The sequence below is a fragment of the Mesorhizobium sp. BR1-1-3 genome, from assembly GCF_020165455.1.
Taxonomy (GTDB): Bacteria; Pseudomonadota; Alphaproteobacteria; order Rhizobiales; family Rhizobiaceae; genus Mesorhizobium; species Mesorhizobium ciceri.
This window is the reverse complement of sequence record NZ_JAIUIC010000006.1, coordinates 371,733-428,102: the sequence shown is the minus strand read 5'-3', so window position 1 is coordinate 428,102 and position 56,370 is coordinate 371,733. Positions and strand designations below refer to the sequence as shown.

The 56,370-nt window shown below is 63.4% G+C and carries 53 protein-coding genes and 1 pseudogene (2 of these 54 running past the window's edge); 28 read left to right on the top strand and 26 right to left on the bottom strand.

The genetic code is table 11. The features are described from left to right. Positions 1-13 carry the 3' end of a DUF1236 domain-containing protein gene (locus LB559_RS16945; RefSeq protein ID WP_013530629.1) on the top strand. The gene continues 290 nt to the left of window position 1, outside the view, so the window shows 13 of its 303 coding nt (coding positions 291-303); its start codon lies off the left edge, out of view; its stop codon occupies positions 11-13. A gap of 84 nt (positions 14-97) precedes the next feature. Here LB559_RS16945 and yghU read toward each other — a convergent pair whose 3' ends face one another. Next, positions 98-964 carry a glutathione-dependent disulfide-bond oxidoreductase gene (gene yghU / locus LB559_RS16940; RefSeq protein ID WP_013530630.1) on the bottom strand — a complete coding sequence of 289 codons (867 nt, stop codon included), beginning with the start codon at positions 962-964 and terminating at the stop codon, positions 98-100. Between the two features lie 195 nt (positions 965-1,159). Here yghU and LB559_RS16935 point away from each other — a divergent pair, with 195 nt between their 5' ends. Continuing rightward, positions 1,160-2,065, top strand: coding sequence for a S1C family serine protease (locus LB559_RS16935; protein WP_013530631.1), 906 nt, complete (start codon positions 1,160-1,162; stop codon positions 2,063-2,065). A gap of 15 nt (positions 2,066-2,080) precedes the next feature. Beyond that, a complete protein-coding gene (locus tag LB559_RS16930; RefSeq protein WP_224674555.1) occupies positions 2,081-3,055 on the top strand; it encodes a LysR family transcriptional regulator in 975 nt (324 codons plus the stop codon). Positions 3,056-3,071: 16 nt separating this feature from the next. Here LB559_RS16930 and LB559_RS16925 read toward each other — a convergent pair whose 3' ends face one another. Together LB559_RS16925 and LB559_RS16920 are read right to left on the bottom strand one after the other, a co-directional pair. Next, positions 3,072-3,800: an SDR family oxidoreductase gene (locus tag LB559_RS16925; RefSeq protein WP_224674554.1), complete on the bottom strand. Its 729-nt coding sequence runs from the start codon at positions 3,798-3,800 to the stop codon at positions 3,072-3,074. A 129-nt stretch (positions 3,801-3,929) separates the two neighbouring features. Beyond that, the gene (locus tag LB559_RS16920; protein ID WP_024501721.1) at positions 3,930-4,391 is read right to left on the bottom strand and encodes a MarR family winged helix-turn-helix transcriptional regulator; all 462 of its coding nucleotides are present in this window, start codon (positions 4,389-4,391) and stop codon (positions 3,930-3,932) included. 65 nt (positions 4,392-4,456) lie between these two features. Here LB559_RS16920 and LB559_RS16915 point away from each other — a divergent pair, with 65 nt between their 5' ends. After that, the gene (locus tag LB559_RS16915; RefSeq protein ID WP_224674553.1) at positions 4,457-4,930 is read left to right on the top strand and encodes a cupin domain-containing protein; all 474 of its coding nucleotides are present in this window, start codon (positions 4,457-4,459) and stop codon (positions 4,928-4,930) included. Positions 4,931-4,951: 21 nt separating this feature from the next. On the opposite strand, the gene LB559_RS16910 is transcribed toward LB559_RS16915, so the two are convergent. Then, positions 4,952-5,563, bottom strand: a complete 612-nt coding sequence (locus LB559_RS16910) for a hypothetical protein (RefSeq protein WP_164919900.1) — start codon at positions 5,561-5,563, stop codon at positions 4,952-4,954. Positions 5,564-5,827: 264 nt separating this feature from the next. Here LB559_RS16910 and LB559_RS16905 point away from each other — a divergent pair. Both LB559_RS16905 and LB559_RS16900 read left to right on the top strand, forming a co-directional pair. After that, positions 5,828-6,426, top strand: a pseudogene (locus tag LB559_RS16905) (YdeI/OmpD-associated family protein). 240 nt (positions 6,427-6,666) lie between these two features. Beyond that, the gene (locus tag LB559_RS16900) at positions 6,667-7,800 is read left to right on the top strand and encodes a transporter substrate-binding domain-containing protein (RefSeq protein WP_224674552.1); all 1,134 of its coding nucleotides are present in this window, start codon (positions 6,667-6,669) and stop codon (positions 7,798-7,800) included. Between the two features lie 90 nt (positions 7,801-7,890). Here LB559_RS16900 and LB559_RS16895 read toward each other — a convergent pair whose 3' ends face one another. Further along, positions 7,891-8,172: a hypothetical protein gene (locus LB559_RS16895; RefSeq protein WP_224674551.1), complete on the bottom strand. Its 282-nt coding sequence runs from the start codon at positions 8,170-8,172 to the stop codon at positions 7,891-7,893. Between the two features lie 281 nt (positions 8,173-8,453). On the opposite strand from LB559_RS16895, the gene LB559_RS16890 reads away from it, so the two are divergent. Further along, positions 8,454-10,076: an ABC-F family ATP-binding cassette domain-containing protein gene (locus LB559_RS16890; RefSeq protein ID WP_027160816.1), complete on the top strand. Its 1,623-nt coding sequence runs from the start codon at positions 8,454-8,456 to the stop codon at positions 10,074-10,076. A 3-nt stretch (positions 10,077-10,079) separates the two neighbouring features. Here LB559_RS16890 and LB559_RS16885 read toward each other — a convergent pair whose 3' ends face one another. After that, positions 10,080-10,520: a hypothetical protein gene (locus LB559_RS16885; RefSeq protein ID WP_024501715.1), complete on the bottom strand. Its 441-nt coding sequence runs from the start codon at positions 10,518-10,520 to the stop codon at positions 10,080-10,082. Between the two features lie 257 nt (positions 10,521-10,777). Between LB559_RS16885 and LB559_RS16880 the strand changes: the two genes are divergently transcribed. The 4 genes from LB559_RS16880 (at position 10,778) to LB559_RS16865 (ending at position 14,720) form a co-directional block, all read left to right on the top strand. Continuing rightward, positions 10,778-11,134 carry a hypothetical protein gene (locus LB559_RS16880; protein ID WP_024501714.1) on the top strand — a complete coding sequence of 119 codons (357 nt, stop codon included), beginning with the start codon at positions 10,778-10,780 and terminating at the stop codon, positions 11,132-11,134. A gap of 31 nt (positions 11,135-11,165) precedes the next feature. Beyond that, positions 11,166-11,312 carry a hypothetical protein gene (locus tag LB559_RS16875; RefSeq protein WP_263499075.1) on the top strand — a complete coding sequence of 49 codons (147 nt, stop codon included), beginning with the start codon at positions 11,166-11,168 and terminating at the stop codon, positions 11,310-11,312. A gap of 274 nt (positions 11,313-11,586) precedes the next feature. Next, positions 11,587-12,576 (top strand): TAXI family TRAP transporter solute-binding subunit, encoded by a 990-nt coding sequence (locus LB559_RS16870; protein WP_024501713.1) that lies wholly within the window; start codon positions 11,587-11,589, stop codon positions 12,574-12,576. 86 nt (positions 12,577-12,662) lie between these two features. Further along, positions 12,663-14,720, top strand: a complete 2,058-nt coding sequence (locus tag LB559_RS16865; RefSeq protein WP_224674550.1) for a TRAP transporter permease — start codon at positions 12,663-12,665, stop codon at positions 14,718-14,720. A gap of 277 nt (positions 14,721-14,997) precedes the next feature. Here LB559_RS16865 and LB559_RS16860 read toward each other — a convergent pair whose 3' ends face one another. The 5 genes from LB559_RS16860 to LB559_RS16840 form a co-directional block, all read right to left on the bottom strand. Then, positions 14,998-15,243, bottom strand: coding sequence for a MoaD/ThiS family protein (locus LB559_RS16860; protein WP_024501711.1), 246 nt, complete (start codon positions 15,241-15,243; stop codon positions 14,998-15,000). Beyond that, entirely contained in the window at positions 15,231-17,501 is a 2,271-nt protein-coding gene (locus LB559_RS16855; protein ID WP_224674549.1) for a xanthine dehydrogenase family protein molybdopterin-binding subunit, read from the bottom strand. Before LB559_RS16855 ends, LB559_RS16860 begins: the two co-directional genes overlap by 13 nt. 1 nt (position 17,502) lies before the next feature. After that, the gene (locus tag LB559_RS16850; protein WP_013530647.1) at positions 17,503-17,979 is read right to left on the bottom strand and encodes a (2Fe-2S)-binding protein; all 477 of its coding nucleotides are present in this window, start codon (positions 17,977-17,979) and stop codon (positions 17,503-17,505) included. After that, entirely contained in the window at positions 17,979-18,839 is an 861-nt protein-coding gene (locus LB559_RS16845) for an FAD binding domain-containing protein (RefSeq protein WP_224674548.1), read from the bottom strand. Before LB559_RS16845 ends, LB559_RS16850 begins: the two co-directional genes overlap by 1 nt. A 230-nt stretch (positions 18,840-19,069) precedes the next feature. Further along, positions 19,070-20,047, bottom strand: a complete 978-nt coding sequence (locus tag LB559_RS16840; protein WP_164753802.1) for a GlxA family transcriptional regulator — start codon at positions 20,045-20,047, stop codon at positions 19,070-19,072. A gap of 243 nt (positions 20,048-20,290) precedes the next feature. Between LB559_RS16840 and LB559_RS16835 the strand changes: the two genes are divergently transcribed. Further along, the gene (locus LB559_RS16835) at positions 20,291-21,517 is read left to right on the top strand and encodes a flavin-dependent oxidoreductase (RefSeq protein WP_224674547.1); all 1,227 of its coding nucleotides are present in this window, start codon (positions 20,291-20,293) and stop codon (positions 21,515-21,517) included. 23 nt (positions 21,518-21,540) lie between these two features. Here the strand turns inward: LB559_RS16835 and LB559_RS16830 are convergent, their stop codons facing one another. Further along, positions 21,541-22,434, bottom strand: a complete 894-nt coding sequence (locus LB559_RS16830) for a LysR family transcriptional regulator (protein ID WP_224674546.1) — start codon at positions 22,432-22,434, stop codon at positions 21,541-21,543. A gap of 103 nt (positions 22,435-22,537) precedes the next feature. Here LB559_RS16830 and LB559_RS16825 point away from each other — a divergent pair, with 103 nt between their 5' ends. Together LB559_RS16825 and LB559_RS16820 are read left to right on the top strand one after the other, a co-directional pair. Next, a complete protein-coding gene (locus tag LB559_RS16825; RefSeq protein ID WP_013530652.1) occupies positions 22,538-23,275 on the top strand; it encodes an SDR family oxidoreductase in 738 nt (245 codons plus the stop codon). A gap of 69 nt (positions 23,276-23,344) precedes the next feature. Next, complete coding sequence (locus tag LB559_RS16820; protein WP_013530653.1) at positions 23,345-23,557, top strand: tautomerase family protein; 213 nt, start codon at positions 23,345-23,347, stop codon at positions 23,555-23,557. Between the two features lie 52 nt (positions 23,558-23,609). On the opposite strand, the gene LB559_RS16815 is transcribed toward LB559_RS16820, so the two are convergent. Further along, on the bottom strand, positions 23,610-24,521 hold the full coding sequence (locus tag LB559_RS16815) for a transcriptional regulator GcvA (RefSeq protein WP_224674545.1): 912 nt from the start codon (positions 24,519-24,521) through the stop codon (positions 23,610-23,612). A gap of 217 nt (positions 24,522-24,738) precedes the next feature. On the opposite strand from LB559_RS16815, the gene LB559_RS16810 reads away from it, so the two are divergent. From LB559_RS16810 to LB559_RS16800, 3 genes are all read left to right on the top strand, one after another. Then, positions 24,739-24,921, top strand: a complete 183-nt coding sequence (locus LB559_RS16810) for a DUF1127 domain-containing protein (RefSeq protein WP_224674544.1) — start codon at positions 24,739-24,741, stop codon at positions 24,919-24,921. After that, entirely contained in the window at positions 24,918-25,808 is an 891-nt protein-coding gene (locus LB559_RS16805) for an NmrA family NAD(P)-binding protein (RefSeq protein WP_224674543.1), read from the top strand. The genes LB559_RS16810 and LB559_RS16805 overlap by 4 nt, the downstream gene beginning before the upstream one ends. 141 nt (positions 25,809-25,949) lie before the next feature. Beyond that, positions 25,950-27,506 carry a serine hydrolase gene (locus LB559_RS16800; RefSeq protein ID WP_224674542.1) on the top strand — a complete coding sequence of 519 codons (1,557 nt, stop codon included), beginning with the start codon at positions 25,950-25,952 and terminating at the stop codon, positions 27,504-27,506. Positions 27,507-27,534: 28 nt separating this feature from the next. On the opposite strand, the gene LB559_RS16795 is transcribed toward LB559_RS16800, so the two are convergent. Continuing rightward, positions 27,535-28,470 (bottom strand): hypothetical protein, encoded by a 936-nt coding sequence (locus tag LB559_RS16795; RefSeq protein ID WP_224674541.1) that lies wholly within the window; start codon positions 28,468-28,470, stop codon positions 27,535-27,537. 159 nt (positions 28,471-28,629) lie between these two features. On the opposite strand from LB559_RS16795, the gene LB559_RS16790 reads away from it, so the two are divergent. Continuing rightward, entirely contained in the window at positions 28,630-29,742 is a 1,113-nt protein-coding gene (locus LB559_RS16790; RefSeq protein ID WP_224674540.1) for a KamA family radical SAM protein, read from the top strand. 9 nt (positions 29,743-29,751) lie between these two features. On the opposite strand, the gene LB559_RS16785 is transcribed toward LB559_RS16790, so the two are convergent. The 3 genes from LB559_RS16785 to LB559_RS16775 are packed head-to-tail and all read right to left on the bottom strand — an operon-like array spanning position 29,752 to position 34,963. After that, positions 29,752-30,357, bottom strand: a complete 606-nt coding sequence (locus tag LB559_RS16785; protein ID WP_224674539.1) for a 4'-phosphopantetheinyl transferase — start codon at positions 30,355-30,357, stop codon at positions 29,752-29,754. A 47-nt stretch (positions 30,358-30,404) separates the two neighbouring features. After that, positions 30,405-30,854: a GNAT family N-acetyltransferase gene (locus tag LB559_RS16780; RefSeq protein WP_224674538.1), complete on the bottom strand. Its 450-nt coding sequence runs from the start codon at positions 30,852-30,854 to the stop codon at positions 30,405-30,407. Further along, a complete protein-coding gene (locus LB559_RS16775; RefSeq protein ID WP_224674537.1) occupies positions 30,851-34,963 on the bottom strand; it encodes a Pls/PosA family non-ribosomal peptide synthetase in 4,113 nt (1,370 codons plus the stop codon). Before LB559_RS16775 ends, LB559_RS16780 begins: the two co-directional genes overlap by 4 nt. Positions 34,964-35,212: 249 nt before the next feature. Here LB559_RS16775 and LB559_RS16770 point away from each other — a divergent pair, with 249 nt between their 5' ends. From LB559_RS16770 to LB559_RS16760, 3 genes are all read left to right on the top strand, one after another. After that, positions 35,213-35,821, top strand: coding sequence for a BA14K family protein (locus tag LB559_RS16770; RefSeq protein ID WP_224674536.1), 609 nt, complete (start codon positions 35,213-35,215; stop codon positions 35,819-35,821). Positions 35,822-35,918: 97 nt separating this feature from the next. Beyond that, positions 35,919-36,260: a DUF2934 domain-containing protein gene (locus tag LB559_RS16765; RefSeq protein WP_024501694.1), complete on the top strand. Its 342-nt coding sequence runs from the start codon at positions 35,919-35,921 to the stop codon at positions 36,258-36,260. 631 nt (positions 36,261-36,891) lie between these two features. Further along, positions 36,892-37,041 (top strand): hypothetical protein, encoded by a 150-nt coding sequence (locus LB559_RS16760; protein WP_086081318.1) that lies wholly within the window; start codon positions 36,892-36,894, stop codon positions 37,039-37,041. 83 nt (positions 37,042-37,124) lie between these two features. Here the strand turns inward: LB559_RS16760 and LB559_RS16755 are convergent, their stop codons facing one another. Together LB559_RS16755 and LB559_RS16750 are read right to left on the bottom strand one after the other, a co-directional pair. Continuing rightward, positions 37,125-38,075, bottom strand: coding sequence for a DMT family transporter (locus tag LB559_RS16755; RefSeq protein ID WP_224674535.1), 951 nt, complete (start codon positions 38,073-38,075; stop codon positions 37,125-37,127). 114 nt (positions 38,076-38,189) lie between these two features. Then, positions 38,190-38,609: a VOC family protein gene (locus LB559_RS16750; RefSeq protein WP_224674534.1), complete on the bottom strand. Its 420-nt coding sequence runs from the start codon at positions 38,607-38,609 to the stop codon at positions 38,190-38,192. Positions 38,610-38,761: 152 nt separating this feature from the next. Between LB559_RS16750 and LB559_RS16745 the strand changes: the two genes are divergently transcribed. After that, entirely contained in the window at positions 38,762-38,986 is a 225-nt protein-coding gene (locus tag LB559_RS16745) for a hypothetical protein (protein ID WP_411970059.1), read from the top strand. A 188-nt stretch (positions 38,987-39,174) separates the two neighbouring features. Here LB559_RS16745 and LB559_RS16740 read toward each other — a convergent pair whose 3' ends face one another. Continuing rightward, positions 39,175-42,666 (bottom strand): P-loop NTPase fold protein, encoded by a 3,492-nt coding sequence (locus LB559_RS16740; RefSeq protein ID WP_224674533.1) that lies wholly within the window; start codon positions 42,664-42,666, stop codon positions 39,175-39,177. A gap of 738 nt (positions 42,667-43,404) precedes the next feature. On the opposite strand from LB559_RS16740, the gene minC reads away from it, so the two are divergent. From minC to LB559_RS16720, 4 genes are all read left to right on the top strand, one after another. Continuing rightward, complete coding sequence (gene minC / locus LB559_RS16735) at positions 43,405-44,205, top strand: septum site-determining protein MinC (protein WP_127369379.1); 801 nt, start codon at positions 43,405-43,407, stop codon at positions 44,203-44,205. A 64-nt stretch (positions 44,206-44,269) separates the two neighbouring features. Continuing rightward, a complete protein-coding gene (minD, locus tag LB559_RS16730) occupies positions 44,270-45,085 on the top strand; it encodes a septum site-determining protein MinD (protein WP_024501687.1) in 816 nt (271 codons plus the stop codon). Further along, a complete protein-coding gene (minE, locus tag LB559_RS16725; RefSeq protein ID WP_024501686.1) occupies positions 45,082-45,354 on the top strand; it encodes a cell division topological specificity factor MinE in 273 nt (90 codons plus the stop codon). Before minD ends, minE begins: the two co-directional genes overlap by 4 nt. Before the next feature lie 371 nt (positions 45,355-45,725). Further along, positions 45,726-47,192, top strand: coding sequence for a hypothetical protein (locus tag LB559_RS16720; protein ID WP_224674532.1), 1,467 nt, complete (start codon positions 45,726-45,728; stop codon positions 47,190-47,192). Between the two features lie 282 nt (positions 47,193-47,474). On the opposite strand, the gene LB559_RS16715 is transcribed toward LB559_RS16720, so the two are convergent. The 6 genes from LB559_RS16715 to LB559_RS16690 form a co-directional block, all read right to left on the bottom strand. Beyond that, positions 47,475-49,259, bottom strand: a complete 1,785-nt coding sequence (locus tag LB559_RS16715; RefSeq protein WP_224674531.1) for an ABC transporter ATP-binding protein — start codon at positions 49,257-49,259, stop codon at positions 47,475-47,477. 9 nt (positions 49,260-49,268) lie between these two features. Next, positions 49,269-50,303 carry a glycosyltransferase family 2 protein gene (locus LB559_RS16710; protein ID WP_224621218.1) on the bottom strand — a complete coding sequence of 345 codons (1,035 nt, stop codon included), beginning with the start codon at positions 50,301-50,303 and terminating at the stop codon, positions 49,269-49,271. Between the two features lie 3 nt (positions 50,304-50,306). Next, entirely contained in the window at positions 50,307-51,413 is a 1,107-nt protein-coding gene (locus LB559_RS16705; RefSeq protein WP_224621217.1) for a glycosyltransferase family 2 protein, read from the bottom strand. Continuing rightward, complete coding sequence (locus tag LB559_RS16700; protein ID WP_127369751.1) at positions 51,410-52,579, bottom strand: acyltransferase family protein; 1,170 nt, start codon at positions 52,577-52,579, stop codon at positions 51,410-51,412. Before LB559_RS16700 ends, LB559_RS16705 begins: the two co-directional genes overlap by 4 nt. Before the next feature lie 569 nt (positions 52,580-53,148). After that, a complete protein-coding gene (locus LB559_RS16695; RefSeq protein WP_224674530.1) occupies positions 53,149-54,390 on the bottom strand; it encodes an ATP-binding protein in 1,242 nt (413 codons plus the stop codon). After that, positions 54,387-55,115 (bottom strand): response regulator, encoded by a 729-nt coding sequence (locus LB559_RS16690; protein ID WP_224621213.1) that lies wholly within the window; start codon positions 55,113-55,115, stop codon positions 54,387-54,389. Before LB559_RS16690 ends, LB559_RS16695 begins: the two co-directional genes overlap by 4 nt. A 239-nt stretch (positions 55,116-55,354) precedes the next feature. Here LB559_RS16690 and LB559_RS16685 point away from each other — a divergent pair, with 239 nt between their 5' ends. Continuing rightward, positions 55,355-56,035, top strand: coding sequence for a hypothetical protein (locus LB559_RS16685; protein ID WP_224674529.1), 681 nt, complete (start codon positions 55,355-55,357; stop codon positions 56,033-56,035). A 161-nt stretch (positions 56,036-56,196) separates the two neighbouring features. Continuing rightward, positions 56,197-56,370: the 5' portion of a hypothetical protein gene (locus LB559_RS16680; protein WP_024501678.1), read on the top strand. It continues 33 nt past the right edge of the window; only the first 174 of its 207 coding nucleotides appear in the window; it begins with the start codon at positions 56,197-56,199; the stop codon falls past the right edge of the window.

The window sequence follows — 56,370 nt, the reverse complement described above, 5'->3', positions numbered from 1 at the left end:
AGTGCTACACTAGGGATCCCGCAGTACTGGACCTTGGGAAAAACCCGCCCCGAACGTCGCGTCGGGGCGGGTTTCCTTTGCCGCGACCCGCGATGGCCTATTCGGCGGCCAGTCTATCCTGCGTCTTGGTTTCGAAATCGCTGGCGTCGTGGCGTTCATGCAGTTGCATGGCAGGCTCACCGAAGGCGCGGTTGACCATGCGGCCGCGCTTGACTGCCGGGCGGGCGTCGATGGCCTTCGCCCAACGCTGCACATGCTTGTACTCGTGCACCGACAGGAACTCGCCGGAATCATTGTACATGCGGCCGAGTGCCAGCCCGCCATACCAGGGCCACACCGCCATGTCGGCGATGGAATAGTCCTTGCCGCCGAGATATTCAGTCTCGGCCAACCGGCGGTCGAGCACGTCCATCTGACGCTTCACCTCCATCGAGAAGCGATCGATGGCATATTCGAACTTTTCCGGCGCATAGGCATAAAAGTGGCCGAAGCCGCCGCCCAGATACGGGGCCGAGCCCATCTGCCAGAACAGCCAGGACAGCACCTCGGCGCGGGCCGGCTGTTCGGTCGGAAGGAATTCGCCGAACTTTTCGGCGAGATAGACCAGGATCGAGCCGGATTCGAAGATGCGCACCGGTGTGGTGCCACTGTGGTCCATCAGGGCCGGAATCTTGGAGTTTGGATTGACCTCGACGAAGCCGCTGCCGAACTGGTCGCCATCGTTGATCCGGATCAGCCAGGCATCGTATTCGGCACCCTTGTGGCCGCGCGCCAGAAGCTCTTCCAGCATGACGGTGACCTTGACGCCGTTCGGCGTCGCCAGCGAATAGAGCTGCAACGGATGCTTGCCGACAGGCAGTTCCTTGTCATGCGTCGGCCCGGCGATCGGCCGGTTGATGCTGGCAAAGGCTCCGCCGCTCGGCTTGTTCCAGGTCCATACTTTCGGCGGTGTGTAGTCGGTCATTTCGTGGCCTCGTGTCGGGGAAGGATGGCAGGTCGCCATTAACTAGGGCTGCGGATGTGTAAGTTCAACTTGCGTTGAACTATTATCGATGCCCGCAGTGCCAACATCGGCAATTGGGCTCTTCCTTACCCTTGCGCCTTCTCCTGCGTGGCATACCTATAGACGATGTCGCCAAAGCCCACCCAGGACAAAAGCATGACCATCAATCCCAATCCGCGCTCGGTCGTTGCCGTGCGGGCCACTGTTCCCGAAGATGCCTTTACGGCCGGGGCGCTCGGCACGCTCAGGGAAGGCAGCGGCGTCGTCATTCGCAATGACGGGCTGGTGCTGACCATCGGCTATCTCATCACCGAAGCGGAAGAGGTCTGGCTGACCAGCCATGACGGCCGCGTCATCCCCGCGCACGCGCTGGCCTATGACCAGGAATCGGGCTTCGGCCTGGTGCAGGCGCTGGCGCCGCTCGGCCTGCCGGCGGTGGCGCTGGGCGATGCCGGCAAGGCCAGGATCGGCGACGCCGTGGTGCTGGCCGACGGCATCGGCCAGTCGGTGCAGGCTAGGATTGTCACCAAGCAGGAATTCGCCGGCTATTGGGAGTATCTGCTCGACGAGGCGATCTTCATTGCGCCGGCGCACCCGTCCTGGGGCGGTGCCGGGCTGTTCGGCGCCGATGGCTCGCTGCTCGGCATCGGTTCGCTGCGCCTGCAGATGAGCCGCAATGGCGAGGTCGCCGACATCAACATGGTGGTGCCGATCGATCTGTTGCCGCCCATACTCGACGATCTCCTGACGCGCGGCCAGGTCGCCAAGCCGCCGCGGCCATGGCTCGGCGCCCTGTCGGCCGAAAGCGATGGCAGAGTGGTGGTGATGAGCGTGACCGAAGGCGGTCCGGCGGCCAAGGCTGGCCTGCGCCAGGGCGACATCATCTCGGACATCCGCGACGGCGCGGTCGATGGACTCGCCGATTTCTATCGCAAGCTGTGGGAGAGCGGCTCGGCCGGTGCCGAGATTCCGATGCGGGTGCTGCGCGACGGCCGCGAAACCTGGCTGCGCGTCAAGTCCGCCGACCGCGGCAGTTTTCTGAAGAAGCCGCAGCTGCAATAGCGCGTCAGCCACGCGATGCATCCAAGACTGCTCAAAACCTTCCTTGCGGTGGCGCGGAGCCGCAACATCACACGCGCCGCAGAAGTGGTCCACCTCGCGCAATCGAGCGTCAGCGACCAGATCCTGGCGCTCGAGGCCGAGCTTGGTGCTGCCCTGTTCACGCGCTCGAAAATGGGCCTCGAGCTGACGCCGGCAGGCCTAGCGCTGCAGCCGATCGCCGAGGATTTGTTGCGGCTCGACGGCGAGGCGCGCGCGGCCGTGCAGGCGGCGGCAGGTTCGACAAGCGGGCACCTGACCATCGGCGCGCTGGAGACGATCGCGTCGGCCAGGCTGGCGCCTTGGCTGCCCGGGTTCCAGGCCGGCCATCCCGACATCACCGTGCGGATGAAGGTGGCGGGCAGCGGCGCGCTGCTGCGCCAATTGGAGGATGGCGACATCGATGTCGCGTTCTGCTTCGACCGCCGTGATTTCGCGAAGGGCGCGTCGGATAAACACTTCGCCAGGCGCACGATAGCAGCCGAACCGCTGGTGCTGGTCGCGGCTCCGGGGCAGGGCAGCGTGCCAGGCGACCTTGCCGCGCTTGGCGAACTGCAGTTCGTGGCAACGGAGCCCGGATGTATCTACCGACACATGTTCGACACGGCCTTTGCCGAGGCGGGCGCTGCCGCACCCAGACTTGCCAACGAGGTCGGCAGCATCGGCGCCATTGCGCGGCTGGTGGCGGCCGGCGCGGGGCTCGCCCTCGTTCCACGTCTGGCCGTCACGGATGCGCTGGCACGCGGCGACATTGTCGAAATGCGATGGCCCGGCCAGATGCGGACGGCGCCGCTGGTGATGATCTGGCGCCGCCGGCGCGTCCAGCTGCCGGCGCTTAAGCAATTGCTCACTGCCGCGCGGGACACGCTGGTGCCGGCCCTGCAGCCCGCCAAGGCTGGTTCAGGACTTGAATCGTCGAACCGCTCCAAGGCCTTGTTTGCAAACAACTCCTGACGGAAGCAGCGGCGGTTCAGATCAGGCGGTGGCCGCCCTCGACATGCAGCGTCGTTCCCGTGGTAAAGCCATTGCCGATCAGGAAGGCAATGGCGTCGGCGATATCATCAGGTTGGCCAATCCGCCCGACCGGCAGCTGCTTGGCCATCGCGGCCAACGTCTCCTCCTTCCTGTCGCCGGCCACTTGCGCCCAGATCGTGGTGTCGACCCAGCCGGGTGACACGGCATTGACGCGGATCGGCGCCAACTCGACCGCCAGCGCCCGCACGAGGCCTTCGAGCGCTGCGTTGACAGCAGCAACGACGGAGCCGCGCGCGGCTGGGCGATAGGCGGCGATACCGGAGACGAAGGTCATGGAGCCGGATGCTGCCAGCCGCGGCGCACCGTGCTTGGCGAGCAGCAGCGGGCCATACAGCTTGCTCTGCACCACCTTTTGCGCCGCCTTCAGGTCAAGCTCCGGCAGCAGCCGGTAGGCGCCTTCGATGTCGGCTGCGGTGCAGACGATGTGGTCGAGTCCGCCAATCGCTGCGAACAGCGCCGAGACCTGGTCTTCGCGCGCGATGTCGACGACGGCCGTCTCCAGCCCGGCGGGATTGCCGAGCGCCTCGCGCGCCTGCCGCAGCCGGTCTTGGCCGCGCCCGGCGATGACAACCGCCGCACCGGCCTCCACGCAGTGCCGGGCCAGCGCCAGACCCATGCCGGAGCCGCCGCCGACGATCAGGATTTTCTGTTTCGAAATGCTCATTTCGCTCTGCCTTTGCTTGGATGGACAAGGGCAGGAATTGGCAGTTCGGCGCGACAGAAGGAAACGGAAGAAACCGATAGTGCCATCGGAAAGGCCGATGGAGCAGGGCGGACGAGCGCCGTCTCTGGCTCAGCGCACCAGCGGACTTTCCCAGACGACAAACAGCAGAGCTTTCAGCTGGGCAAAGCGCTCCGGCCCAAGTTCGGTGCGCCATTCCTCCTCGATGTCGCGCAGGATATCGACCATTTTCCAGAACGCGGCATGACCGCGTTCCGTGGATCGCACCACGCGCGCACCGCCATCGCCGGGAATGTCGGAGCGGACGAGGTAGCCGTACCCTTCGAGACTGCTGAGCAGCTGGTTGATGGCCTGTTTGCTCATGCCGGCACGCTCGGCGATGGTGCCGGGCCGCGCGCCGTCCGGTCCGGGAAACTGCAACACCGCCATATGCGGCAGGCGCAATTCGTCGAAACCGGCGGCGTTGAGCTCCTTGATCAGCCGCCGCTGGATCGCTTGTGCCGGCACGCGCAGCAGGGCGCCGATCAGCAGGTTCTCGGTCTTGGTCTGTAGAACTTCCGTTGAGGTGGGCATTGACGATCCGGTAAATTGAGTTTACTGATAGCGAGTAAATGTAATTTACCGGAGGGCTTTGCGCAATGTCGGTCGTGAATCTTCAGGTCAATCCAGCCAATGAGACCATCGGCGACAAGGGGCTGTCGATTCGCTTCCTGGTGACGGGCGACAGTTCGAACGGCAGCATCGCCGCCTTTGAGTTGAGGGTTGCCAGCGGACTGCGCCTGCTGGCGCCGGCGCACAGCCATGATCACTACGAAGAGACGATCTACGGCATTGAAGGGGTGCTGACCTGGACCGTCGACGGCAAGCCGATCGAGGTCGGACCGGGAGAAGCGCTTTGCATCCCGCGTGGCGCAGTCCATCGCTTCGACAACAATGGCAGCGCGGATGCGAAAGCGCTGTGCGTCGTCACACCGGCGGCGATCGGTCCGGACTATTTCCGCGAGATATTCGCCATGTTCCACGCCGCCGCCGGCGGTCCGCCGGACAAGACTGGGATGATGGATATCATGCGCCGCCACGGGCTGACGCCGGCAGCGCCGCCGCCAAGCTGAAGTCGGTCGAAGAGGCGTCGATCACGCGCCGCAAGCGCTGAAGGTGGTGCCGGGGTTCCAGTCCTTGAAGGCGATGGTCTGGCCTTCGACCGAGACGGTCCTGTGCTTGGTGCTGCCGTCCGGCTGCTTTTCGCTGCTGGTGCCTTTGCCGGTCAGCACATTGTACGCGCAGGCGCTTTCGGCATTCTCCTTCAAATAGTCATAGTGGTCATAGGCGAAGCCGGCGACGATGAAGGCATCATTGCGCCAGGCGATGGTCAGCGTCATGTCGGTCCGTTCGCTGCCGATCTCCATCGCTGGCAGGTAGAATTTGATCGAGCCGTTGGGCAGCATCGTCAGTTCCGGCTCGGTGTCGGAGTTCTCGTAGCCCGCCCGCTCGTAGCCGTTCCATTCCCCTTGGATCTGCTCGTGCACGATCTCGACGGGTTTGAGGTAATTGTGCTCCTTGTCCCTGAGGAAGAAGTGGACGTCCATCGGATGGCCGGGTTCGGTCTCCACCACCATGGCAAGATCGACGGCGCCGTCGCCATTGAAATCGCCAGTCACAGCCGTGATGATCTTCCGGGTTTCGATCGGCTCGGCGAGGGTGGCCGTGGGGAGAAACAACACAAAGGCGAGCAACAGAGATTTCATGGCGTATTCCCCCGGGAGCGAGACGGCGTGCCCGAGCACGAGCATGGCAGGTATTCCGGGACTTTCTACAGTGGGGCGGGAAGAAAAATGTTCGGGCCGAGGGGCGCGAAGGAACGCCGTCCGCGCCTGCCAAGTCTGCTGCCGGAAACTGACACCAATTCATGCCACGATGCTGGCCAATGACGATGGGCATGATGCCGGAGGCAGGACGACAGTGAGAGCGATGACGCGAGCGGCAACAGCATCGAACGGGCAGGCCGACTGATGGCGCCGATCAAGGTCGATCCCGCCAAGGTCCACGAATTCGCGGATCCTGCCGGCTTCTACGCCTGGCTGAGCAGCACCACGCCACGGAAGCCGAAGTCTGGATCAAGATGCACAAGGTGGGGTCGGGATTGAAATCGATCACCCCCAAGCAAGCCATCGACGTGGTGCTGTGCTTCGGCTGGATCGATGCGGTGCGCAAAGGGTTGGACGACAAGAGCTTCCTGCAGCGCTACACGCCGCGCGGCAGGAAGAGCATCTGGAGCCTGATCAACATCGACAATGTGGCGCGGCTGGTCGAGGAGGGCCGCATGACCGAGCATGGGCTCAAACAGGTCGAAGCGGCGAAGGCGGACGGGCGCTGGGCGCGCGCCTATGGCAGCGGCAAGGAGATGAAAATTCCCGATGATTTGCAAGCAGCCATAGACGCCGAACCCGCTGCGAAGGCGATGCTTGAAAAACTCAACGCGCAAAACCGCTTCGCGCTCGCCTTCCGCATTCACAACATGAAGACCGAGGCTGGGCGCAAGAGGAAGATCGAGACGTTTGTGGCAATGCTGAAGCGTGGTGAGACGATCCATCCGCAAGGCAGGAAGTGAGGTTGGCGCGAATTCGTCTTCGGCGCCGCAAGCCTGTCCTCACGGGATCCCTCGTTGCGCGAAGCGCTTCAGGATTTGAATCGCGAAATTGTTCCAACTGCTTGTTTTCGCGCAATTCGGGGTCGGTGTGGCGCGGCCGCTTCAGCAACGACATCGCTGGTGGACGGAGGAGGGCACGGCGGCTACCCTTCGAAAGCCGCGACGATCGAGCGGCGGACCGGTCGCTGGGAGTCGTTGCCGTTGAGAAGAGTTGCTTCGTGGACGATGGCGCTGGGTCTCATTGTCATCGTCGCGTGTGTGGGAGCCGGGGTCACGCTTGCCCAGACTTCGCCCGATCAGCCTTCTCCCGACGTGGCTTCCCCCTCGGCCTCGCCGGCAAAAGAGATCTCGGTCGGGATAAAACAGGCGCCGCCTTTTGCGTTCAAGCTGCAGGACGGCAGCTGGTCGGGATTGAGCATCGACCTCTGGCAGAAAATAGCCGGGCGGCTCAACCTGCGCTTCCACTATGTCGAAGTGCCTGCCGTGCAGGACCAGATCGATGGCGTCGTCAGCGGCAGATTCGATGCGGCGATGGCCGCGATCACGGTCACGGCCGACCGCGAAAAGGCCGTCGACTTCACGCAGCCCTTCTTCACGACCGGGCTCGGCATCGCGACGCCGCTCAACAACCAGCCGTCATGGCGGCCGGTGCTGCATGCCCTGACGTCGTTCGGCTTCCTGCAGGCGGTTCTGGCGCTGGTCATCATATCGGTGGTGGTCGGCGTCCTGATCTGGATGTTCGAACGCCGGCACAATGACGATTTCGGCGGCGGCGTCGCCAAGGGACTGTTTTCCAGCATGTGGTGGTCGACCATCGCCGCGACGCAGGCCAGCACCGGTGATTTCGGCCCGCGAACCGTGCCGGGGCGCGTGCTGGCCGCGCTCTGGATGATGGGATCGATCATCGCGATCGCGGTGTTCACCGCGGGTGTCACATCGGTGCTGACGGTGACGCAGATGGAAGGCATGGTGCAGGGCGAAAGCGATCTCGCCGCGGTCAGGGTCGGCGCGGTGCAGAGCTCGTCGACGGCGTCCTATCTGGATTCGACCCAGATCCGTCATCAGGACTTTGCCTCGATCCAGCAAGGCCTCAACGCGCTTCGCGCCGGCAAGATCGACGCGCTGGTGCACGACAAGCCGCTGCTTGGCTGGCTGGTCGGGCAGAATTACGCGACAAGCCTGCAGGTTCTCGATGCGACGTTCGACCAGCAGCAATATGCCATTGCGCTGCCGCTCGGCAGCCCGTTGCGCAAGTCTCTCGATGTCGCCCTCCTGCAGACCATCGAAAGCGATTGGTGGAAGCAGGCCGTCTTCCAGTATCTGGGCGAGAAGTAGCCGGCAGCAATTTCAGCGGTGCTATGCGCTGGAAGAACCGCCGTCGCTATCCGAGAGTGGCGGCCTGTCTTTCAGGATTGATGGTTGGTGTCACTGGTCCAGGTCGACCGGTGTCACGCCAAGAAGTTTCAGGGCATTGGCATAGGTCCGGATGCCTTGCGCCTGCTTGCGCTCGGCACAGAACCGGTTCGCCTTGTCCTGGAGTGCCGTTGCCTCGGCGATCTGGCTCGCACTGGCACCGGGTTTGGCTTTGGTCTGGATGGCTCCTTCGAGTTGAAGACCGAGCCGGCTGCAATATTCGCTCCGTGTGACCGCCGCATCCGACTGTGCGACCGCAAGCACGGCGAGCGAAATGCCTGTCAGGGCACCCATCCATCCGGTCGAACGTCGTTGCATGTTTCGGGACCATTTCTTCGCGTTGTGCCGCAGGCCGCGTGACCGCCGCGAGGGTGGTTATGACAGGCGATGTTTTCGCGAGTTTTTCCCGGATGTTGAATCTTGTTTCTGGAGTGTGTCTGGCGGTGAAGCTGCCAATCTCCCCCACGAGGGGGAGATCGGCGGTGTGCGGCGCTTGCGCCTCTTCCTTTGCGGCTATCCTTCGCGTAAGGCGCCGGGCAAATCGTTTCACGCAAGCAAAATTCCCCGGACACCGCATGATCAGACTTGAAAGCATCAGCAAGCAGAACGGCCGTCAGCTTGTCTTCATCGAAGCGTCGGCGTCCCTGCAGAAGGGCGAGAAGGTCGGCCTCGTCGGGCCGAACGGCGCCGGCAAGACGACGCTGTTTCGCATGATCACCGGCCAGGAGCAGCCAGACGAAGGCCAGGTGCAGGTCGATCGCGGCGTCACCATCGGCTATTTCAGCCAGGATGTCGGCGACATGGAAGGCCACAGCGCTGTCGCCGAAGTGATGAACGGCGCCGGGCCGGTCAGCGAAGTCGCGGCCGAGATGGCAGCGCTCGAGGCGGCCATGGCCGATCCCGAGCAGGCCGACCAGATGGACGAGATCATCGAAAAATACGGCGAGGCGCAGCACCGCTTCGAGGAACTCGACGGTTATGCGCTGGATGGCCGCGCCCGCGAAGTGCTGGACGGTCTCGGCTTTTCGCAGGAGATGATGGACGGCGATGTCGGAAAGCTGTCCGGCGGCTGGAAGATGCGCGTGGCGCTGGCCCGCATCCTGTTGATGCGGCCCGACGCCATGCTGCTCGACGAGCCGTCGAACCATCTCGACCTGGAGAGCCTGATCTGGCTGGAATCCTTCCTGAAGAACTATGATGGCGCGCTGTTGATGACCTCGCACGACCGCGAGTTCATGAACCGCATCGTCAACAAGGTGGTCGAGATCGACGCCGGTTCGCTGACCGCCTATTCCGGAAACTACGAATTCTACCAGCAGCAGCGGGCGATCGCCGACAGGCAGCAGCAGGCTCAGTTCGAGCGCCAGCAGGCGATGCTGGCCAAGGAGATCGCCTTCATCGAGCGCTTCAAGGCGCGTGCCTCGCATGCCGCGCAGGTGCAGAGCCGGGTGAAGAAGCTGGACAAGATCGACCGCGTCGAGCCGCCGAAGCGCCGCCAGACCGTGTCCTTCGATTTCCTGCCGGCGCCGCGCTGCGGTGAGGATGTCGTCACGCTGAAGAACGTCCACAAGGGCTATGGCAGCCGCAGCATCTATGAGGGGCTCGATTTCCAGGTCCGCCGTCGCGAGCGCTGGTGCATCATGGGCGTCAACGGCGCCGGCAAGTCGACGCTTCTGAAGCTGGTCGCCGGCGCTTCCGAGCCCGACACCGGCACGGTCGCGCGGGGCCCAAGTGTCAAGATGGGATATTTCGCCCAGCACGCCATGGAGGTGCTGGAAGGCGAGCGCACTGTGTTCCAGACACTGGAAGACGCGTTCCCCCAGGCCGGCCAGGCGCCGCTGCGGGCACTCGCCGGCTGCTTCGGTTTTTCCGGCGACGAGATCGAGAAGAAATGCCGTGTGCTGTCAGGCGGCGAGAAGGCGCGGCTGGTGATGGCGCTGATGCTGTTCGACCCGCCCAACCTTTTGGTGCTGGACGAGCCGACCAACCATCTCGACATCGCCACCAAGGAGATGCTGATCACGGCACTTTCGCAGTATGAGGGCACCATGCTGTTCGTCTCGCACGACCGGCATTTTCTGGCGGCGCTTTCCAACCGCGTGCTGGAACTGACGCCCGAAGGCATCCACACCTATGGCGGCGGCTATACGGAATATGTCGAGCGGACGGGGCAGGAAGCGCCGGGCCTGAGGAGCTAACGGCTACCTCAGCGAGATGCTCATGCCGCTGAGGTCGGCGTTGACCTGCAGGCCGACCTGCCTGCCCGTCAATTCGAGCTGGGCGCCCTTGTCATTGGTCATGACGATCACCTGGGCCCCTTTGCCAAGCGCGCCGCCACCGCCAGCCGCACCGTAGACCCCGGTCACATCCCGCGCACGTTTGATGTGGCGCACGGTACCTCGGAAATAGGTCTTGGAAACGCCGAAGGCGAGACCGCCCGAGACGCCGCCGACCGAGATGGGATAGCGGCGGCCATGGAAGGTCAGCGTTCCTTCGCCTCCGGAGCCACCGACGAAGAAGGCCGCCTTGTAGACGGCGAAGCGGATGGTGCCGCTGTCGGCATGCGCGGCGCTGGCAAAGCCGATGCTTGCGGTGGCGATGGCGGCAACCGCGATGGAACGAAATCCGGATGAAATCTTCATGGTGAGAACTCCTCAATGTCGCCGCTTTGCCGGCCGGGATGTCAGCGTGGGATCAAAGCTACAACTGAACAGTCTCGCCCGTGGTTTGGTTCCAGGCCCCGTGATTTGGTTCCAGGCATCGTTCGCATCCGGCTGCGGGAAGGCCGGGGAGAGGGCGGCGGGTTGCGGAGGGTGGGGAGGGCACCTCACCGCAGCTATCGCCTTGTGGGATGAACAGGTCTATGCAGGCCCTTCACAAGGCTTAGGAGAGGCTTCGGATGAGAAACGCAATCTGCCTCGCATTGACTGCGGCAGTGGCTGGGTGCGCGACCTCCCCGGTCGACTATGAGGCGTCGCTTTCGCAGCAGGACCAGAAATGGGCCTCCCCGGCATGCCAGCAGGCCCGCAGGGCGGCTTCGGATTACGAGGCTCGCGAGAAAGAGCATCCGGGGTGGGGTTTCGGCGTCTTGCTTGGTCCATACTCGATGGGGCTCGTCGCAGCCATCAAGGAGCATGAGCAGAAGCAACGAAAGCTGTTCGCCCGCGAAGTGCACCTGCAATGCTCAAGCCTGCCGCTGCCGAAGGAACTGCAGGGCGATTTGAACCCTGCCGTACCGCCGACCAAGTATCCATAGACTGTCGCGCCTTCCGGCAGAAGGCGCCGGGGTGGCCGCCGTCATTGGCGGCACCTCGATCTTCGGGGGCCGCGGTGTCTACACCGGCACCATCCTCGGCGCCCTGATCCTGACCGTGCTGACGACGCTCTTGACCATCCTGCAGATGCCGGAGGGGGCAAGGCGACGGCTTATTTGAGGGTTGTGGAGGGAGAGATAGGGGCGGGTTGAGGTGAATGGCTGCGTTTGGGCCGAATTCAGACAGGCAGCTTTTTGGCGCAAGGATGCGAACTACTGCCGTTCAACCAATGATAAAGGCTCAGATCGAATTTTGGTGCTTCTTCAAAATTTGCACCTATTGAGGATGCGCCACGGCCAGCCCGCGAGGACCGATCCGCTCTCAAAAAGCGTGTACAGGTTGACAACACCTTGGCCGCTGCAACATCCTGCCGGTTTTTAGACTGGGAGGTAGCATGACTATTTCGATCAACCGCCGCACCTTTTCCATAGGCGCGGGCGCTCTGGCTTTGGCTGCGGCCGGATTTTCGCCGGCACGCGCGCAGCAGGCGTTTTTCCGCATCGGCACGGGCGGAACGTCCGGCACCTACTATCCGGTGGGCGGCCTGATCGCCAACGCCATCTCGGCAACCGGGGCGGCCGGCGTCGAAGGCTTGGTCGCCACCGCCACGTCCTCCAACGGTTCGGTGGCCAACATCAGCGCCATCCAGTCGGGCGCGTCCGAATCGGGCTTCACGCAATCCGACGTCGCCTACTGGGCGCATTCGGGCACCGGCCTCTATGAGGGCAAGCCCAAGGTTGACGACCTGCGCCTCATCGCGACGCTTTATCCCGAGACGATCCATTTGGTCGCGCGTGCCGACGCCGGCATTAAGTCGGTGGCGGATCTCAAGGGCAAACGCGTCTCTCTTGACGAGCCGGGCTCCGGCACCATCGTCGATGCGCGACTTGTGCTTGGCGCTTACGGTCTGGCTGAAAAGGACGTGCAGCCCGAATATCTCAAGCCTGGCCCGGCCGGAGAGCGGCTGCAGGATGGCGCCATGGACGCTTATTTCTTCGTCGGTGGTTATCCGACCGGCGCAATCGTTGAGCTTGCCACCACCAACAACATCACGCTGGTGCCGATCACCGGCCCCGAGGCCGACAAGCTGCTGTCCGAGCAGAAGTTCTTCTCCACCGATACCGTGCCGGAAGGCACCTACAAAAATGTCGGCGAAACCAAGACCATTTCCGTCGCCGCTCAATGGGTGACCAGCGCCAAGCAGACCGACGACCTCGTCTACAAGATCGTCAAGTCGCTTTACAGCGACGAAACCCAAAAGGCCCTGCAGGCAGGCCACGCCAAGGGCAAGCTGATCACGCTCCAGAACGCGGTTACCAGCGCTGGCATTCCGTTTCATCCCGGCGCAGAGAAATTCTACAAGGAAGTCGGCACCCTGAAATAAGAGCCATTTGGACCGGCTGACAACAACGAGGCGGAAGGGATGCTTTCCGCCTCTTTTGTCTGGAAATTCAGGACACGGAACCGGCCATGAGCGATGACGACAAGATCAAGCTTTCCGCAATGGAGTTCGATGAGGAGAACGCTCGCGAACTGGAGGAGAAATTCGACTCCGAAATCCGCTTCCGGCCACTGACCCGTGTCGCGGGCTGGCTGGTCGGCTTCCTCCTGGTGGCGCTGTCACTGTTTCACTACTACACCGCCGGTTTCGGCCTGCTGCAAGAAATGCTGCACCGGGGCATCCACCTGTCGATGGTGCTGGCGCTGATCTTCCTCGTCTTCCCGCTGGTGAAGAAAAGCTACGACCAGCCCGCGCGGTCCAGCCTCCTGCGGCCGCTCGGCATACCCCTTTTCGACTGGCTGCTGGCGATCGCTGCGGTCGTCGTCGTCATGCACGTGCCTATGATCCCGCTCGACGACCTTGCCTTCCGCGTCGGCAATCCCACGGCGCTCGACGTGGTGTTCGGCCTTATCCTCATCCTGCTTCTGCTGGAGGCGACGCGCCGCTCCGTCGGCATCCCGCTGCCCATCATCGCCGTCGTCTTCATGGCCTACGCGCTGTTGGGGCGGTACATGCCGAGCATTCTGGTGCACCCCGGCGCGTCCGTCTCCCAGCTTGTCGATCACCTTTATCTGACGACGCAGGGCATCTACGGCATCGCGCTCGGCGTCGTCGCCACCTACGTCTTCCACTTCGTGCTGTTCGGCGTCTTCGCCACCCGCATTGGCCTCGGCCAGCTCTTCCTCGACTGCGCGGCGTGGGTCGCCGGCCGCTACGCCGGCGGTCCCGCCAAGGTGTCGATCTTCGGCTCGGCGCTGTTCGGCATGATTTCCGGCTCGTCGGTCGCCAACACCGTTACCGTCGGCTCGCTGACCATCCCGGCGATGATCAAGCTCGGCTACAAGAAACATTTCGCCGCAGCGGTGGAAGCGGCGTCCTCGACCGGCGGTCAGGTGACGCCGCCGATCATGGGCGCAGCGGCCTTCCTGATGATCGAATTTCTCGAACTGCCCTACACGACCATCATCCTTGCCGCCATCGTGCCCGCCTTCATGCACTTCTTTGGCGTGTTCATGCAGGTGCATTTCGAGGCCAAGCGAACCGGCCTCAGGGGGCTCAGGCCGGACGAGATGCCCGATGTCGTCGAGGCGCTGAAGCGGGACTGGCCGACGATCATCCCGCTCGTCGTTCTCATCGGCGTGCTGCTCTCGGGCTACACGCCCTACATGGCCGCCTTCTGGGGCATCACCTTGTGTATTCTCGTCGGCTTGCTCAATCCGCGCCGGCGCATGTCGGTCGCCGACATCGTGACGTGTCTGCGCGACGGCGCCAAATATGCGCTCGCAGTCGGAGCCGCCGCCGCAACCGTCGGCATCGTCGTGGGCGTCGTCACCCTGACCGGAGTGGGCTTCAAGCTGTCCTACATCGTCACATCGACGGCCGGACACCTTTCCCTTCTCTTCGGCACCTTCATCCCCGAGGCGATCTTCTCGGCCCAGGGCCTGACCCTATTGTTCACCTTGATCATGACTGGCGTCGTCTGCATCCTGATGGGCTGCGGCATCCCGACGACCGCGAACTACATCATTATGGTGACGATCGCGGCGCCGGCGCTTGTCATGCTCGGCACCGAGCCGATCGTCGCTCACTTCTTCGTGTTCTATTACGGACTGCTGGCGGACATCACGCCACCGGTGGCGCTGGCGGCGTACGCCGCCGCTGGCATGGCGGGGGCGGACCCGTTCAAGACCGGCAACACCGCCTTCCGGCTGGGGATGGGTAAGGCACTGGTTCCTTTCGTGTTCGTCTTCTCACCGTCCCTGCTGCTGGTGACGAAGGATTTCACCTGGCCGAACTTCTTCCTCGCCTTTTTCGGCTGCGTGCTGGGCATCACCTGCCTGGGCGCCGCGCTATCGCGCTATCTTCTGGTGCGCACACGCCCATGGGAAAACGTGCTGCTCGTGTTCGCCGCCCTGCTTCTGGTGGCACCCGAACTCTATTCCTCGCTACTCGGCGTGGCGCTTTTGGTCCCGGTCCTGCTGCGCCATTGGAACGCACGCCACACTGAAGAGGCGCAACCAGTCTGATCAGCGCCGCTCCAACGCAATCCTTCCCGGAGTTTCGACGTCGCGCATATGCGGTGGGCGGACGGAAAGATGAGAGGGCGGACCATCGACATTCCGCTGCGGGTTCTCGGCGCCGAGCGAGCTTCAGCCTAGTCGCGAAGATGTCCGCTCGTGAGAAGAGGCGATGACCGTGGCGATGACCGGCATGAGGCGCAAATCAGACCCTCCTCCCGGTCAGTGACAGTGTACTTTTTAGAATTACGGTGACAGTGCACCTTTTACCCTGCCATGTGTCCGCCTATCCCCCCGCCAGCCGCGGCAGCAAAAAAATCTCCGCCCCCTCCGGCAGCTTTTTCGACCACGTATCCCTATAGATCGTCCCGTCGATCGCAACGGCGATGCCCTTGTCGATCAAGGGCTCGAGGCCGGGATACTGTTCAGCCAGCTTCCTGAACAGCTCCCTTATGTCCTTGGCCTCGATCTCGACCTTGCTGTTGCCTCCGGCGGTCGCGGCGAGCGAGCCCCAGAGCGTTACTTCGACCATTCCCGTTCCGCCTCGATCGCCGCCAGGATGCGCGGCGGCGACATCGGGATGTGCGTCATGCGCACGCCCGCGGCGTTCGACACCGCATTGGCGATCGCCGCCAGCGGCGGCACGATCGACGTCTCGCCGACGCCGCGCACCCCGTAAGGGTGGTTAGGGTTGGGGATCTCGAGGATCTGGGTGTCGATCATCGGCAGGTCCGAGCAGACCGGGATGCGGTAATCGAGGAAGCCGGCGTTCTGCAGCCGCCCGTCCTTGCCGTAGATATACTCCTCGTTGAGCGCCCAGCCGATGCCTTGCGCGGCGCCCCCCTGGTACTGTCCCTCGACATAGGTCGGGTGCACCGCCTTGCCGGCGTCCTGCACGACCGTGTAGCGGATGACTCTGGCGGCCCCGGTATCGGGATCGACCTCGATATCGCAGATATGGGTGGCGAAGGAGACGCCGGCGCCATCGGCGACGAGCTCGCTGTGGCCGGCGATCGGCCCGCCGGTCTTGCCCGACTCGACCGCGATCTCCTTCAGCGACAGCTTGCCGAGATTGCCGTGCTTCTCGCCCTTGGCGATCGCGTGGCCCTTTTCCCAGACCACGTCGTCGACGGCAATGTCCCACATCTGCGCGGCGCGCTCGCGCAGGATCTTGATCGCGTTGCGAGCGGCCGAGATCGTTGCCATGGAAGAGGAGAAGGTGCCGCGGCTGCCGTCCGTCATGTCGTTGTAGCCGAGGCTGGACGTGTCGGCGACGATCGCCTTGACCTGAGAATAGTCGATGCCCAGTTCCTCCGCCGCCACCAGCGACAGCGACGCGCGGGAGCCACCGACGTCGACTGTGCCGACGGCAAGCGAGACCGAGCCGTCCATGCCGATGTTGAGGTCGGTGCAGGTCTGGCCGCCGAAGTTGAACCAGAAGCCGCAAGCCATGCCGCGGCCCTGGTTCTTGCCCAGCGGCGCCTTCATGTGCGGATGGCTCTTCACCGCCTCGAGCGTCGGGCCGATGCCGATCGGGCCGTAGACCGGACCGTAGGAGGACCGTGTGCCTTCCTGCGCGGCGTTCCTGATCCGGAAGTCGACCGGATCCATGCCGATCTTCTTGGCCAGTTCGTCGACAGCGCTTTCCACCGCGAACGCCGCCATCGGCGCCGAGGGCGCGCGATAGGCCGCGGTCTTCGGCCGGTTGACCAGCACTTCGTAGCCGACCGTCTTGACGTTATCGAGCTTGTAGCAGGCGAACGCGGTCATGGCGCCGATCTCGGCCCAGGAGCCGGCATACGGGCCGCAGCTGTAGCGCAGCGTCGCTTCGGCGGCGGTGATCGTGCCGTCCTTGCGGGCGCCGATCTTAACGTCGATCGAGGTGGCGCTGGTCGGGCCCGAGGCGCGGAACACCTCGTCGCGGGTCATCACCAGCTTCACCGGCCGTCCTGCCTTGCGCGACAGCGCCAGCGCCACCGGCTCGGCCCAGACATGGGTCTTGCCGCCAAAACCGCCGCCGATCTCCGAGGAGGTGACGCGCAGTTTCGAGGCTTCCATGCCAAGCAACTGGGCGCAGTGCTGGCGGTAGACGAAATGGCCCTGCGTGCACACCCAGAGGTCGGCGGTGCCGTCGGAGCTGAAATTCGCCACGCAGGCATGCGGCTCGATATAGCCCTGGTGCGTCTGCTCGGTCTTGAAGGAGCGCTCGACGATGAAGTCGGCCTGCCCGAAACCCTGATGGACATCGCCATGGCCAAACTGGCTGCGCTTGGTGACGTTGGAGGGTTTTACCGGCTTTTCCTCAAGGCCCTCGGTGAAGATGGCATCATTGATCAAGGGCGCCGTGTGCTTCGCCGCCTCGTCGACATCGGTGACGTGCGGCAAAAGCTCGTACTCGATCTCGATGAGCTTCAGCGCCTGCCTGGCGGTGCGGGCATCGATCGCCGCGACAGCGGCCACCGCGTGGCCGTCATAGAGCGCCTTCGTGCGCGCCATGCAATTGTCGAGGACGTCGTACATGGCGGCATCGCCATCGGTGAGGTCCGGCAGGTCGGCCGCGGTGATCACCGCCTTGACGCCGGCGAGCTTTTCCGCTTTCGACGTGTCGATCTTGACGATCCTGGCGTGGGCGTGCGGGCTTCTCAGAACGCGCCCGACCAGCTGGCCGGCCATGTTGAAGTCGGCGCCGTAGCGCGCGCGGCCCGTCACCTTGTCGATGCCGTCGGGACGGATCGGACGTGTGCCGACGGAGGCGAATTTACGTCCGGAAAAACGTGGATCGAAATTCATCTCAGGCTCCCTTCATCACGATGGCCGCATCCTGGACGGCGCGCACGATCTTGTCGTAACCGGTGCAGCGGCAGAGGTTCCCGGCAAGGCCGAAGCGGATTTCCTCCTCGGTCGGGTCGGGGTTCTTGGCCAGGAGGTCCTTGGCCGCGATCAGGAAGCCCGGCGTGCAGATGCCGCATTGCAATGCGGCGTGCTCGAGGAATTTCTGCTGCAGCGGGTGCAGCGTATCGCCATGCGCCATGCCCTCGATGGTCTCGACGCGACGGCCTTCAGCCTCGGCGCCGAGCACCAGGCATGAGCACACCAACCGGTCATCGAGGATGATCGAGCAGGCGCCGCAGTCGCCGGTGCCGCAGCCTTCCTTGGCGCCCGTCAGCCCCAGCCGATCGCGCAGGACGTCGAGCAGTGTCTCGTCGGGCTGGCACAGATACTCGACAGCATCGCCGTTGATTGTCGTTGAAACTGCAATTCCAGCCATCATTTGCCTCCTGCACGTGCATAGGCTGATGTGGCAGCCCGCTGGGCCAGCACACCCGCAACTTTTCGTCTGAATTCGATAGTGCCGCGCTTGTCGTCGATGGGACGGCAGGCGCCCGCACAGACCTTGGCGAGCCGCTCCAGCGTCGCCTCGTCCAGCCTGGAGCCGACGAGCACCTCCGCGGCCTCTTCGACCAGAAGCACCGTCGCCGCCACGGCGCCCAGCGCCACGCGGGCCGATTTGACGACACCGTGCTCGTCGAGCGTCAGGTTCACCCCGGCGCTGACCACCGCGATGTCCATCTCGGTGCGTGGAATGAAACGCAGATAGGCATCGCCAGACCGCGGCTCGCGCTTGTCGAGCAGGATCGTCTCGATGATCTCGCCTTTGGCCAGCGACGTCTTGCCCGGCGCGGTCGGTACGCTCTGTACGGGGATCGTGCGCCGGCCCGCCGGCCCGACGACCACTGCCCTGGCGCCGGCGGCAACCAGCGCCGGCACGCTGTCGGCAGCCGGCGAGGCGTTGCAGAGATTGCCCACGATGGTGCAGCGGCCCTGCACCTGCTTGGAGCCGATCAGCTTGGCCGCCTCGACGACACCAGGCCATGCCTTCTTGAGGGCGGTGTTCTCTCCCAGGACGGCGCAAGGGACCGCGGCGCCGATGCTGAAGCCTTCAGCCGTCTCCCGGATCTCGCTCAAGCCATCGATCGCCTTGATGTCGACGATCAACTCTGGTTCGGCAAAGCCGCCCTTCATCCTGACCAGGAGGTCGCTGCCTCCGGCGAGGATGGCGGCCGTACCAGCCGACCCGGCCAACTGGCCAACGGCATCTTCTATTGAAAGCGGACGTATGTAGCGCATCGTCTCCCCTTGGTCATCGCGATTTCAGCGACCGTTATAAACAGTCTCCTCATAATGGCTATCCGGTTCGTCATCTGCGGCGATTGGGCCAGGCGCCGCAATATCCAGTCCAACAGGCCGAAAGTGGCGCACTGAATGGCAGCAACCGGCTTTGGAATGATTTTCGTGAAACTTCGGTCTGGATCAAGTGCGCTCATTCGGTTTTGTCCGCTTTTGGACCGGAACGGCGTTTAAGCCGGCAGAGCCGCTGCTTGGCTGCCCCACTGAAGCCCCCTGTGTTCGGCGGCCGTCCGAAACGCCTGCGGCGGCTGGCCAAGGGTACGCAGGAAGGCACGCCGCATGCGTCCGGGATCGCCAAAACCGGCGGCTTCGGCGATGCGCTCAAGCGGGAGATGGCTGGTCTCGATCGCCGTGCGGGCCGTCTCGAGGCGCATGCGCTCTACCGCCTTTGCCGGCGTGACGCCGGTCTCGGACGTGAAGGCGCGGGCGAAGTTGCGGGGACTCATGGCCGCGTGATCGGCCAGGCATTCGACGGTCAGCGGTTCGGCCAGGTTTGCCCGCACCCACTCGATCAGCGCGGCGAAGCGGCCGGTTCGCCCGCCCAACTCGACGAAGGCCGAGAATTGCGACTGGCCGCCCGGCCGGCGCTGGTGCATGACGATCTGCTGTGCGGTGCGGCGCGCCACTTCAGCGCCAAGGTCATCTTCGACGAGGGCAAGCGCCAGGTCTATTCCGGCCGAGATGCCGGCCGACGTCCAGATGTCGCCATCCCTGATGAAAATACGCTCGGCATCCAGCCTGACCTTCGGGTAGCGGCGGTGGAAGTCGTGACTGCTGGCCCAGTGCGTGGTGGCGCGGCGGCCGTCGAGCAATCCCGCCCGTGCCAGCAGGTACGCGCCGGTGCAGACGCTGGTGGTGCGCCGCGCCGGCACCCGCCTCAACCAGGCGACGATCTCTTCCATCGCCTCGATGGAACGGATGATTTCGCCGCCCGATACGATGACGGTGTCGAAAGGGCCGTCGCGCAGAGGTCTGGTGAGAAGCTTCAGGCCAGAGGAGCTTTCAACGTCGCCGCCGCCGGGCGACAGCAAAACCAACTCATAGCTGTCCGGGCGGCAGCGCTCCGCAATCTCGAAGACGGTTGTCGGCCCGGCCGCATCCAGAAGCTGGAAACCGGGGTGAACGACGACGGCAACGTGCCTGCGCATGGCAGTATTCGCCCGATTTATGTCATTTCGGACGAAACCTAACGCCGGTAGCCTCGTCGTCAAGCCATCTGGAGACCGGCAAAAGTCCTGGACGAAACGCTGCGTGCCATCGCTGCCCGCCATGGTGCCCGCACGGCAGACTTCGTCGCCATGCAACTCGAATATCCCCGGCCACGCGCATCGCCGTGGCGACGCGAAGATGTGGCCGTCTCGGGGGGACTTTTCACGGCAAGGGAGTGACTGATGAAAGCATTGATCGCCGGGGCCGGTATCGGCGGCCTCACCACTGCTCTGTTCCTGCATGAGGCAGGCATCGAGGTCGAACTTTTCGAGCGGGCCGACGACATCCGCGAACTTGGCGTCGGCATCAACATGCTGCCTCACGCTGTCAAGGCGCTGGCCGGGCTTGGGCTGATGCCGGCGCTCGACGCGGAGGGGGTGAGGACACGCGAGCTTGTCTACACCAACCGCTTCGGCCAGATCGTATGGCAGGAATTGCGGGGCATCGATGCCGGCTATGAGGTTCCGCAAATCAGCATTCATCGCGGCAGGCTGCTGGGGCTGATTCACCGGGCCGTGGTGAACAGGCTTGGCGGCGACGTCATCAGCACGGCAAGCCGTGTCGATGCTTTCGAGCAGAACGAGGGCGAGGTCGTGGCGCATTTCCGCCGGCATGACGGCTCGCGTGGCGAGGCCCATGGCGACCTGCTCATAGGCGCCGACGGGATCCATTCCGCCGTCAGGGCCGTGCTCTATCCCGAAGAAGGGCCGCCGATCTGGAACGGCACGATGCTGTGGCGCGGCGCCACGCCGTGGCCGGTCTGGCGCGACGGGCGCACCATGGCGGTTGCCGGCGGCAATTTCGCCAAGTTCGTCTATTATCCGATCGAGCCGGATCGCGAAGAGACCAGGCTGACGAACTGGGCGGTAATGGCCAATACCGGCGATAGCGGCTCATCACCGCTGCGTCCCGGCGACTGGAGCCGCCCGGGCATGATCGACGATGTGCTGCCCTTCGTGCGTGACCGGTTTCAGCTTGATTTTGTCGACCCCGCCTCGATCATCCAGGCAACGGATGGCTTCTACGAATATCCGAACTGCGACCGCGACCCGCTGCCACGATGGTCGTTCGGGCGGGTGACGCTGCTCGGCGATGCGGCGCATCCCATGTACCCGGTGGGGTCGAACGGAGCCAGCCAGGCAATACTCGACGCTGGTTGCCTTGCGATGCATCTGGCCGCAGGACCGACCGTCGAAGCCGCGCTAACACGGTATGACGGGGAGCGGCGGCCGGCCACATCGGCCATCGTGCTGGCCAATCGGCAAGGCGGGCCGGAAGCGGTCATAGACATGGTCGAGGCCCGGGCGCCGCATGGGTTTGATGACATCGACGCCGTCGCTTCGCGCGAAGAACGCAAGAGCGTGGTACGCGGCTATGCGTCCCTGGCCGGGTTTGCAAAACCGAGTTGATCGCGAGTGGCGCGTTTTGCAGCCTACAGGTTTGCCTCGGCGAAGATGCGTGAGGCCCAGTCGAGGAAGACGCGAAGGCGCGGCGAGAGCTGACGGTTCTGCGGGTAGAGCGCCGACAGCGGCGTCGGCGATGGCGGGTAGTCGGCCAGCACCTCGACCAGCGTCCCATCGGCAAGATCCTTCTCGAAGCGATAGCGCGGCGCCTGGATGAGGCCGAGGCCAAGCCGCGCCAGGTCGGCGGCGGTATCGGAATTGTTGGCGGCGACGCGGCCGGGCAGCCGCACCTCACGGATATTGCCGGCGACAGTGAATTCGAACGGAAGGGTCTCTCCGGTGCGCGACGAGACAAAGCCCACCGCCTGGTGACCATCGAGCGCATCGGGGGAGGCGGGCGTGCCGTGGCGCTCGAGATAGGCAGGGCTGGCGCAGGTGATCTCGTGGATCATCGCGAGCCGCCGCATGATCATGCCGCTGTCGGGCGGCTCGCCGACGCGGATCACGCAGTCCACGCCTTCACGCACGAGATCGACCAGCCGGTCGCTCTGGCCGATCTGCAGGTCGATGCGGGGATAGCGGTCGAGAAACTCCGGCAGGCGCGGCAACAGGAATGTGCGGGTGAGCAGCGTGCTGGCGTCGATGCGCAGCAGGCCGAAAGGCTCGGCGTTGCGGAAGGCGGCCTCGGCATCCTCGATCTCGGCCAGGATCGACAGGCAGCGCCGATAGTAGGCTTCACCATCCTGGGTGGCGTTCACCTGCCGCGTCGTTCGTTCCAGCAGCCGCGCGCCGAGATGCTCCTCCAGCCGCCGGATGGCTTCCGTCGCGGTTGAGCGCGGCAGGCCGAGATCGGCCGCGGCAGCGGTGAAGCTGCGCCGCTCCAGAACGCGAACAAAGAGCCGCATCGTGTCCAGCCGATCCATGCTCTTTGTTCGCAGTTCCCGAATAGTGATGTCAATGGGTGGATGATTATCCGGAATTCGGCTTGGCCTATATCCGTGTCACCAACAACGCGGAGAGACTTCGATGACAAATCAAACCAGAACCGCCATCGTGACCGGCGCCTCCAAAGGCATCGGCGCCGCCATCGCACAGCGGCTCGCCCGTGACGGCGTCGCCGTTGTCGTCAACTATGCACGGGGCCGCGCGGAGGCCGAAGAACTGGTCCGCGCGATCGAGACCGGCGGCGGCAGGGCGATCGCCGTGCAGGCCGATATCGCCAATCCGAACGGCATCGCCGTGCTGTTCGACGCCGGCGAGAAGGCGTTCGGCGGCATCGACATCCTCGTCAACAATGCCGGCATCATGAAGATTTCGCCGATCGCGCAGACCGACGATGCTTCGTTCGACACCCAGATCGCGATCAATCTCGGCGGCGTGTTTCGCGGCATGCGGGAAGGTGCGCGCCGGCTTCGCGACGGCGGCCGCATGGTCAATTTTTCCAGCAGCGTCGTCGGTCTCTACCAGTCGGGCTACGGCGTTTACGCCGCCACAAAGGCGGGTGTCGAGGCGATGACCCACATCCTGGCCAAGGAGCTTGGCGCGCGCCGTGTCACCGTCAACGCGGTGGCGCCCGGACCGATCGAGACCGCGCTGTTCACGGACGGCAAGAGCGAGGCGCAGATCGAGGCCATCGGCAAGATGATCCCGCTCGGCCGGCTCGGCCAGCCCGACGACATTGCCGGGCTGGTCTCGTTCCTGGCCGGTCCGGACAGCTTCTGGGTCAACGGGCAAATCATCCGCGCCAATGGCGGCGTGGTCTGAGGCGGCAACCAGGCCGGCTTGGCTCTCCTGACTGCCTGACTTCCACACTCGAAAAGCTAAGGAAACATCATGCCATTCGCCAACATCAAGCTACCGCAAGCGGCCCTCTCCAAAGCGCAGAAGGAAGACCTCATCCATCGGACGACCGCGATGTTCGTCGACTTTTTCGGTGAGGGCGTACGCCCCTACACGATGGTGCTGGTCGAGGAGGTCGCCGACGGAGGCTATGGCCGGGCCGACGAAGTGTTCGTCGTGCCGGAAGTTTTTCGCGCGAAGGAGTAGTGCAGGGCTAGACCTCGAAGAGGCGCCTTTCACAAATTGAACCCTTGCCGCATCAGCCATCCTTCGTCGCACCGACCCAGTCGGCGGCCACTTCGGCAAATAGCCAGTCGCGGAACGCCTTAATCTTTTTCTGGCGCAGCGCGCCGTCACGGTAGACGACGTAGTAGCGCGAGGCGGATTTCAGCGTGAGATCGAAGGGACGAACCAGCCGCCCCGCAGCGAGGTCGGCCGAGACCAGCGCGCTTCGGCCGAGCAACACGCCTTCGCCATGCACCGCGGCTTCGACGGCGAAGGTGGCGGAATCGAAGCGCACGCCGCGCTTGGGATCGATGCCGTCCACGCCGGCCTGTTGTAGCCATGTTGCCCAGTCGATGCGAAAGGCGTCGTGGATCAGCTTGTGATGCCGGAGATCCCCGGGCTGGCGCAGCGGATGTTCGCCTTGCAGCAGTTCCGGGCTGCAGACCGGGAAGACCTCTTCGTCAGCGAGAAACTCCGCCGTCACGCCGGTATAGCCGCCCTTGCCATAGCGGATGGCGATGTCGATGCCGTCGCTGACGAAATCGGAAAGCACGCCCGAGGTCGACAGCCGCACGTCGATGTCGGCGTTTGCGCGGTGGAAGCGATGCAGCCTCGGCACCAGCCAGCGGCCGGCAAAACCGTCCGATGTGCTGACATTCAGGATGCCTGCCGTGCGGTCGGGCGTGGCGGCGATGGTGGCGGCGGCGATCTGGTCCAGCGCCGTCCTGACTTCCGATGCGTAGGCCGCGCCGACCGACGTCAGGCGCACGGACCTCGTTCCCCGATCGAAAAGCTGGATGCCGAGCCTGTCCTCGATGTTGCGGATGGCGCGGCTGACCGCGCCATGGGTGACGTTGAGCTCACCCGCAGCCTTGGAGAAGCTCAGATGCCTGGCGGCAGCCTCGAAGGCGGGCAGGGCAGTGAGGGGCGGTAGTCTGCGCGGCATGGTCCACCTGTGAGTGTTGCTCACAAATCCTGCACAAAGAGTCGTTTGTCGTCCAGCCCGGAAATGTCCAATCTATAGGGGTAGCAGCGGATATTGATCGGCTTTCCCATCTCGCCGCTGCGCTGAACGACCAGAAACAGTGTGAGCAATCGTCATGCTTGTCCCCTTGCGGACGGCGTCGGCACGCTTGCGCCTACTGAACCACAGGAGACGAACCATGAAACCGATTCTCGAATCCATCAGCGCCGCGACGAGCGGTCTTGCACTCAGAGCCTCTGCAGTCGTCGAGCGCCGCCGGATGCTGCGCCAAGTTTCACGCTTCTCGAACCATCGCTTGCACGACATCGGATTCGAGCGCGACTGGGACGGCTCCATCCTGCCCAACGGGAGGTCGATATGACCAGCACCCTGATCATCGGCGCGACGGGGCTGCTGGGCAGCGAGATGGCGAAAGCCAGCGTCCGCAATGGCGATCGCCTGCACGTTCTGGTTCGTCCGGCAACACCCGGCAATGAAGAGCGGCTGCGCCCGCTGAAGGAGCTCGGCGCCAAAATCCACGTCGGCGATCTCGACGACTATGACAGCCTTGTCCGCGCCGCCAGTGCGGTGGACCGCGTCATCAGCTCGGTGCATGTGCATTCGGCCAGCGAGATGACGCTGGTGCGGGCGCTGAGGGATGCCGGCGTTTCCCGCTATGTGCCTTCCGCCGGCTTCGGCCTCGACTTCGCCGCCGCCGCCCCGGGCTCGATCCCGCCGCTCGATCTCAAGCGAGGCGTGTTCGACGCGATCAGGCAAGCCGATCTGCCCTACACGGTGATCTACACCAACGGCTTCTTTTCGACCTGGGTGGCGACGCTGGGCGATCTGATGCGCTTTGGCTCGTCGCCCTTGCCGCCCGATGAGGTGACGCTTTATGGCGGTGGCGATGTGCCGGCGACGTTTGTCAGCGAGAAGGACATCGCCGCCGTCACCTTGCGCGCGTTGAACGATCCCAAGGCCAACCGCAGCGAGATCCGCATCGCCCGAAACAAGATCACCCAGAACGAAATGATCGATCTGTGGCGCCGGGTGAGCGGCCGCTCGCCGCGCATCGTGCCTCAGAGTGCGGCGGAGCTTGAGGCGATGATCGCGTCAGCCCCCTGGCTTGGACTGCTGCGGGCATTCTGGATACGCGGCGAGACCGCGCTCGAGACGGCCACGCCGGAAGCCGGGGTGCTGTATCCGGAGCTGGCTTTCGAGACCATCGAGAGCGCCTTTGTTGCGATGGCGGACGCCGCTGGGCGGTAGGAACAGGAGCGCGGCGCTGAAGCTGACGTCGTCGGCGCGGCCGATGAATCCGGCTCGCGGCGTGAGCCGCCCGAGAAGGGCTGGCCTCACCCGTGCGGGCCTGTATCATGGTCATGTGAATTCCTGGGAGGAGGCTTGTGCATGCGGCTGAATCGGAATCTCTGTCAGTGGAGGGTTTGGGTCTTCATCGCCGCAATGGCGCTTTGGCCGCACGCGGCGCCGGCCGATACCCTCACGCCCGAGCGCATCACTGCTGCCCTGTCGAAGCTCGAAGCGCTTGCCGAAGCCGCCGTCGCGGACGGTGCCGTGCCCGGGCTCGCCATCGGCGTCGTGCGCGATGACGAGGTGATCTTCCTCAAGGGTTTTGGGCATCGCGAGGCCGGCAAGCCTGAGACCGTCGACGCCGACACGGTGTTCCAGATCGCCTCCCTTTCCAAGCCGATTTCCGCCACCGTCGTAGCGGCGTTGGTTAGCGACAGGATCGTGTCCTGGGATTCGAAGATCGCCGATCTCGATCCGGCCTTCAGGTTGGCCGATCCTTATCCGGCAAGCCAGCTCACCGTCCGTGACCTGTTTTCGCATCGCAGCGGGCTTCCAGGCACCGCCGGAGACGACCTCGAGGACATTGGCTACGACCGCGTCGAGATCCTGCATCGCCTGCGGTTCGTGCCGCCATCGTCGAGCTTTCGGGCCGGGTATTCTTACAGCAATTTCGGATTGACAGAGGGTGCCGTGGCAGCCGCGACACCGACGGGAAAGCCCTGGGAGCAGGTCGCCGAGGAGAAGCTCTACCGTCCGCTGGGCATGGCCTCCACGAGTTCCCGCCATTCGGACTTCGTCAAGCGAACCAACCGCGCCGCGCTTCACGTCAAGGTCGATGGCGCCTGGGCAGCGAGGATAGAGCGCGATCCGGATGCGCAGGCGCCCGCCGGCGGCGTCAGCTCTACGGCACGTGACCTCTCGCAATGGGTGCGCCTCATCCTCCACAACGGCGTTTATGCCGGCAAGACACTGATTGCCGCCGATGCGCTAAGCCAGACGCATGTTCCGCTGATAGCGCGCGGCAACAACCCCGTCTCCGGCGGCGCATCGTTCTACGGCCTCGGCTGGAATGTCGAATTCGGCCGACACGGCCTGAGCTGGGGCCACGCCGGCGCTTTCAGCATCGGCGCGCGTACCCTGGTGACAGTCTTCCCAAAGGAGAAGCTGGGCATAGTCATCGTCGCCAACGCCTTTCCGACTGGCCTGCCGGAGGGATTGTCCGACAGCTTCGCCGATCTCGTCTTCGACGGTAAGGTCGAGAAGGACTGGGTCAAGGCGTGGAATGATATCTATGCGGGCCTGTTCGGTCCGGCGGTCGCGGCGGCCAAGGCCGCCTATGCCGCGCCGCCGTCTCCGTCACGGCGAGCCGGGCCGGGCAGTGTCTATGCTGGCCGGTACGCCAACGACTTCATCGGCGACGCGATTGTGTCGAAAGCGGGAGACGACCTTGTACTCAAGGTAGGCCCGGCCGCCGGCCGGTCCTATTCATTGAGGCATTTCGACGGTGATCTTTTCCTGACCTTCCCCGACGCGGAGACGCCGGACAGCCCCTCGGGTGTAAGTTTCGTGGTGGGCGCTGACGGCAAGGCGTCGGCCATGACTGTAGGTTTTCTCGACGACAATCATCTCGGCACGCTGCAACGTGTGGGGGACTGACTTCCAAATCGACCGGTCCCGCCAGGAGTCAGGATGCCGGGCCGTATCGGAGCAGTTTGAAGCAATCGCCGTTGCCCGATTTCGTCTGTGCCAGCAAGGGCTTCGATCTGTCGATCCATTCCTGATGTGACCTCGCGTCGGCTTCGATCGCGTCGACCGGTGCAAGACTGACAAAGCTGCGTCCGTGGCTGAGAAGCCAGCACGCACGGCCGAGAAATCGCCTGCTGCGCTGGCGCAAGAGGTCGGCATCGTAGAAGATGTCGAGCACCTCGTGCTTGATCTTGCGCTCGGTTTCAGGATTGGCGATCGCAACCTCGATCGGCTCGCCGCCGATCGCATCCTGCAGGTCCTTGTAGTCGAGGGTGAGTTGGGTGATGGCATATTTGATCTCGCTCTCGTCGCGCACGATGTCGAACCATAGCGTCGGATCGAGCTGGTTGACGACGAACGACGACTCGAAATCGCGCGACAGGTTGAGGATGTCGAAGTCCCGGATGTCGACGTCGCGCTCAACCAGCAGGATTTCGCGGATCTGCTTGCCAAGCTCCGCTCCCTGCGCGCCGATGGCGGCGTTGGTTCCACCAAGTTCGGGACTAACGTAGGCCCCGCCGTCATCCAGCAGCGCGTCGAATTCGCCAAGTGACTCGACGAGGGGAGCGCCGCGAGCGATGCGCGCCGCCAGCTTGGCCAGAACCTGCTGGAGATCCGTTTCGCGTCTGCGCTGGTCTTGGTAATTCTGCTGGAAAAAGAAGATGAACAGCGACACGCCGATGCCGATCAGGATCACGCCCAACTGCGAGAAGATGTTACGGTAGTATTCCAGCAGCTTTTCGCGATGACGCACGTCGTCGCGCACACTGTGGGCGACGCGCAGATTGACGATCAGCGACAGGATGAGCAGCCCAGTACCGACGAGGATGAGGCCGCCGATGAGCAGGTAACCATGGCCTGTGCTGAAATCCATTCGTTTTCCCTGAAGCCCAGACTGCGCAGAATAGTGCCATTTTGGCTAAATACCTACGGATTTGCAGGCGGTGGATTTGATGGCGGCGACCACCCCAGAAGGTTGACCCGCCTGGCCATCCGGCCGATAGCTCCGCCAGAAACTGCCCCGAGAACCCTGATGACTTCAGACACGAACCTCCACGATGCACGCTCCGCCGATCCTGACACCGCCTGGCAGGCGGACGTCCGCGCCGGGGTGCGCCACGTCCGCGACCTTGACCGCCTCCCGCTGTCGTCAGCCGAGCGCGCAGCCGCCCAGGCCGCGGCGGCGAACCATAAGGTGCGCGCGCCCAAAGCCTATCTCGACCTGATCGACTGGAACAACCCGGCTGATCCGATCCGGGCGCAGGTCATCCCCTCTCCGCAAGAACTGGAGGAAGCGGAAGGCGAACTCGACGATCCGATCGCCGACCATGACTTCAGCCCGGTGCCTCGCTTGACGCATCGCCATGCCGACCGGGTGCTGTTGTTCCCGACCTATCAATGCGCGGTCTATTGCCGGTTCTGCTTCCGCAAGGAATCTCTGACCTCGATCGGCAGGGGCTATACGCGCGAGGCGCTGGAGCCGGCGCTGGCCTATATCGCCAAGCATCCCGAAATCCGCGAGGTGATCCTGACCGGTGGCGATCCGCTGTCGCTGCCCGACAAGGCACTGGCCGAAATCCGCGCGCGCATCGAGGCGATCGCGCATGTGCGGCTGCTGCGCCTCCACACGCGCGTCCCGGTGGCGCTGCCGTCGCGCATCACGCCGGGGCTGGTTGCGGCCCTGCAGGGCCGGCTGATGGTCACCATCGTCACCCATTTCAACCACGCGCGGGAAATCACTCAGGCCACGGAAACCGCCTGCCGCACGCTGCGGCAAGCCGGCTTCGTGCTGCTCAACCAGAGCGTTCTGCTCAAAGGCGTCAACGACAGCGTCGAGGCGCTGGAGGAGCTCTGCCGCGAGCTGATGTATCGCCTCGGCGTCAAACCCTATTACCTGCACCATGGCGACCTCGCGCGCGGCATGGCGCACCGGCGCACGACGATTGCGCAGGGGCAGGCGCTGACCGAAGCGCTGCGCGCGCGACTGTCGGGCATCTGCAACCCCGTCTATGTGCTCGACCTGCCGGAAGGCGGCGGCAAGGTGCCGATCGGGCCTTGCCATGTCGAGGGACGGGACGGCGAGAACTGGCGGCTGCGCGGGCTCGATGGCGAGGTGAGGGCGTATACCGAGATCGTTGGCGAATAGGGCTGCGCGCTAACCCCTGTCTTTCTCGATAAACGCCAGCACCACCACGCGCGGGACAACGCAGTAGGCGAGCCTGGCCTTGCGGCCTGTCTTCGTCGTCGCGCGGCCTGCGTTCAGGTCGACGGTGATGTCCTCATAGCCCAGCACCTCGCGATCGAGCGGATAGACGGCCTTGTAGACGGCTTCCTTGGCGGCAAAGAGGATGCGGCCGGCAAGATGCCGGTCGGCTGCGTCGGTGCGGTCCGCGGGTGTTGTCACGAGCGCCAAAATGTCATCCGGGAGAGGCTGCGCGGGCTCGACGTCGATGCCGAGCGAGGCGATATCGCCAACCGGTGCAACCGCCGCTACCGCCATGTCGTCGTCGTGCGCGAGCGAACCCATTATTCCCTCGGGCCAGACAGGCGCGCCGGACGGCGTGCGCAGGATGGCGGCGTCGCCGACGCCAAGCTCCGCCAGCAGTCCGTGCGCGATCCACCGGGCCGCGCCGCTGGCGCGCCGCATGCCAGGCTGGCGCGCGGGGATGGAATGCGCTTCCCCAGGCAGCAGATGGGCTTCATCGCCTTCGCCGATCAGGCGGCATCCGATCCGGACACCGCTCGGCGCGATCGCGGCCATAGCCTCCAGCAGGGTCGTTTCCTCCGATGAATTCGCAGCGGGCGGCGTCAACGATCGACCATCGGCAGGACGGCGATCATTTCTCCGTCCTCGTCGATGCCTTGTTCCACGAAGCCGGCTGCGCGATAGAGGTGGCGCGCGGCCTCGTTCTCGGGCTCGTAGCAGATCGAAACCTCCCTGATATGGTCGAGATTACCGATCTCGTCGAGCAAGGCGCGCAATGCGGCCTTGCCATAGCCTTTGCCCTGGTGGGCGCGGTCGATCATGAAGCGGTAGACCAGCGCCTCGTTGTCCGACGCATCGTACATCAGGAAACCGACGACACGGGTCCCGGCCATGATGGCGCGCGGCCGCGCGCCTTCGTCGGTTTCGGCTTCTTCGAGGGACTCCGAATTGCTGGCGAGGAAATCCCTCTGCTCCGGAGCCAGTTCCAGGGCCGCGACCAGGGCGCGGTTGGCCCTGGTCACGGCAACGAGACGGATGTCCTCGGTGTTCAAGCCGATGCCTTGGCCGAGGACTCGGTGATCGGCTCGACGAAGCGATGCAGCTTGGCCGGGTTGCCACGCCAGATCGAGTTGGGCTCCAGCTCTTCGCCCTTCATGACGAAGGAGTCGACATCGACCACCGAGCCTTCGCCCATGACGACGCCGTAGTGGACAAAGGCGGAGGGTCCGAGCGTGCAGCCCTTGCCGATGCGGATGAAGTCGGACTTGAAGGCGCCTTCCTCCAGCGAATGGGCCTGGATGACGCAGCCCTCGTTGAGGGTGGCGTCGTCGCCGATCTCCACCAGCGAGCGTTCTGTCAGATTGCTGCCGCCGTCATAGACACGGCTGCCGATCCTGACGCCCAGCATGCGCAGGATCATCGGCCGGAATGGCGTGCCGGCGAACAGCCGCACGATCGGCGAATCCGCCAGCTTCCAGTGGCGTTCATGACGCCAGAACGCCACGTCATAGATCGTCGTCATCTGCGGCTTCAGCCTGCCGAAACCAAGACTTGCCCGTTCCACGAAGATGTAGAACGGAATGGTGATCGCCGAGGTCAGCAGCACGGCGACGAACAGTGCGACTTCAGCCCATTCGGTGTAGTAGTTCAGCGCCCGGTCCCAGATAGCCAGCGTGGCGAACAGCATGACCCATTGCGTTGCCACGAACAGCAGGATCGTCACCAGATTGTGGCGGTTCTTCAACGGGATGCGCCGGCGCCGGTCGTCCTCATCGATGCCGGCGATGAGTTCCTTGTCGCGGTTCACCATGCGCGGGATTTCAAAGGCAGGCGAACCCAGAAGCCCGACATTCTCGCGCAGCGGCCCGTCGATGGGGATCATCACCTTGGTGCCGAGCAGGACGTTGTCGCCGGTGCGGCCGTCCGGCGGATAGTAGATGTTGTTGCCGAGATAGTTGCGCTCGCCGATCCTCGTCGGCTCGAGCCTGAAGGCGGCGGCGGATTTGTGCATGTTGATCATGAACAGCCCGTCCGACACCATGGTCTCGGTGCCGATCTCGCACAGAAGCGGGTTTTCGTGCTGCTGGTTGGAGCCGAAATTGGAGCCGGTCTGCACCACCTTGTTGAGGTTCCAGCCGATCGCTCGCATGTAGTGCACGATGGCCGAGCTGTCGCCGGCCAGCAGGCCGAGCACGCGCGAGTTGCTGGAGAATTCAGCGACGGTCTGCAGCCAGTAGCGGAAGCCGTACAGCGTGTAGGTGCGGCCGGGCTTCAACAGCAGGCTGACCAGGCGCGGCACCAGCGTCGCCGCCAGGAAGGATGCGGCCATGTAGCCGAACAGCGTGACCGTGGTGCCGATCGCGACGACGCCGATGGTTTCCTGGTAGTCGTCGCCGACATTTTCCCAATAGCTGTGGAACAGGAGCGGCAAGGGGGTGACGATGGCAAACAGGCCGATCAGCTGAACCGCTTCGAACAGGAAGCGCCGGATGTTGGACGGATCGACATTGCGCACCTTGCAATAGTCGGCCGTGGTTGGCACGGCCGGCGAGCCATGCCAGCGTTCGCCGTCGGGGATGCTTTGGCCGCGGTGCAGCGAGGACGAATGGCCGAGCTGGGCGCCGTCGCCGATCCTGGTGTCGATGTCGAGCGTCGAGCCGACGCCGACAAAGGCGTCGCGGCCGATGGTCAGCGGCCCGGTGTGGATATAGCCGGACTGCGCCCGGAAACCGAGGATCATCGATTCCTTGCGCAGGATGGTGTTGGCGCCGATCGAGATGAGATCGGTGCAGACGGGCACGGATTTCGATTCGATGACGGCGTTTTTGCCGAGCCTGGTGCCGAGAAGCTGCAGGTAGATGCTGTAGAGCGGGCTGCCGCGGAACAGCACGACGGGCGCGGTGCGGATCAACGTCTTGACCACCCAGAAGCGGAAGTAACGCACGCCCCAGATGGGAAACGCCTCCGCCTTCCAGCGGCCGACGAGCACCCATTTGGCGAGGACGGCAAAGCCCGACATGCCGAAGAACACGGCGGCCGAAAGCGCCACGCACCTGATGTAGAGCTGCAGCGGATCGTCGAGCGCGTCGTACATCCAGTTGAGACCACCATTGATCGCCCACAGGGCGCCATAGCTGTAGAGCCCGTAGAACATCAGCTGTGCGGCGCCGCAGGTCCAATAGGCAAGATTGGAGGCCCGCCGCGTGAGGACGGGCTCGTTGGTGGCCGTCGTCATCTCGTCCACTACGCCCAGATGCAGCGCCAGCCGCGCCACGGTCGGGTGGAGATAGATGTCGCGCATCGACGCCGTCGCCCATTCCTTCCTGGTGCGCACACGGGCGCAGAAATGCGCCATCAGCAGCGAGTTGGCGCCGAGATCGTCGAAGAAATTGTCCTCGACGGACACTTCGTCGAATTTCAGCACTGCGGCCAGCGCGTCGGCCAGGAAACGCTCGTCGTCATTGGCGGGCGCGACCATGGCGCGATCGCCCGAAAGCCGCACGCTTGTCGGCTTCGGCAGCTGGCGCAAATCCACCTTGTTGGAAACGGTCATCGGGATCGCCGGCAGCTCCTCGAGATAGGAGGGCACCATGTAGTCCGGCAGCCGCCGCTTCATCGTCCTGGCGAGGTCCGCGCGCGAGATCGCCGTCTGGCCGGCCTTCGCTGCGAAATAGGCGACGAGTTCGACGCGGCCGGGCTCGATCTCCCAGGTGGTGACGGCGGCTTGCGCGATCTCGGGCTGGTCGAGCAGCACCGCCTCGATCTCGCCGAGCTCGATGCGGTAGCCGCGGATCTTCACCTGGGTGTCGATGCGGCCGTTATACTCGATCTCGCTTTGGTCGTTGATGCGGCCAAGGTCGCCGGTGCGGTAGATGCGCTTGGACGGGTTGTTCGGCAGGCCGACGAAATCGGCGATGAATTTCTGTTCGGTCAGGTCGGGCCGGTTGAGATAGCCGACCGCGAGCCCGATGCCGGCGATGCCGATCTCGCCCAGTTCGCCCGGCTCGGCAAGCTGCGGCAGCGAAGCGTCGAGGATGACGATCGAGTAGGTCGGCAGCGGCGCGCCGATGGTGACGGGACTGTCCGGCGTCAGCGCGCCCATGGTGGCGGTGACGGTCGCCTCGGTCGGGCCATAGGTGTTCAGGATCTGCCGCCCCGGCTTCGACCAGCGCACCACCAGATTGTGCGGACAGGCCTCGCCGCCGACCAGCAGCGTGCGCAGGCTGGGCACATCCGATGTCATCGACGACAGCAGCGTCGGGCTGCAGGCGATGCAGGTGATGTCATGGAGCCGCAGGAAATCGGCGAGTTCCTCGCCCACCAGCGGCATCTGGCCAGGAGCGGGCACCACGGTCGCGCCGGCGACGAACGGCACCCAGATCTCTTCGGAGGAAAAGTCGAAGGCGATCGTCATGCCCTGGTAGACGCGGTCGCCCGGCCGGTAGCCGTAGGAGGCGGCGGCGACGCGGATGAAATTGACGAAACTCTGGTGCTTGATGACGACGCCCTTGGGCTTGCCGGTGGTGCCCGACGTGTAGAGGATGTAGCAGGTGTCGTCCGCTGAAGCGGCCTTCGCATGCGGCTGCAGCGGCGCGTCGGGCTGTTTGGTGATTTCGGCAGCAGTGCTGTCGATCAGCAGATGCGGGACCGGCAGTTGGCCGGCGCGCGACGCATAGGCGGCGATGGTGACGATCAGGCTGACGCCGGCGTCTTCGATGATGAGCGCCATCCGCTCCTCGGGAAAGGCGGTCGCCAGCGGCACGAAGGCAGCGCCCGCCTTCATCACGGCGAGCAGCGCGACATAGGTCTCCGCCGAGCGGTCGAGGATGAGCCCGATGCGGTCGCCCGGCTTCACGCCGCGCTTGACCAGCAGGCGGGCGAACTGGTTGGCCCGCCTGTCCAGCTCACGATAGGTCCAGACACGCCCATCGGAGATCACCGCCGGCAGCGCTGCGAACATCTCGGCAAGCTGTTCGAAGACGGTGTCGAGCCGCTCGCCGGGCAAGCCTTGGCGGGCAAAGTCGGCGCCCGTCAGGATTTGCCCGCGCCTGGCTGTCGCGGGGGCCGTTCTTACCAGCGCATCGACACCTGCCGGGCCGCTTTCCAGCCCCGATCGTTCCGCGTCCAGTTCGGCGATATCGACACCGTGATCCATTTCCATACTTTCCCGTCCAGGCCGGGCATTGCCCGGCACGGCCATTTTTCCAGTTGTTGTGGGATGCTTATGCCATCCGATCTTTTCGGCAGTTTTTCCGAACTGTTGAATATTGTTTCTGAACTGTGTCTGGGCGGGGTTTTGAGCCTCCCTTGGCGGCTGCGCCCGGCGGCAACGCCGGCGCGCGCGCCGGCGTTTTTCTGGAACCAGCCTTGAGGCCCCGCATTCTATGAGCAGGGACTGAAGGAGCGTGTCGTGAAAGCGGTTTTGGGACTGGTCTGCGGCTTCGTGCTGACCCTTGCGGTCTTCGGCAGCGGACTGGGCTTCGCCGCCTGGCTGCTTGCCGCAAAGCCGCCGCGCCAGGCAACGGCCACCGTCAGCGTGGCGGAGCTGTGGACCAAGAAGGCGCGGCCGGTGAACAAAGCCGGGCAGGGCCTCGAACGCCTGCCGGCCGCCCAGCCGGCGCCGCCCGACATCCCCGCCAAACCGCCGGAAACACCGCCCGACCCGACGGTCACCGGCGCCATCGCGCCCAAGGCAGCCGACCTGCCGCGTCCGCATCTCGCCTGGTGCGCCAGCCGCTATCGCTCCTACCATCCGGACGACAACAGCTATCTGTCCTACAGCGGGCAGCTGCGCCCCTGCATCTCGCCCTATCTCGAAGCCGCCGGTCAGGCCGGCCAGCCGGCCGCCGGCGATGGCGGGGAAAACGGCGCTGGCCTTGGCATCTACCTTGCCGACGATGACGGCGAAGCGCTTTCGGCCGACCATGTCGATTCCTGCTTCAGCCGTTACCGCTCCTACCGCCCGGAAGACAACTCCTACCAGCCCTATTCCGGCGGCCCGAGACGGCAATGCCAGTAGCCCCCGCGCGCCGCCGGCATGGCGATCCGATCGCGCGGATTTTCCGGAGCGTCCGCATTGGCGCGGCGTTCAACCCTGACCCCAAGGAGGACTGACCATGAGCGACGACCGGGACGACAGAATTCGTGAGCGCGCCTACCAGATCTGGGAACGGGAAGGCCGCATGCAGGGCGACCCCGAGCGGCACTGGCACCAGGCCGAGGCCGAGATCGACCGCGAGGGAGCCCTGCCGCTGACGGCGGACGATGCGCAAACCGGCGAGATCGCCAGCTCCGACGTGCTGGAGGTCGAGGCGCTGGCGGTGCGCACCGGCATCTCCGGCGACGAGGCACAGGAACTGCTCGACCGCCTGGGCAACGACCGCGCCGCGGTCGAGCAAGCCGCGCGCAGCCTCAAGGCCAAAGGGCGGCGAAACCCCGATGAGGGACTGGCGAAATAGTCGGAGGACGAAAAATGCCGGCTAGGCTGCGACGGCTGATCGGCACGAAAAGCCCGCGCCTCTGGCGGAGGACGCGGGCCGATCGGAGGGCCGATCTTCGGCAGGCGATGGAGGGCACCACCTGCCGCATCCACTAACAATTAGCTTTGGCTAATGTTCCGTCAAGTTGGATCTGAATTTGCTGCGTTGGAATGTCCCCTCCGCCGCAATTGCGCCGCTGGCCTTGGTGGCCGCCGGCAGGCAGCTTGCGTCGATGGATAGGAATTTTTTCTTGACGGGGTGAGGGCAGCTATGCTACATTTTTGCCTATGGTGCTGAGTTGCGCCAGTGACCCGCCGCCCAGGCGGGTTTTTGCGTTTTGGCCGGCGCTCGCCGAATTTCGACGTTGCCAGAAAGCGCCGACGCCAAAGCTGCCAATCTCCCCACTTGTGGGGGAGATGGCCGGCAGGCCAGAGGGGGGCGCCGCAGAGTGCCGCCTTCGAACGGGTGGATCATTTGGATCGGAACGGCGTTGAGCCCTGACACAACCGGGGAATGAGCATGGCGACGAGGCGCAGGCGCAGGTCGGCAGGCCGGGCCGCCCGGCAAGCGGAAACCTTGATCAGGGCCAATCCTAGCCAGGGAGAGCGAGATGATCCGAAAACTCAAGGACGGCAAATACCGGCTGTATTCGCGCAAGAAGGACGACAAGACCGGCAAGCGGCGCAACCTCGGAACGTTCGATACGCGCGAGGCGGCGGAGAAGCACGAGAAGGAGGTGCAGTATTTCAAGCGGCATTGAGAGGCGGCCTATGGCTGTCGCGATGGTAACCCGCCAAACGCCAATGCGGCCGGCGCTGAATACAGCCGTCACCCGCAAGATGTCTACGCCACGCGTGGTTGAGCTGGCCTGACCACGGTGGCAAGGACGATGCCGGCGACGATGAAGGCCGCACCGATCAGGTCGTAATCGTGCAAGCCCTCGCCGAGCAGCAGATAGGCGAGCACGGCCACGAACACCGTCTGCAGGTAGAGCAGCATGCTTGCCCGGCTAGCACCCAGCGTTTGCACGCTTTTGTTGTAGAGATAGTACATCAGGGCGCCGCCGGGGCCTGCCAGATAGGCGAGCGCGAGAAGGCTGTGGACGTTCATGGCGGAGCGTTCGTCGTTGAACAATTCCCACAAATGGAAAGGCAAGGCGACCAGCGCACCGGCGCCGAGCAGCAGCACGACCATCGGCAGGAGCTCGATGCCGAATTTGGCACGGCGCAAAAGCACGGTGTAGAGGCCCCAGCAGAACGCGCTGCCGACGATCCACAGTTCGCCCGCGTTGACCTTGAGCTGCAGCAGCGCCGTCAGGTTGCCGTGGGCAACGATGAAAATCATCCCGGCAAGCGCAACCAGCGCGCCAAGCGACTTCCACAGGCCGAGCGGCTCGCCAAGCACGAAACGGGCGAGCACCATCGTCATGACAGGCGACAGCGCCATGATGATGCCGGCCGTGGTGGCGTCGGTGTGGTTGAGGCCGTGGTAGATCATACCCTGGCACAGCGTCAGGCCGATCGCCCCCACGGCGACGACCTCCACGGCGCGCGTTCGCAAAAGCCCGATCATCGCGTCGTGATGACGGTGCACGATCGGCAGCAGGATGGCGCAGGCAAGCGTCAGCCGCCAGAAGCAGAGGCCCCAGGGCGGCATTTCAGGCGCCACCCATTTGGCCGCGATGTAGACACCAGCCGAAAGCAGCCAGCACAGGACGGCAGCCGGGTAGCCGGCCAGGGAGGATATGGGGCGCACGGGTTGCGCGGCTTGATGCGCTATCGGCATTGCCTGCATGTCATACCCCTTCGATGACCTCGGCCAGACGGGGGAATATAGCCTGTGTCGCTAGGTCGTGCATCCGTTTTGAAAGGCGAGAAGGAAGCTGCTCGGCCGATCGTGAAAACGAGGTCAGTCCGCCTTGTCGCCGGAAGGCATTGCGGAAACGTCCATCCACATCGCGCCCACGGCATGGCCATCGGGATCAGCGAGGTCGCGTGTATACATGAACCCATGATCTTCGATTGGATTGATGTCGGCGGTGCCACCGTTCGCGGCAGCAGCAGTGGCCATCGCATCGACCGCCTCGCGGCTGTCCAGGGACAGCGCCAGCATGACCTCGCTGGACGTCGATGGCGGGATGGGGCGCGTGGTCATGGTCTGCCATTTTTCACGGCTGAGCAGCATGAAATTGATGTGGTCGCTCCACACCATCCCCGCCGCCGCCTCACTGGTGAACCTGGGATTGTTCTTGAACCCGAGCGATTCATAGAACGCCTTGGATGCCTTCACGTCGGTCACCGGCAGGCTCACGAAAATCTTCTTGCTCATCGATCATTCCTTTGATTGTCGAGATGGCAGTACAGGCGTCTGCTGTAAGACGGTTGAGCGCCCGCGGATCCGACACCGCATCTCAACTTTTTGAATCGCCAGCGCAGCGGTTGCCGACGCACGCGTTCACTATGGGTGCCCGCTTTTCGCGAGTGCCACTGGCACCAGGCGCGATGGAGATCGACCGGGAAGCCGCCCTGCCGCTGACGGCAGACAATGCGCTGCCCGGCGAGATCGCCAGCACCGACGTGCTTGAGGTCGAGGCGCTGGTAGTGCGCATCGGCATCGGGCGACGAGGTGCAGGCGCTGATCGACAGGATGGGCAGCCGCGCGGACCTCAAGGGCAAGCGGCGGTTCTGATTGGGGCCAAATCCTAGCCAAGGGAGCCAGATGATCCGGAAACTGAAAGGCGGAAAATGCCGCCTCTATTCACGCAAGAAGGCCGAGAAGAGCGGGAAACGGCGGAACTTGGGGACGTTTGACACGCGAGAGGCGACGGAGAAGCGAGGGGAGGTGGTCGTGCTACCTGTAATGACAGCCATCCGCGTTGAACGAAGCCTTCAGCTTAGTTCTCATCACCATCTTTTGTACCGAATAGGACGTCTAACCAAGTCTTCGCTTTTCTTCCTTGGACGAGCTCAGTAATCTTGCGGACGTACTCCTGGTCGCTAGTTCTTGAGAATAGTCTCAGAGCGGGTTCTAGGGTGTCCTGCGTGCTCTTATCAGATGACCGAATAAAGTCAGCGACAGACTTGCGCCCTAGTTCAAGGAAGGAATCTAGAACAGGGGTTACCCCGCCCTCCAACGCTGGGCGCAAGATTTGACGAACAAGATTCTCCTTCTCCCTTTTGGTCTTCTCGCCAATACGCACCACTTTTGACAGCAATTGAGGAGCCAAGCGTGACGCAAGACCGATAGTTTCAGCTGTTACTCCATCGACGCGTTCACGGACGAATTTCAAGAGTTCAAGATGATAACCTGCGTCGACAGTGTTCATCACTGAGTCATATTCTATAGCCACGTGCGCGGGGGCGATTGAGCCATCAAGAACACCGAGAATAAATTGAACGAATGAGTCCTTCAGAGCGGTTGATTCTGGCATATAGCCCGATGATTTTGCCTTCTGGAACAAGAGGTGTGCAAAGCTGTCACCCGACACCAGATGGTCTAACCATTCGGCTTTTGGAACGCCATCCAGCAACGCAGTCGCGCCAACATGGACGGCCTTCCATTCGTGATCTGACAAATTTCGTGTGTCCATCAAGATTTCGGGCGGGTAGGATTCGGTCCCAAGCTTCGCCAAGGCATTGGATTCGATTAGTGCCCCCAATTTTGGTAGCGAGCCACCGAAAGCTGCGCCGAGCACCTGTTTCAGGTATTGATAATGTTTGAATAGATCACTGACGCTGATCCACGGTGCTCTGTCTCTTGAGAATGCTGCTCGGATCACGGCGGTGACAAATGTATTGCCGGGATTGGCGCTTCCGAAGGCTACCCAGCGAGGTAGACGGAAGGTGGCCACGGCTTGCTCCGCGACAATTGTGTGCTGCTCTAGCGTTAGTCCGACAGATCCATCCAACATCTGACCAAACCAGGCGAACTCGTCCTGCGCGCTGGCGATTTTTAGGCCGTTTGCGGCGGCTCGGACGGGGGACGGCATGCCGCCTCCCAGATACAAGTCGGAAGCTAAGAACGCTGCGTGGGCTACTCCCTCATCGTCCAGCTTTTCCGAGAACGCGAGGAAAAGGTTTTCGTAAAATGTCGAGCTACTGAACAGCGAAGACAGGTCGATGCTCTTGCTTTTAGTGATTCCCGTATAAGAAAAAACCTTGCTAAGCAGAGATACGCGATCTGTGATCGCTGTCCCGTCTTCCAGTTTCTCGGCCACTAGCGACGATATCAAATGGGTGGCGATGCTTATCCACTGCTCGTCTGAGACTATTGAGGCAGTTTTGAAACCCGCAAAAGCAGGCAAGCTGTCAGCAGTTTGGTCGACTGCCAGTGTCTCCAAGAGGTCGGCATGCGATGAGAGGTCGATCGAGAATTTCGCAACCTTGGTCATCCTGATTGAAGTGGTTTGCGCTTCCGCCGCGAAGCCAAATAGAAATAGAGGATTCGATGGCAAAGTTACCTTCTTCAACGAAACGTCAGGCAAACTAACACCAGCTTCCTGCATTGCTTTCGAAATGTCAGATAAGAATCTCACAAATTGTCGGCCCTTGGATTGATCGAGGCTGGCGGCTCCTACGACCCCAACAGACGCAGCGTCAAGAAAATGATCGGCAACACGTTGGCGGTCACTTGGGAGACAAACACCGATCAATTTTTGATAGAGCGCCGTCTCTCGGCCCACAATTAGAGAGGGAATATTGCAAAAAGATTCCACCAGAGATTTATTCAGATGGAGTGCCGCCTCGCCACTATAATTTGCAAGAAGATCGCAAACGTTGCTGACCACAATGCTGAAGCGTCCGCCGCTGCTCCACTCGTTGGTATTGTCGGAAAAAACTTCGTTAAGGCGCACATCAAAGCCTGGCGCTTTGGAAAGATCGATCAGCCTATTTGAAGATTCTGCAATTGCCGCGCTCTTGATTTCCCCATCTAGGAGTATCTGGAACGCTAGCTCAGGCTCGACGTTAAATAGGATTGCTGCGAGGTTTTTTTCTAAGTTCTTGTCTCCGGCCAGGGATTTAAGGTGCTCGTCTACGAGGTTTTCGTTTGCTAGTGCGGATGGCCTATTTTCCAGTTTGTCCTGCACCGCCAGATACACGGCAACTGTAGGCGCTCCGATCTGTCCGCCATGGAGAACGTAGAGCCCTGTCAATTCATTGATGTACGATATGACCTGGCGCGGAGTCGCACGCCCGCCGCCCGCATCTATTATCCAATTAAATATAAGATACACGCGGAAAAGCGCGTCCTCATCACTCAAATCGGGGAGCGACTGTGCCATCTTATCTTTGAAGAAATCTCGAGTATTTGACATGACTGGAGGGGCAACAGTGAGAATTTCGTCAAAAGTTTTTGCGAAAATTTCCTTTGATTTAAGAGATGAATTTGAGTTTTCGGGTTTATCAGATGCTTCTGACGAAGCGGCAGGTTCTATCAGTCTGCGATCATATGGCACAATTGCAGTAATATGATTATTGGTCGTTGCCGGAGCCTCAGAATGTGTTCGGGAAAAGATCGACCGAACTAGCGCCCAATATTCGGCTATTTCGTTTGGCGGAAGTCGATCAATGTTGTCCAGAACCATAACGACTTTATTGTGTTTATCTTGTATTGTGGTAAGTATCTCTCGAAGGATAGATTGAAATTCAAAATCGTTTGGGTCTGTCTCCCTAATATATTGTGTAACTTTTTGATGTTCATACTGTTTGGCGCCGATCAGGAGCGTTCGAGAGAGTGCAAAACGAAACCGTGCCCATACAGTCGTTCCTTCCGTGACGTTCGTCCGATATTTTAGGATGGCAACGGCAAACGTGACAATCAGAAAGCCATAGACAAAGATCATCGGAGCGGAATAAAGGTATTCCTCTTGGTGTTGATTTTTTGTCAACTCATCAAACGTTGATTTGCTCCAAAGCACATATATTGGAATAAAAGGCACTGACAAAAGAACTCCGATTCCGTACCAATCTAATATTAGATTGTTATCGGTATCGACCTCTCGTATCTTTCCGCGGATTTTGTTCTCAAGAATATCCAGCTTGCTCAGCTTTTTTGGAAATTCAATTTTTGCCCATGATATGAAGTGCTCCAAGAAGGATCGCCGAAATGCAGATCCTTGTGATTTCCATATATCAAACGCGAAAAATGAGAAATTGATTTTGCCATTGCCATTTGACTGATGGAGTTTTCGCTCAGCAATTCCAACAACGCTCGATTTTCCGCTCCCCCACGGCCCGTCTAGTCCTATTGCGCGATCGGCATCCTTGAAATTTCGTATTGCTGAAGCCAAAGCCGAAGCCGTTCTGTCGTGACCTTGGCCATGAAATAAATCTTCCTCAGATGGCTCATCGAGGAGAATATTTCGGCGGATATCAGGCTTGCTCATTACCGGATCTTTCGCTGTCTTCGTTCTGACGCTAAGGTGCCCTTTCGGTAACTAAGTGATAGGCCTCGATCGCTATCGGCAATTCACCCGGCTACCCGGTTTGACAGCATCTACGTCTTCGGCGGACCGCAACGCCCCTTGAGAATGGCGATCTCAGCCTCGTGGTCACCTCCGGACATGGATGCGACCGGCACACCAATCAGGAACACCCCCAGGGCATCTCCGGTCGCAGCTTTGTTCTGCTGGTTTGATATGACGGCAAGACGCTCTCTGTCGGCTTGGGTACAGGGGCCCGAATTTGGAATTCCCAATATCCTGTCCGGCGGTGTGGCACATCCCGCGAGACTGGCCAGCACCGATATTGTCAAAACAGTACGTTTCACTATTCCCCCACTTTTCAATAAAACCCACCCGTCGATAACATTGCGCGGTGCGTGACATTGCACAAGTATTCGGCACAGCGTCATACACGACTATTTTTGACAAATGGCGCTAATATCCGTCGCACTTGACCGGCCGCTGGGGTTGTAAATGGCGTTGCTGGTGACAGGGGAAGGTCGCGTCAAGTCGTACCTTGCGGGGCTTCCCAAGCGGTCGCGAAGCGGTCGAGCATCCTTGCCGCAAGCACCCGGCGGCTGTCAGGAACCCATCGTTTCGGCGCGCTCTCCACCCCTCGCATTAACCATTCGTTAACCATTCCCTCGCTAGCGTTTACCTGTCAGTAAGGATTCGCCAGCCGTGACCTTTGCCGCCCCCCTCGAGGCCAAATCCATCCGCTTTCGTGCCCGCTCTTTCGTCGCTTTCACATTGACGCCGGAGGCGCCTTTGGACGTGTGGCTGGAGGGGCTGGATCACTGGATCGGCAACTCGCCGGGCTATTTTGCCGGGCGGCCGGTGGTGCTTGATCTCAACACTTTGAAGCCCGATGTCGCGGCGATCGAATCGCTGGTCGGCGTGCTTGGCCATCGCGGCATCCGTATCTACGCCATCGAGCTCGACGGCCACACCGCACTCGAGCCCAACCTGCCGCCGGTGCTGGTCGGCGCCAAGGAGGCGACGACGGATGGCCTGCTGCCCCGCAGGGCGCGGGAGGATGTTTCCGGAGAGGGCAAGGCCGAGAGCGGGGCGCCTGAAGCCGGCCCGGACAAGGACAGCGTCGGCAAGGCTGACGCAAGCAAGGCGGGCGATAGCGAGCCGCAGGTTGAAGCTTCGGGCACGCTGATGATCAAGGCGCCGATTCGTTCGGGCCAGGCGATCGTGCATCCGCATGGCGATGTCATCGTGCTGGGTTCTGTCGCTTCCGGCTCGGAGATCATCGCGGCGGGCTCGATCCATGTCTACGGCACGCTGCGCGGGCGCGCTTCGGCGGGTGCGCTCGGCAACAGGGGCGCGCGCATCTTCTGCCGCAAGAACGAGGCCGAGCTTCTGGCGGTCGACGGCTGGTATGTCACCGCCGAGGAGATGGAAGGCGTTTCGCGCGGCAAGCCGGTGCAGGCGTTTCTCGACGGCGACGCGTTGCGGGTTTCGACGCTGAGCTGACATTCGTTTCGATATTGGGGCGGCCGGGCCGCTCGACCAAGAAAACAACAACGGAGGCTTTTCAATGGGCAAGGTAGTGGTGGTCACCTCGGGCAAGGGGGGCGTCGGCAAGACGACCTCGACGGCGGCCCTCGGGGCGGCCGTGGCCAAGACCGGCAAGAAGGTGGCGCTCGTCGACTTCGACGTCGGCCTGCGCAACCTCGACCTGATCATGGGCGCTGAGCGGCGCGTGGTGTTCGACCTCGTCAACGTCATCCAGGGCCAGGCGAAACTCTCGCAGGCGCTGATCCGTGACAAGCGGGTCGAGACGCTGTTCCTGCTGCCGGCCTCGCAGACGCGCGACAAGGATGCGCTGACCGAAGAAGGCGTCGGCGAAGTCATCGACAAGCTGCGCTCGGTGTTCGACTATGTGTTCTGCGACAGCCCGGCCGGCATCGAGCGCGGCGCGCAGCTCGCCATGCGCTTTGCCGACGAGGCGGTCATCGTCACCAATCCGGAAGTGTCGTCGGTGCGCGATTCCGATCGCATCATCGGCCTGCTCGATGCCCGCACCTTGCGGGCCGAGCAGGGCGAGCAGATCGCCAAGCATGTGCTGGTGACGCGCTACGATGCCGCCCGCGCCTCGCGCGGCGAGATGCTGTCCATCGACGACGTGCTGGAAATCCTGTCGGTGCCGCTGCTCGGCATCATTCCGGAAAGCCAGGATGTGCTGCGCGCCTCCAACCTCGGTTCGCCGGTGACGCTGTCGGAGCCGCTCAACACTGCTGCCAAGGCCTATATCGACGCTGCCAGGCGGCTGGAGGGCGAGGAATTGCCCGTCATCGTGCCCTTCGAGCGCAAGGGCTTCCTCGATCGTCTTTTGGGAAGGAGGGCGGCATGAACCTGCTCGACATCTTCAAGCGGCGCTCCAGCGCCCCGGTGGCGCGCGAGCGGCTGCAAGTGCTGCTCGCCTATGAGCGCCGCAACCGCAGCCAGCCCGACCTCGTCTCCATCCTGCGCGAGGAGATCATGGCCGTCATCGCCAAGCATGTGCAGATCGACCAGGATTATCTGCAGGTCTCGATGGATCGCGGCGAGACCATGTCGACGCTGGAGATCGACATCCAGATCCCCAACAAGAGCGCCGTGCCGCTGGCCATGGCGGGGTGAGGGCAAGTTAGGGGGAGCCGCGATCCTTCGCGCCCCCCTCTGTCCTGCCGGACATCTCCCCCACAAGTGGGGAGATTGGCAATTTCTGCGCTTCAGGTCTTCTTGCAACGTTGGCGATTGGCGAAAGCCCGCATGACGTCCAATCTCCCCCCATGTGGGGGGAGATGTCCGGCAGGACAGGGGGGGGCGCTGTCCCGCCGGCAGAACCGGCATCGCACCCTCGCACCGCATCGCTCGCGCCATCCAAACCCCTAAAATGTCCCAAATTTACCTTTGTGCCGACGGGGCTTCCCCTGCGCAAGCAGCGGATGTAAGGATATATTAGCAATTTGTTAAGTTCTAAGCGAGGTATGCGTAAGGGGAGTTTGGTGATGAACTTCAGAGGCCTGATCAAGCGTGCTGAAGACGTGGATAAAGCAATCCAGGACCTGCAGATCGATTTGGCGGACGCGCTGGATGCAAGTCTCGACGCCGACGACCTGGCGCCGCCAGAGAGCGACGATGTGCCGGATGCCCAGGCGGCATCCGATGACGGGCCACCCCAGGCCGATGCGGCAAATGACGACAATGCCGGGAATGCCGAGGATGCGGGCGCTGCGGACAGTTCCGAAACCGCGCCAAGACTGACCGCCCATACACAGACCCGGCTGGCTGCATTGAGCGCCTTCGAGGGACTCTTCCACGACGCCAGGGACTATCTGGAGGAGATCAACGACAAGCTGTCGGAGATCGGCACCTCACACCATCTGACGCGCGAATTCCTCAACATCCTGCACAGCGACATCCTGCGCGCCAACGAGCTGGAGGTCGCCAATGCCGCCCTGGCCGCCGAACAGAGGGCGCTGTCGGAAAAGCTGCACGATGCGACGAGAAAGCTGCGCGAGCGTGACGGCGCGTTCGAAGCGCTGCAGCAGCGCGAGACAAGCCTGGTCCAGGACCGGGAGACGCTTCGTGCGGCACTTGCCGCGGTCAGGCTGGAACTCGTCGAGACAGCCAATGCGAGCGCCAAACGCGAAGCGGAGTTCGGCGACATCGCCAAGCGGCTGACCGCCAGGACGGTCGAGGCCAACAGGCGCTTGCGCGAAAGCAAGATGCTGCGCGAAAAGCACGTCAACCTGTCGATCGAACTCGACAAGGCGCTGAAGCGGGAATCGCAGGCGCGCCACCGGCTCGACGAGCTGTCGGCGGTCCATGCCACCGAAGCAGCGCGGCTGGCGGAGCTGCTGGCGGCGCTCGGCAAGAGCGAGAAAGAGGAGATGCGGCTGCAGAAGTCGCTCGAGGCGGCACAGGCGAAACTGTCGGAAACGACCGAAGCGGCCCGCATGATGGAAGGCGACAAGGAAGCCGAGCTGGCTCGCAGCCAGGCGGAAATGCGCGGGTTGAGCTCGGAGATCCAGAACCTGCAATCGCGGCTGGAGCAGGTGTCGAGCGAAAACAGCGAAGCCGCGGGCGAGATCGCCAGGCTCAAGAGCGAACTGAACGATGCCCTGGCCGAAAAGAAGATCGCCGATGAAAGATTGTCCGCGCTGAGCCAGGAGAGCGAAAGCGACAAGATGAGTCTTTCCAAGGTGAACGCCAACCTTTCTCAGCTGACGCTGCAACAGGCGTCCGAACAGATACAGTTCGACGTGCAGAGGCAGGAGTGCGAGGACCTCAAGGCCGAAATCGCCTCGCTCAATGCCCGGATCAAGGAACTGCTGCCCTATGAGCGGCTCCACAAGGCCACCAATGGCAGGCCGCGCGAGGACGGCGTGGTCGAGATGGCCGGGGCGATGGCGAAGAAAGCACGGACGACGGGCAGGCGGCGCATGCGCAGGAATGTCGGCGCCGCCACCTGAAGCGTGTCGCGCCTGAAGGGGTTCAGGCTACCAGGTCTTTGTTTGTGCATAGGAGGCCGGCACCTCACCCGGAGAGTAAGTCCAATGGGGCACCGGCCAGGCGGATCGACAGGTCCGCCGCACAGACAAGGTAGCGCGCCTCGGTCCCGCACGGCATTGGTGCGATCACGGAAGGTGCCAGCGGCAATTCCCCTGGCTTGTGATTCGAACCCTTGCGACGACCCGCCGGCCGGAGGCTGCAGACACGCCCAGGATAAGATCGCGGGCCGGCCCGGCGCCTTCTCAGTCGAGCGGTTCGTGCTGGTAAAGCTCGTCCATGCTGAGCGAGGCCAGGGCGCCGAAAGGGGCCTGCTTTTTCACGCGGCCGCCGCTCAGGATGACCACGTCGTCGCAGAACGAGATGGTGCTGTGGTGATGGCTGATGACGATGGTCGTGCGGCGGCCGGCTCTCGACTTCAGGGTCTCGACGATGGCCGCTTCCGACAGCCCGTCCACGGCATTGGTGGCCTCGTCCAGGATGAGGAGATCGGGATCGCGCACCAGGGCTCTCGCCAAGGCGATGCGCTGCCTCTGTCCCGCCGACAGATTGACGCCCCTGTAGCCAACCAGGGTCTCGTAGCCCTGAGGCAGCCTTTCGATGAATTCATGCGCTTCGGCCAGTCTTGCGGCGGCCTCGGCATCGCTGGCTGTCGCGGCATCCTGGCCGTAGATTATGTTTTCAAAAATGCTGCCGTCGACCAGTTCCAGTTCCTGGCTGGCCAGGGCGATGTGCCGGCGCCACTGGCTGGCGTCGATCCGGTCGAGCGGCGATCCATCGACGAGGATGCTGCCGGTGTCCGGTTCGACGAAGCGGCACAGGAGATTGACGATCGTCGTCTTGCCGGCGCCCGAGCGGCCGATCAGCGCCGTCGAGCGGCCACCGCGGATCTCGAATGCCGCCGCGTGCAGCACCACCTCGCGCCGGTCCGTGCCGGAATAGGTGAATGTCACATCGTCGAACTTGATGCCCTGGCGCAGGCCGTGGAATGGCCCGTCGCCTTGCGGCGGTTGCGGCTTGCCTGCGGGATCCAGCAGCCAAGTCACCTCCTCAAGCGATCCGCTCAGGCCTTGCATCTGGCTCCACGACCCCTGCAGGGCCCGCATATGCGGCTGCAGCCTGTAGAGCAGGATGACGAAGGCGATGATCAGCGGGAAACTCACCTGCGCCAGCCAGGCGCCGATCACCACCGCCAGGAACAGCATGGCGTGGAGAACCTCCGTCAGCGGCGGCAGCGCTCCCTGGCGCACCAGCAGCGCGAAGGAGGCGCGGCGAACCGCATCCGACGCCGTGTCGAATATCGCTTTTTCCCGGTTCTCCTGTCCGAAGATGCGGATCAGCCGTCCGGCATGCACAAGGTGAAGCATCTGCGAGGCGAGGTGGCCGTTGCGCGAGGCGACGCTGCGGCTTGGCTCCTTCAGATTGGCTGAGAGGATGGCGTGCGCGATCTGGACGAGCGCCAGTCCGAGCGTGACCAAAAGCGTCATGCGCCACGAAAGCAGCAGCAGGAAAGCCAGGAGGATGATGGCGGCCGATGCGCTGACGATGGCCGACAGCATGATCTGGATCGCATCGGAAGCCCGCCAGGATTCGTTGGAGATGATGTTGAGCAGGCGTCCTGGGTTCTGCCGCAGGAAGAACGGGTAGCCGACCCGCAACAGCTGCTCCGACAGGGCGCTGCGGATGGAATGGCTTGCCTTGCCGGAGATGAAGGTCGTCAGCAGCGTGTTGGCGAAGGCGAAGACGTTCTTCAGGATGATCGAGCCGAGGATGGCGGCCGAAATGACGATCAGCCGGTCGCGCTCGCTCAAGCCCGATCCGACGTGCTGGAGGACGGCGGAGAAGCCTGCCATTCCGGCGGCATCCCCGTGTCCCATGATGATGCCCAGCAACGGGATGATCAGGCCGATGCCGAACCCTTCGAGGACGGCGCTGACCAGGCCGAGAATCACCACCGCCGGAAGCAGGCGCAGTTGCCGCTTTCCGAACGCCCGGAACAGCATCGGCAGGTTTGGCGGCAGCATTGGCATTACAGCGTTTCACCTCGCCTGGGCATTGGCTTGTTGATCTTGGCGCACCGGTTCGGCTCGCGGCCGTCTGACCAGCAGGAGAACCGCGAACCTGGCCGCGCCGAGCAAATTCATGGCGACGATCGGCCAGTGCGGCAGGTTGAGTTCACGATCGAAGGCGGGTCCTCCCGCCAATTCCCTGAAAGCCCCTCTTGCGGCCCAGTAGAAATGGCGAAGCAGCCAGGGCGCGTGGCGAACATGCTTCAGGCAGAGCCCGCCATTGCCCAGGCTGTAGTCGCGATGCAGCTTTTCGATGGCTTTGCGATCCCGCCGGCCGTGATGGTGGAAAATCGTCATGTCAGGCACATACTCGACCGCGATGCCGAGCAGCATCGCGCGCACGAGGTAATCGGTATCCTCGGCCGACCGCAATGGTCCGCCGGCGCCGAAGCGTTCGTCGAAATAGCCGATGCGGGCCGCTACATCGCGGTGCATCGTCATGTTGCAGCCCAGCACGAAACCGCCGGGATGAACATCTGGCGTCAGCCGCTCGCGCGCCCACGACCGCTTGATGGTGAACGGCAAATCCCTGGCATCGCCAAGCTCGACACGGCCGCCCCGGATGAGCCATTGTTCCCCGGACGCATAGTGTCGCTCCAGATCGCGCAGATAGTCGCGATGGAGCGCGCAGTCGTCGTCGACGAAGACCAGCACACGGCCGCGCGCGCGCCTCAGCCCGGCGTTGCGCGCAGCCGCCAATCCGGGGCGCGGCTCGCAAACGGGCGTGAACGGAATGTCCGACGCAGCCGCGATGCTGGCCAGGCGTTCGGCCGTGCGGTCGCTCGAACCGTTGTCGACGACCACGAGTTCGGCGGCGAAGCCGGCATGTGCGCGGCATGCGGCTTGCACCGACTTGATGCAGGCATCGAGCACGGCGACGCGGTTGCGCGTGCAGATGATGAAGCTGACTTCCGGCGCCGCTCGTTCCGGGCGGGGACCGGCCGGGGCGGGGCCAAGCGCCGTCGAACGATCGCGCTGCAGGGGTTGGTTGGCTTTGACGATCATGCCTCAGCCCGCCTGATAAGGTGCCAGAACCGCCGCGGCGGGCGCGGATTTGAAGAAGTATGCCATGGCATCGGCTTGCCTGGCGGCCGACAGCGAGGCGCGGCTGAGCCAGGGCGCCCAGGCGCCGGGCCGCAGCGCATATTGTTCGCGGCGCCGGATGACGTTCCATTTCGCAGTGCGCGTCAGCAATTCATGCGTCAGCGCGGGCTGCTTTTCGTCGGCGACGAGCTGGTAGAGGAAATAGAACAGGTTCAGCGCGCCGGCCTCGAAGCTCGGCCGCGTCGCCGCCGGCAGCGACCGGATCTCCTCCTCCAGCGCGACGATGAAGTCGGCCGCACGGGCGACGGTGCCGTGGCTGACCGCATCGCCAATGTCGCGCAGGTCCCGCGTGGCCTGCGCCAGGCCCTCGCGCTCGAGGTTCTCAGCCACGATCCGCAAATGCGTCCTGCGCATCTCCTTGACGTGCCGGCTCGTCACGCTTGCCTCATGGACGCGGTAGACGACCAGGTTTTCGGGCATCATGGCTGCCGGGTAACGGCCGGCCAGCCGCCTGAAAAGATCGAAGTCCTCGGCATGCCGGTAGGCCTGGTCGTAGTGGAGAACGCTGTCGTCGATGACCTTCCTGTTATAGACGACCGTCGGGTGCATGAAGATCGTGAAGAACATCGCCAATACAGGGATGCGGCCGAACTGGAAGACCGGATCGGGCCTGCCCCTGGCGATGCGGCCGCGGATCAACATGTCGACGCCGGCGCCGCAGAAGCCCAGTTCGGGCCGCCGCTCGAACAGCGCCACCTGGCGCGACAAACGCCAGGGATAGGCGACGTCGTCGGCGTCCATCCGCGCGACCAGTTCGCCCCGGGCGATCGCCAGCCCTTCGTTGAGCGTCGCGACAAGGCCACGGTTTTCGCGCGAGATGATTGAAATGCGGCTGTCGGCCTTTTGGCATCGCTCGAGTATCTCGAGCGAATTGTCGGTCGAACCGTCATCGATCGCGATGATCTCCAGGCGACTGTGATCCTGCCGCAGGATGCTTCCCAGCGCGGCGGCGAGATAGGGACCGGCATTGTAGACCGGCAACAGGACGGAGACGAGCGGTGCGGCGGTCATCGTCTGGCATCCGTGCGTTGGAGTTCGAGCGCCGGTGTGCGGCCATCGGGCGATCCGCCAGCCGCCGTCGCGAGCCAGCCGCCATGGCTGCCCTGTGCGGAGCGGGTGCGCGCGACATAGGGGAAGTGGCGCTTCAGGCTGTTGAGCGGCCTCTCGAAAACCACCCAGGAAATCGAGGCCGCGACAATCGTGGCGGCGCTCGCAACCAGGAAACGCCCTGGCCCTTGCTCCGAGACGTTGAGCGGAATCCAGGGTTGCGCCTTGACGGCGAGCGACAGCAATATCGGATGATAGAGATAGACGCCGTAGCTGATGCGGCCGAGGCCAAGCAGCGGCGGCAGTTCGGCAAGCTTTCCCAAAGTGCCGCCAAGGCCGCGCGAACAGGCTGCGACGATGACCATCAGCGGCACCAGCGGCAGGACTTGCCGCACCAGCCAATGGGTCCATTCGAGCATCGGATCGGCGGGCGCAGGCACAAACCACTCGATGACAAGGAATGCGGCCGCGAAGGCAGGCCAGCTGAGCCGCATCCAGTGCGGCAGGGCCGCGCCCCTGGATCGCCAGCAGGCAAGCAGCGCGCCCGTCGCCAGCGCATCCATGGATGCCGGCGGCAGCAGGTCGCGCGCCAGCGCCGTGTTGGCGGTGAGCGGCCAGTAAAAGCGATAGGCCAGCGACAGCGCGATGACGCCGATGCAGATCTGTTCGAAGCGGCGGCGCGGGGCCAGCAGGACGACCAGCGGCCAGGCAAGATAGAACTGCTCCTCGATGCTCAAGCTCCAGAAATGGCACAGCACCCAAGGGTTCCAGTCATTGCGCAGCGCATACCAGAAATTCGACAGGTAAAGCGCATGCCAGACCAGCGATCCCCTGGATTGGTCCAGGTCGACCAGCCAGACGAAACCCAGGACGGCGAAATAGGGTGGAAATATCCGCAAGCCTCGCCTGATATAGAAGGATCGCAGCGCGGGACCGGTCTCGAATTCGGCGGCCGAACGCGCTTCCAGGAGCAGGCGCGTGATCAGGAAGCCGCTCAGCACGAAGAACAGCCGCACGCCGATATGGCCCCAGAATGAAGATCCTCCCGCGGCGAAGAAATGGGAATACAACACCATCGTCACGGCGATGGCTCTCAACGCATCCAGTTGGATGTCGCGTGCGCTTCCCATCAGCGGCATCCGCCAGCGTGATGGCCGCGACCAAGCCGCCAGCCGGCCGTTTCGAGCGGCAGGCCAAGGCGGACGAGACCCGCCAGAGCGCAGGCATCGTCAAACCTACGCTCGAAATCGACGGACGGGTGGCTCAAGCTGGTCAACCTGGCGGGATCCTCCACGGCGCATATCCAGTCGCAAACGAGTCCCCCAGGAGATCGTTCGGCTACGGCATTGTGCGGCGCAACACAAAAAATCTACCCAGCTGAAATACTTATGTGAGCAAGCGCTAAAAAAATGAGAAAACCGAGCGCTTCTCGTCAATTCTGGCGGTTTTTCTCAGAACTTAACGCTGTGGTTTAAATTTTGCCGATGTTCCCGCCTCGGTTGATTTGCGAGCTCGTGGCTTGAGAGCCTAGTTCTTTGTTAGATCACAGGAAATTCCGTAATCTATATTTTATCTATATGGATCCGGCCCTGGCTCCGTGAGAAATGATTTGGAACCATTAGCTTTGCGCGGTGCAGCATCGTCTCTGTTTTTCGTCGTTGCCACGCGCAACGCCCGTTACTCGGCTGACCGCCAACCCTCACACCGCGTCGAACACCACCGTCTGCTCCAGCCCGCCGCCCCGGCGGTTTTCCAGTGTTACCGTGCCTCCGTAGCGCTCGATGATTTCCTTGGCGATGGCGAGGCCAAGACCAGCTCCGGGGATCGATTGCAGGCGGCCGGGGTCGACGCGGAAAAAGGGCTCGAACGCCTTGTTCAGGAGTTCCGGGGGGATGCCCGGCCCATGGTCCGATATGGTCAGCACGGCGCGATTGTCGGTCGCGGCCAGGTCGATGCGGCACGCCTTGCCATGGGTGGCGGCGTTGACGATCAGGTTGCGCAAGGCGCGGCGCAGGCCGAGCGCGCCGGCGCGCACGCAAACCTTTTCCAGGTGCCCGATCGAGACGGCATGGCCGAGCGACACCATCTCGGCTTCGATATCGCGCACCGTCTTTGCCAGGTCCACCGCTTCGACGGCGTCCTGGTTGACCTCTTCGCGCACCAGGCGGATGGCGCTGTCGGCGATGCGATCGAGTTCGTCGAGGTCGTGAAGCCATTTGTCGCGTTCGTCGTCCAGGAATTCGGCGCGCAGCCGCATGCGCGTCATCGGCGTGCGCAGATCATGGCCGGCAGCCGCGACCAGCCGCATGCGGCTTTCCATGGCGGTCCGCAGCCGCGACGAGAGCTGGTTCAGCGCATGCGCGGTGGCCTTGACCTCGGCCGAACCCACTTCCGGCACCGCCGCCAGCACGCCATCCGATCCGATCTTGGAGACGGCGGCCTCCAGCATCTCAAGCGGGCGGATCAGCACCGAGGTGAAATAGACCGACACCGCCGTGGCGCCGGCCACGATCAGCGAGATCCAGCCGGCCAGAACCAGCCATTCGCGCCGCGGCGGCTTGAGGTGCGGCACCTCCATGATCGCCCAGCGGCTGTCAGGCAGGTGCATCGATGCGATCTGGCCGGGTTCGTCCGGCTTCTCGTTGACGACCGCGGGAAAGTCGAGGCCACGGCGGTGCAGGATGTCGTTGAGCATCGCCGTTTCGGCACGAGCCACCTTGCCGCCCGCCGGATGGTCGGCGAATTGCACCCGCAGGACGTCGGGGATCGGCCCCGGCAAGAGCCGCACCACCAGTTCCATCTGTTGGGCAATCCAGGGCACGGTCAGTTCCGGCGGCGGTCCGCCGCCGCGCACGCTGATGACGGCGGCGGTCGCCAGGCCGACGACGCCGACGATCGAGGCGACCAGCAGCAGGATGAGACGACGGCGCAGCGAATTCACGGGTGGCTCTCCACGGTCTCGACGCGCGCGGTGAGCTGGTAGCCGCCATTGCGCACGGTCTTGAACAGCGGCCCGTCGCCGGTGTCGGAAAATTTGCGGCGCAGCCGGCTCACCAGCACATCGACCGAACGCTCGAGCGGGTCACGCTCGCGGCCTTGCGTCAGGTCGAGAAGCTGGTCACGCGACAAAAGCCGGCCGGGGCGGTCGAGAAACACCTGCAAAAGGTCGAACTCTGCGCCGGTGAGGTCGACGGCCGCGCCTTGCGCGTCCGTGACCTTGCGGGTGTCCGGCTCCAGCCTGTAGCTGGCGAAGCGGTAGATGCGCGCGCGCGGCGGCGCGGGCGCATCCTCGGGCGTCGAGCGCCTGAGCACGGCGCGGATGCGGGCAATGAGCTCACGCGGGTTGAACGGCTTGCCGAGATAGTCGTCGGCGCCGAGTTCCAGGCCGATGATGCGGTCGACATCTTCTTTCAGCGCAGTCAGCAGGATGACCGGGGTGTGCGGCTTGCGGTCGCGCAAACCGCGGCAGATATCGAGCCCCGAGCCGTCCGGCAGCATCACGTCGAGCACGATCAGGTCGAATTGGCCGGAGCCAAGCCGTTGCTCGCATTCGCGCCGGTCCGCCGCCGCCGTGACGCGAAAGCCCTGGCTGTCGAGGTAACGCTGGAGAAGCGTCCTGATCTCGCGGTCGTCGTCGACGACGAGGATATGGGGTTGTGACTGCATGACCGTGCCGTTGCCGATGAATATTGGGACCCGTGATTGCAGGGGCTTGCCGCGATTATAGGAGAGCCGCGCCCGAGCGGCGTGGAAAATTGCAACCGAACGTTTCCGGCGGGCCATGGGAAACATTCGGAAACAAATTGCCCTTTTGCGGAAACCTTCGGCAACACGCCGACGCGAAGCGGACAAAGACGCTTCCTATCCTCTGAACCGTCCGAAGCATGAGAGAAAGGAACATCTTTATGCCAAGCAGACTTCTTGCGCTCGGCCTGTTTTCCCTCGCCGCAATTCACCCCGCGCTGGCGGCGCAGCCCGACCCCGGCGCCGGACCCGGTGAGCCGTCCCCTGTCATGGCCATGCAGGATGGGGCAGGCCACGGCCGGAATGGACCCGGCCCGCATGGACCGATGCGGCCTGGTTCGCAGGGTTTCGGCCCGCAAGGCTTTGGCCCCCGCCGCATGGGTCCGCCGCCGGAATTCATGCTGGCCGCCCGGCTCGCTGCGCTGGAGACCCGCGTCGGCATCCGCACCGAACAACTCGACGCCTGGCGCGACTACACCAGCGCGCTGCAGGCGGTGCTTTCGCAGCCTCGGCCTGACCGCGGGCGGCCCGTTGGTGCTGAAGCGAAGGACCCCGACGCAGCAGGCCCGGGCGGCAAGCCCGATCCCTTCGCATTCCAGGAAAAGCTGGCCGACGAAGTTACCGCCCGCGCGGTTTCGGCCGGCAGACTGAAGGAGGCGATCGCTGAACTGCGCGCCAAGCTGACGCCCGAACAACTCGAACTCCTCGCTTCGGCGGAACGTGCCCATGGATCACCCCCCGGTCCCTGGGGCGGTCCGCCGAACGATGCAGCCGGCCCCAGAGGCCTGCCCAACGATGGCAGGCAGCTCCCGCCCCAGCCCGGGAACGACGAGCAACTCTGACCGACTGCACCGGCCGGCCCGGTACCCAACCCGTTCTCGGGTCGGCCGGTTCTCCGGGGATGGCGGGCGTATCTCCGCCATCCTCGTTTCGATCACGCCCAGTTCGAATCGCGCCAATTCGGAACCATGCCCAATTCGAACCCTGCAATGGAAGCACGACAATGTGGGAAGCCATGATCATGCTGCGGCTGCTCGCGTCCGCCAGCCCGAGGCTCTCGTTCGGTCCTGTCGGGCGAGGCATGCCGCTGGCCCCGCCGGTCGACACGCTGAAGGGCGCGATCCGCCTGAGTTTCGCCGCCTGGCGGTTGTCGCTCCCGCTGTCGCAGCCGCTCGAC

Coding starts and splice junctions, on each gene's coding strand:
- yghU (WP_013530630.1), bottom strand. CDS start 964: ATGACCGACTACACACCGCCGAAAGTATGGACCTGGAACAAGCCGAGC.
- LB559_RS16935 (WP_013530631.1), top strand. CDS start 1,160: ATGACCATCAATCCCAATCCGCGCTCGGTCGTTGCCGTGCGGGCCACT.
- LB559_RS16930 (WP_224674555.1), top strand. CDS start 2,081: ATGCATCCAAGACTGCTCAAAACCTTCCTTGCGGTGGCGCGGAGCCGC.
- LB559_RS16925 (WP_224674554.1), bottom strand. CDS start 3,800: ATGAGCATTTCGAAACAGAAAATCCTGATCGTCGGCGGCGGCTCCGGC.
- LB559_RS16920 (WP_024501721.1), bottom strand. CDS start 4,391: ATGCCCACCTCAACGGAAGTTCTACAGACCAAGACCGAGAACCTGCTG.
- LB559_RS16915 (WP_224674553.1), top strand. CDS start 4,457: ATGTCGGTCGTGAATCTTCAGGTCAATCCAGCCAATGAGACCATCGGC.
- LB559_RS16910 (WP_164919900.1), bottom strand. CDS start 5,563: ATGAAATCTCTGTTGCTCGCCTTTGTGTTGTTTCTCCCCACGGCCACC.
- LB559_RS16895 (WP_224674551.1), bottom strand. CDS start 8,172: ATGGGTGCCCTGACAGGCATTTCGCTCGCCGTGCTTGCGGTCGCACAG.
- LB559_RS16890 (WP_027160816.1), top strand. CDS start 8,454: ATGATCAGACTTGAAAGCATCAGCAAGCAGAACGGCCGTCAGCTTGTC.
- LB559_RS16885 (WP_024501715.1), bottom strand. CDS start 10,520: ATGAAGATTTCATCCGGATTTCGTTCCATCGCGGTTGCCGCCATCGCC.
- LB559_RS16880 (WP_024501714.1), top strand. CDS start 10,778: ATGAGAAACGCAATCTGCCTCGCATTGACTGCGGCAGTGGCTGGGTGC.
- LB559_RS16870 (WP_024501713.1), top strand. CDS start 11,587: ATGACTATTTCGATCAACCGCCGCACCTTTTCCATAGGCGCGGGCGCT.
- LB559_RS16865 (WP_224674550.1), top strand. CDS start 12,663: ATGAGCGATGACGACAAGATCAAGCTTTCCGCAATGGAGTTCGATGAG.
- LB559_RS16860 (WP_024501711.1), bottom strand. CDS start 15,243: ATGGTCGAAGTAACGCTCTGGGGCTCGCTCGCCGCGACCGCCGGAGGC.
- LB559_RS16855 (WP_224674549.1), bottom strand. CDS start 17,501: ATGAATTTCGATCCACGTTTTTCCGGACGTAAATTCGCCTCCGTCGGC.
- LB559_RS16850 (WP_013530647.1), bottom strand. CDS start 17,979: ATGGCTGGAATTGCAGTTTCAACGACAATCAACGGCGATGCTGTCGAG.
- LB559_RS16845 (WP_224674548.1), bottom strand. CDS start 18,839: ATGCGCTACATACGTCCGCTTTCAATAGAAGATGCCGTTGGCCAGTTG.
- LB559_RS16840 (WP_164753802.1), bottom strand. CDS start 20,047: ATGCGCAGGCACGTTGCCGTCGTCGTTCACCCCGGTTTCCAGCTTCTG.
- LB559_RS16835 (WP_224674547.1), top strand. CDS start 20,291: ATGAAAGCATTGATCGCCGGGGCCGGTATCGGCGGCCTCACCACTGCT.
- LB559_RS16830 (WP_224674546.1), bottom strand. CDS start 22,434: ATGGATCGGCTGGACACGATGCGGCTCTTTGTTCGCGTTCTGGAGCGG.
- LB559_RS16825 (WP_013530652.1), top strand. CDS start 22,538: ATGACAAATCAAACCAGAACCGCCATCGTGACCGGCGCCTCCAAAGGC.
- LB559_RS16820 (WP_013530653.1), top strand. CDS start 23,345: ATGCCATTCGCCAACATCAAGCTACCGCAAGCGGCCCTCTCCAAAGCG.
- LB559_RS16815 (WP_224674545.1), bottom strand. CDS start 24,521: ATGCCGCGCAGACTACCGCCCCTCACTGCCCTGCCCGCCTTCGAGGCT.
- LB559_RS16810 (WP_224674544.1), top strand. CDS start 24,739: ATGAAACCGATTCTCGAATCCATCAGCGCCGCGACGAGCGGTCTTGCA.
- LB559_RS16805 (WP_224674543.1), top strand. CDS start 24,918: ATGACCAGCACCCTGATCATCGGCGCGACGGGGCTGCTGGGCAGCGAG.
- LB559_RS16800 (WP_224674542.1), top strand. CDS start 25,950: ATGCGGCTGAATCGGAATCTCTGTCAGTGGAGGGTTTGGGTCTTCATC.
- LB559_RS16795 (WP_224674541.1), bottom strand. CDS start 28,470: ATGGATTTCAGCACAGGCCATGGTTACCTGCTCATCGGCGGCCTCATC.
- LB559_RS16790 (WP_224674540.1), top strand. CDS start 28,630: ATGACTTCAGACACGAACCTCCACGATGCACGCTCCGCCGATCCTGAC.
- LB559_RS16785 (WP_224674539.1), bottom strand. CDS start 30,357: ATGGCCGCGATCGCGCCGAGCGGTGTCCGGATCGGATGCCGCCTGATC.
- LB559_RS16775 (WP_224674537.1), bottom strand. CDS start 34,963: ATGGAAATGGATCACGGTGTCGATATCGCCGAACTGGACGCGGAACGA.
- LB559_RS16765 (WP_024501694.1), top strand. CDS start 35,919: ATGAGCGACGACCGGGACGACAGAATTCGTGAGCGCGCCTACCAGATC.
- LB559_RS16760 (WP_086081318.1), top strand. CDS start 36,892: ATGATCCGAAAACTCAAGGACGGCAAATACCGGCTGTATTCGCGCAAG.
- LB559_RS16755 (WP_224674535.1), bottom strand. CDS start 38,075: ATGCAGGCAATGCCGATAGCGCATCAAGCCGCGCAACCCGTGCGCCCC.
- LB559_RS16750 (WP_224674534.1), bottom strand. CDS start 38,609: ATGAGCAAGAAGATTTTCGTGAGCCTGCCGGTGACCGACGTGAAGGCA.
- LB559_RS16740 (WP_224674533.1), bottom strand. CDS start 42,666: ATGAGCAAGCCTGATATCCGCCGAAATATTCTCCTCGATGAGCCATCT.
- minD (WP_024501687.1), top strand. CDS start 44,270: ATGGGCAAGGTAGTGGTGGTCACCTCGGGCAAGGGGGGCGTCGGCAAG.
- minE (WP_024501686.1), top strand. CDS start 45,082: ATGAACCTGCTCGACATCTTCAAGCGGCGCTCCAGCGCCCCGGTGGCG.
- LB559_RS16720 (WP_224674532.1), top strand. CDS start 45,726: ATGAACTTCAGAGGCCTGATCAAGCGTGCTGAAGACGTGGATAAAGCA.
- LB559_RS16715 (WP_224674531.1), bottom strand. CDS start 49,259: ATGCCAATGCTGCCGCCAAACCTGCCGATGCTGTTCCGGGCGTTCGGA.
- LB559_RS16710 (WP_224621218.1), bottom strand. CDS start 50,303: ATGATCGTCAAAGCCAACCAACCCCTGCAGCGCGATCGTTCGACGGCG.
- LB559_RS16705 (WP_224621217.1), bottom strand. CDS start 51,413: ATGACCGCCGCACCGCTCGTCTCCGTCCTGTTGCCGGTCTACAATGCC.
- LB559_RS16700 (WP_127369751.1), bottom strand. CDS start 52,579: ATGGGAAGCGCACGCGACATCCAACTGGATGCGTTGAGAGCCATCGCC.
- LB559_RS16690 (WP_224621213.1), bottom strand. CDS start 55,115: ATGCAGTCACAACCCCATATCCTCGTCGTCGACGACGACCGCGAGATC.
- LB559_RS16685 (WP_224674529.1), top strand. CDS start 55,355: ATGCCAAGCAGACTTCTTGCGCTCGGCCTGTTTTCCCTCGCCGCAATT.